52 protein-coding genes, 2 pseudogenes and 2 riboswitches (2 of these 56 running past the window's edge) are annotated in these 56238 nt (G+C 61.7%); of the genes and pseudogenes, 27 read left to right on the top strand and 27 right to left on the bottom strand.

Annotation, left to right across the window (positions count from 1 at the left end; genetic code table 11):
- Nucleotides 1-482, top strand: partial view of an ABC transporter substrate-binding protein gene (locus BFP99_RS16535; protein WP_065927978.1) — the final stretch only. The gene continues 535 nt to the left of window position 1, outside the view; 482 of the gene's 1017 nt are visible here — the last part of the coding sequence; its start codon lies off the left edge, out of view; the stop codon is at nt 480-482.
- 83 nt (nt 483-565) lie between these two features.
- Here the strand turns inward: BFP99_RS16535 and BFP99_RS16540 are convergent, their stop codons facing one another.
- Nucleotides 566-2692 carry a TonB-dependent receptor gene (locus BFP99_RS16540; RefSeq protein WP_065947727.1) on the bottom strand — a complete coding sequence of 709 codons (2127 nt, stop codon included), beginning with the start codon at nt 2690-2692 and terminating at the stop codon, nt 566-568.
- 95 nt (nt 2693-2787) lie between these two features.
- A complete protein-coding gene (locus BFP99_RS16545) occupies nt 2788-3177 on the bottom strand; it encodes a DUF2946 domain-containing protein (protein ID WP_065927939.1) in 390 nt (129 codons plus the stop codon).
- A gap of 92 nt (nt 3178-3269) precedes the next feature.
- Between BFP99_RS16545 and BFP99_RS16550 the strand changes: the two genes are divergently transcribed.
- The 3 genes from BFP99_RS16550 (at nt 3270) to BFP99_RS16560 (ending at nt 6929) form a co-directional block, all read left to right on the top strand.
- Nucleotides 3270-3707: a DUF3995 domain-containing protein gene (locus BFP99_RS16550; protein WP_065947728.1), complete on the top strand. Its 438-nt coding sequence runs from the start codon at nt 3270-3272 to the stop codon at nt 3705-3707.
- Nucleotides 3708-3823: 116 nt separating this feature from the next.
- On the top strand, nt 3824-6325 hold the full coding sequence (locus tag BFP99_RS16555) for a TonB-dependent siderophore receptor (protein WP_065947729.1): 2502 nt from the start codon (nt 3824-3826) through the stop codon (nt 6323-6325).
- A 274-nt stretch (nt 6326-6599) separates the two neighbouring features.
- Nucleotides 6600-6929 (top strand): hypothetical protein, encoded by a 330-nt coding sequence (locus BFP99_RS16560; RefSeq protein WP_026136677.1) that lies wholly within the window; start codon nt 6600-6602, stop codon nt 6927-6929.
- 13 nt (nt 6930-6942) lie between these two features.
- Here BFP99_RS16560 and BFP99_RS16565 read toward each other — a convergent pair whose 3' ends face one another.
- Nucleotides 6943-7842, bottom strand: coding sequence for a LysR family transcriptional regulator (locus BFP99_RS16565; RefSeq protein WP_065947730.1), 900 nt, complete (start codon nt 7840-7842; stop codon nt 6943-6945).
- Nucleotides 7843-7951: 109 nt separating this feature from the next.
- On the opposite strand from BFP99_RS16565, the gene BFP99_RS16570 reads away from it, so the two are divergent.
- The 3 genes from BFP99_RS16570 (at nt 7952) to BFP99_RS16580 (ending at nt 9800) form a co-directional block, all read left to right on the top strand.
- Nucleotides 7952-9010: an AbrB family transcriptional regulator gene (locus BFP99_RS16570; protein WP_065947731.1), complete on the top strand. Its 1059-nt coding sequence runs from the start codon at nt 7952-7954 to the stop codon at nt 9008-9010.
- 78 nt (nt 9011-9088) lie between these two features.
- Nucleotides 9089-9535 (top strand): GNAT family N-acetyltransferase, encoded by a 447-nt coding sequence (locus BFP99_RS16575; RefSeq protein WP_065947732.1) that lies wholly within the window; start codon nt 9089-9091, stop codon nt 9533-9535.
- A 4-nt stretch (nt 9536-9539) separates the two neighbouring features.
- Entirely contained in the window at nt 9540-9800 is a 261-nt protein-coding gene (locus tag BFP99_RS16580) for a hypothetical protein (protein WP_065927933.1), read from the top strand.
- A 265-nt stretch (nt 9801-10065) separates the two neighbouring features.
- Here the strand turns inward: BFP99_RS16580 and BFP99_RS16585 are convergent, their stop codons facing one another.
- Nucleotides 10066-11010 (bottom strand): GGDEF domain-containing protein, encoded by a 945-nt coding sequence (locus BFP99_RS16585; protein WP_065927932.1) that lies wholly within the window; start codon nt 11008-11010, stop codon nt 10066-10068.
- A gap of 116 nt (nt 11011-11126) precedes the next feature.
- A complete protein-coding gene (locus BFP99_RS33305) occupies nt 11127-11267 on the bottom strand; it encodes a hypothetical protein (protein WP_162844259.1) in 141 nt (46 codons plus the stop codon).
- A gap of 222 nt (nt 11268-11489) precedes the next feature.
- Here BFP99_RS33305 and BFP99_RS16590 point away from each other — a divergent pair, with 222 nt between their 5' ends.
- The 5 genes from BFP99_RS16590 to BFP99_RS33310 all read left to right on the top strand — a co-directional run bounded on the left by BFP99_RS16590 (nt 11490) and on the right by BFP99_RS33310 (nt 13583).
- Nucleotides 11490-11801, top strand: coding sequence for a YXWGXW repeat-containing protein (locus tag BFP99_RS16590; protein ID WP_065927931.1), 312 nt, complete (start codon nt 11490-11492; stop codon nt 11799-11801).
- A 31-nt stretch (nt 11802-11832) separates the two neighbouring features.
- Nucleotides 11833-12411 (top strand): RNA polymerase sigma factor, encoded by a 579-nt coding sequence (locus BFP99_RS16595; protein ID WP_065927930.1) that lies wholly within the window; start codon nt 11833-11835, stop codon nt 12409-12411.
- Nucleotides 12408-12833: a hypothetical protein gene (locus tag BFP99_RS16600; protein ID WP_065947733.1), complete on the top strand. Its 426-nt coding sequence runs from the start codon at nt 12408-12410 to the stop codon at nt 12831-12833. The genes BFP99_RS16595 and BFP99_RS16600 overlap by 4 nt, the downstream gene beginning before the upstream one ends.
- Nucleotides 12830-13315: a periplasmic heavy metal sensor gene (locus BFP99_RS16605; protein ID WP_065927928.1), complete on the top strand. Its 486-nt coding sequence runs from the start codon at nt 12830-12832 to the stop codon at nt 13313-13315. Before BFP99_RS16600 ends, BFP99_RS16605 begins: the two co-directional genes overlap by 4 nt.
- A gap of 94 nt (nt 13316-13409) precedes the next feature.
- Nucleotides 13410-13583, top strand: coding sequence for a hypothetical protein (locus BFP99_RS33310; protein ID WP_159440245.1), 174 nt, complete (start codon nt 13410-13412; stop codon nt 13581-13583).
- 187 nt (nt 13584-13770) lie between these two features.
- Here BFP99_RS33310 and BFP99_RS16610 read toward each other — a convergent pair whose 3' ends face one another.
- Entirely contained in the window at nt 13771-14133 is a 363-nt protein-coding gene (locus BFP99_RS16610; protein WP_065927927.1) for an NUDIX hydrolase, read from the bottom strand.
- Between the two features lie 127 nt (nt 14134-14260).
- Between BFP99_RS16610 and BFP99_RS16615 the strand changes: the two genes are divergently transcribed.
- The 3 genes from BFP99_RS16615 to BFP99_RS16625 all read left to right on the top strand — a co-directional run bounded on the left by BFP99_RS16615 (nt 14261) and on the right by BFP99_RS16625 (nt 16662).
- Entirely contained in the window at nt 14261-15241 is a 981-nt protein-coding gene (locus tag BFP99_RS16615; protein ID WP_065927926.1) for a Gfo/Idh/MocA family protein, read from the top strand.
- 19 nt (nt 15242-15260) lie between these two features.
- Nucleotides 15261-15890 carry a ribonuclease T2 family protein gene (locus tag BFP99_RS16620; RefSeq protein ID WP_065947734.1) on the top strand — a complete coding sequence of 210 codons (630 nt, stop codon included), beginning with the start codon at nt 15261-15263 and terminating at the stop codon, nt 15888-15890.
- A 184-nt stretch (nt 15891-16074) separates the two neighbouring features.
- Nucleotides 16075-16662 carry a LysE family translocator gene (locus BFP99_RS16625; protein ID WP_065947735.1) on the top strand — a complete coding sequence of 196 codons (588 nt, stop codon included), beginning with the start codon at nt 16075-16077 and terminating at the stop codon, nt 16660-16662.
- Here BFP99_RS16625 and BFP99_RS16630 read toward each other — a convergent pair.
- From BFP99_RS16630 to gloB, 9 genes are all read right to left on the bottom strand, one after another.
- Complete coding sequence (locus tag BFP99_RS16630) at nt 16604-17491, bottom strand: AraC family transcriptional regulator (RefSeq protein ID WP_065927923.1); 888 nt, start codon at nt 17489-17491, stop codon at nt 16604-16606. The two genes, BFP99_RS16625 and BFP99_RS16630, sit on opposite strands and share 59 nt — an antisense overlap.
- Nucleotides 17492-17564: 73 nt before the next feature.
- The gene (locus BFP99_RS16635; protein WP_065947736.1) at nt 17565-21011 is read right to left on the bottom strand and encodes a hypothetical protein; all 3447 of its coding nucleotides are present in this window, start codon (nt 21009-21011) and stop codon (nt 17565-17567) included.
- A gap of 178 nt (nt 21012-21189) precedes the next feature.
- Nucleotides 21190-22803: an ABC transporter ATP-binding protein gene (locus BFP99_RS16640; RefSeq protein WP_065947737.1), complete on the bottom strand. Its 1614-nt coding sequence runs from the start codon at nt 22801-22803 to the stop codon at nt 21190-21192.
- A gap of 1 nt (nt 22804) precedes the next feature.
- A complete protein-coding gene (locus BFP99_RS16645; protein WP_027606501.1) occupies nt 22805-23824 on the bottom strand; it encodes an ABC transporter permease in 1020 nt (339 codons plus the stop codon).
- Between the two features lies 1 nt (nt 23825).
- Nucleotides 23826-24902 carry a microcin C ABC transporter permease YejB gene (locus tag BFP99_RS16650; protein ID WP_027606500.1) on the bottom strand — a complete coding sequence of 359 codons (1077 nt, stop codon included), beginning with the start codon at nt 24900-24902 and terminating at the stop codon, nt 23826-23828.
- Entirely contained in the window at nt 24903-26747 is a 1845-nt protein-coding gene (locus BFP99_RS16655) for an extracellular solute-binding protein (protein WP_065947738.1), read from the bottom strand.
- On the bottom strand, nt 26744-28573 hold the full coding sequence (locus BFP99_RS16660; RefSeq protein ID WP_065947739.1) for an extracellular solute-binding protein: 1830 nt from the start codon (nt 28571-28573) through the stop codon (nt 26744-26746). Before BFP99_RS16660 ends, BFP99_RS16655 begins: the two co-directional genes overlap by 4 nt.
- Before the next feature lie 144 nt (nt 28574-28717).
- Nucleotides 28718-30133: a lytic transglycosylase domain-containing protein gene (locus BFP99_RS16665; protein ID WP_065927917.1), complete on the bottom strand. Its 1416-nt coding sequence runs from the start codon at nt 30131-30133 to the stop codon at nt 28718-28720.
- A 98-nt stretch (nt 30134-30231) separates the two neighbouring features.
- Nucleotides 30232-30999 carry a hydroxyacylglutathione hydrolase gene (gloB, locus tag BFP99_RS16670; RefSeq protein WP_065927916.1) on the bottom strand — a complete coding sequence of 256 codons (768 nt, stop codon included), beginning with the start codon at nt 30997-30999 and terminating at the stop codon, nt 30232-30234.
- Between the two features lie 65 nt (nt 31000-31064).
- Here gloB and BFP99_RS16675 point away from each other — a divergent pair, with 65 nt between their 5' ends.
- The 5 genes from BFP99_RS16675 (at nt 31065) to BFP99_RS16695 (ending at nt 36191) form a co-directional block, all read left to right on the top strand.
- Entirely contained in the window at nt 31065-31823 is a 759-nt protein-coding gene (locus BFP99_RS16675; protein WP_053134936.1) for a class I SAM-dependent methyltransferase, read from the top strand.
- Nucleotides 31824-31867: 44 nt separating this feature from the next.
- Nucleotides 31868-32320 (top strand): ribonuclease HI, encoded by a 453-nt coding sequence (gene rnhA, locus BFP99_RS16680; RefSeq protein ID WP_003173571.1) that lies wholly within the window; start codon nt 31868-31870, stop codon nt 32318-32320.
- Nucleotides 32321-32402: 82 nt separating this feature from the next.
- Entirely contained in the window at nt 32403-33143 is a 741-nt protein-coding gene (gene dnaQ, locus BFP99_RS16685; RefSeq protein ID WP_176718769.1) for a DNA polymerase III subunit epsilon, read from the top strand.
- 202 nt (nt 33144-33345) lie between these two features.
- Entirely contained in the window at nt 33346-35601 is a 2256-nt protein-coding gene (locus BFP99_RS16690; RefSeq protein WP_065927914.1) for an Orn/Lys/Arg family decarboxylase, read from the top strand.
- A 20-nt stretch (nt 35602-35621) separates the two neighbouring features.
- The gene (locus tag BFP99_RS16695; RefSeq protein WP_027606492.1) at nt 35622-36191 is read left to right on the top strand and encodes a GNAT family N-acetyltransferase; all 570 of its coding nucleotides are present in this window, start codon (nt 35622-35624) and stop codon (nt 36189-36191) included.
- On the opposite strand, the gene BFP99_RS16700 is transcribed toward BFP99_RS16695, so the two are convergent.
- Nucleotides 36188-37081 (bottom strand): LysR substrate-binding domain-containing protein, encoded by an 894-nt coding sequence (locus BFP99_RS16700; RefSeq protein WP_065927913.1) that lies wholly within the window; start codon nt 37079-37081, stop codon nt 36188-36190. The two genes, BFP99_RS16695 and BFP99_RS16700, sit on opposite strands and share 4 nt — an antisense overlap.
- Nucleotides 37082-37262: 181 nt before the next feature.
- Between BFP99_RS16700 and BFP99_RS16705 the strand changes: the two genes are divergently transcribed.
- On the top strand, nt 37263-37607 hold the full coding sequence (locus BFP99_RS16705) for a hypothetical protein (protein ID WP_065927912.1): 345 nt from the start codon (nt 37263-37265) through the stop codon (nt 37605-37607).
- A 63-nt stretch (nt 37608-37670) separates the two neighbouring features.
- Here the strand turns inward: BFP99_RS16705 and BFP99_RS16710 are convergent, their stop codons facing one another.
- Nucleotides 37671-37907, bottom strand: a complete 237-nt coding sequence (locus tag BFP99_RS16710; RefSeq protein ID WP_065927911.1) for a hypothetical protein — start codon at nt 37905-37907, stop codon at nt 37671-37673.
- A 226-nt stretch (nt 37908-38133) separates the two neighbouring features.
- Between BFP99_RS16710 and BFP99_RS16715 the strand changes: the two genes are divergently transcribed.
- A complete protein-coding gene (locus tag BFP99_RS16715; RefSeq protein WP_065947740.1) occupies nt 38134-38691 on the top strand; it encodes an NADPH-dependent FMN reductase in 558 nt (185 codons plus the stop codon).
- 249 nt (nt 38692-38940) lie between these two features.
- Here the strand turns inward: BFP99_RS16715 and poxB are convergent, their stop codons facing one another.
- Nucleotides 38941-40665, bottom strand: coding sequence for a ubiquinone-dependent pyruvate dehydrogenase (gene poxB, locus BFP99_RS16720; protein WP_065947741.1), 1725 nt, complete (start codon nt 40663-40665; stop codon nt 38941-38943).
- Nucleotides 40666-40742: 77 nt separating this feature from the next.
- Nucleotides 40743-41021 (bottom strand): annotated as a pseudogene (locus tag BFP99_RS32200) (2,4-dienoyl-CoA reductase); the annotation flags it as partial.
- On the opposite strand from BFP99_RS32200, the pseudogene BFP99_RS32205 reads away from it, so the two are divergent.
- Nucleotides 41014-41145 (top strand): annotated as a pseudogene (locus BFP99_RS32205) (MerR family transcriptional regulator); the annotation flags it as partial. The pseudogenes BFP99_RS32200 and BFP99_RS32205 sit on opposite strands and share 8 nt — an antisense overlap.
- 527 nt (nt 41146-41672) lie before the next feature.
- On the opposite strand, the gene BFP99_RS16725 reads toward BFP99_RS32205, so the two are convergent.
- Entirely contained in the window at nt 41673-42167 is a 495-nt protein-coding gene (locus BFP99_RS16725; protein ID WP_003235539.1) for a DUF934 domain-containing protein, read from the bottom strand.
- The gene (locus BFP99_RS16730) at nt 42151-43809 is read right to left on the bottom strand and encodes a nitrite/sulfite reductase (protein WP_065947742.1); all 1659 of its coding nucleotides are present in this window, start codon (nt 43807-43809) and stop codon (nt 42151-42153) included. The genes BFP99_RS16725 and BFP99_RS16730 overlap by 17 nt, the downstream gene beginning before the upstream one ends.
- Before the next feature lie 422 nt (nt 43810-44231).
- On the opposite strand from BFP99_RS16730, the gene BFP99_RS16735 reads away from it, so the two are divergent.
- The gene (locus BFP99_RS16735; RefSeq protein WP_065927909.1) at nt 44232-45299 is read left to right on the top strand and encodes an ABC transporter substrate-binding protein; all 1068 of its coding nucleotides are present in this window, start codon (nt 44232-44234) and stop codon (nt 45297-45299) included.
- Here the strand turns inward: BFP99_RS16735 and BFP99_RS16740 are convergent.
- Both BFP99_RS16740 and metH read right to left on the bottom strand, forming a co-directional pair.
- Nucleotides 45296-45514 (bottom strand): DUF2970 domain-containing protein, encoded by a 219-nt coding sequence (locus BFP99_RS16740; RefSeq protein ID WP_027606482.1) that lies wholly within the window; start codon nt 45512-45514, stop codon nt 45296-45298. The two genes, BFP99_RS16735 and BFP99_RS16740, sit on opposite strands and share 4 nt — an antisense overlap.
- 52 nt (nt 45515-45566) lie before the next feature.
- Complete coding sequence (gene metH, locus BFP99_RS16745; protein WP_065947743.1) at nt 45567-49277, bottom strand: methionine synthase; 3711 nt, start codon at nt 49275-49277, stop codon at nt 45567-45569.
- A gap of 166 nt (nt 49278-49443) precedes the next feature.
- On the opposite strand from metH, the gene BFP99_RS16750 reads away from it, so the two are divergent.
- Together BFP99_RS16750 and nfuA are read left to right on the top strand one after the other, a co-directional pair.
- Entirely contained in the window at nt 49444-51735 is a 2292-nt protein-coding gene (locus tag BFP99_RS16750; protein ID WP_065947744.1) for a fatty acid cis/trans isomerase, read from the top strand.
- Between the two features lie 93 nt (nt 51736-51828).
- Nucleotides 51829-52413 (top strand): Fe-S biogenesis protein NfuA, encoded by a 585-nt coding sequence (gene nfuA / locus BFP99_RS16755; protein WP_017136914.1) that lies wholly within the window; start codon nt 51829-51831, stop codon nt 52411-52413.
- Between the two features lie 181 nt (nt 52414-52594).
- Here nfuA and cobM read toward each other — a convergent pair whose 3' ends face one another.
- The 4 genes from cobM to BFP99_RS16775 all read right to left on the bottom strand — a co-directional run bounded on the left by cobM (nt 52595) and on the right by BFP99_RS16775 (nt 54705).
- Nucleotides 52595-53341 carry a precorrin-4 C(11)-methyltransferase gene (gene cobM / locus BFP99_RS16760; RefSeq protein ID WP_065947745.1) on the bottom strand — a complete coding sequence of 249 codons (747 nt, stop codon included), beginning with the start codon at nt 53339-53341 and terminating at the stop codon, nt 52595-52597.
- 70 nt (nt 53342-53411) lie between these two features.
- Nucleotides 53412-53804, bottom strand: a complete 393-nt coding sequence (locus BFP99_RS16765; RefSeq protein WP_065927905.1) for a cobalamin biosynthesis protein — start codon at nt 53802-53804, stop codon at nt 53412-53414.
- Nucleotides 53801-54505 carry a CbtA family protein gene (locus tag BFP99_RS16770; protein WP_065927904.1) on the bottom strand — a complete coding sequence of 235 codons (705 nt, stop codon included), beginning with the start codon at nt 54503-54505 and terminating at the stop codon, nt 53801-53803. The genes BFP99_RS16765 and BFP99_RS16770 overlap by 4 nt, the downstream gene beginning before the upstream one ends.
- Nucleotides 54506-54516: 11 nt before the next feature.
- A complete protein-coding gene (locus tag BFP99_RS16775; protein ID WP_027606475.1) occupies nt 54517-54705 on the bottom strand; it encodes a CbtB domain-containing protein in 189 nt (62 codons plus the stop codon).
- Nucleotides 54706-54801: 96 nt separating this feature from the next.
- Nucleotides 54802-55007: riboswitch (cobalamin riboswitch) on the bottom strand.
- A 42-nt stretch (nt 55008-55049) separates the two neighbouring features.
- Nucleotides 55050-55250, top strand: a riboswitch (cobalamin riboswitch).
- Between the two features lie 92 nt (nt 55251-55342).
- Between BFP99_RS16775 and cobW the strand changes: the two genes are divergently transcribed.
- On the top strand, nt 55343-56238 hold the 5' portion of the coding sequence (gene cobW, locus BFP99_RS16780; protein ID WP_065947746.1) for a cobalamin biosynthesis protein CobW. Its footprint extends 166 nt past the window's final position; the window shows 896 of its 1062 coding nt (coding positions 1-896); the start codon lies at nt 55343-55345; the stop codon falls past the right edge of the window.

Consider the following 56238-nt stretch of genomic DNA (forward strand, 5'->3'; position numbering starts at 1 on the left):
TCAAGGCCTATGGCCTGGATGACAGCTACGTGAACTTCCGCAGCGGTTCGGGAGCTGCACTGGATGCCGAAATTGCCTCGTCCATCCGTCGCGGCAAACCGGTGTTGTTCTACTACTGGTCACCGACGCCGTTGATGGGGCGCTACAAGCTGATCCAGCTGGAGGAGCCACCGTTCGATGCCGAGGCCTGGAAGACCCTGACGGATGCGGATAACCCCGATCCGAAGCCTACGCGGTCGCTGGCGTCCAAGCTGAGTATTGGCGTGTCCACGCCGTTCCAGAAGGAACATCCGCAGATTGCCGGGTTTTTCCAGAAGGTCGAGTTTCCGATCGAGCCGCTGAATAAAGCCCTGGCGACCATGAGCGAGAACCACACCGCGCCCCGGGAGGTGGCCCAGGCGTTCCTCAAGGAGCATCCTGAGGTGTGGAAGGCGTGGTTGACCGAGGATGTGGCGCAGAAGGTCGAAGCCAGCTTGAAGTAAACACGGCGCTTATTGCCGAGCGGAGATCAAAAATAATGTGGGAGGGGGCTACACCCCTCCCACATGTTGTTTGCACTGTCGCTTCAGAATTTGGTTTGCACCGCCAGCTCGAATGTCCGTGGCGCTCCCAGGTAATACGCTGGCGACACATGGGCAAACTCGGCATACACCTCATTGGTCAGGTTGCGCACCCGGCCGGTCACCGAGGTGTGTGAATCCACCTGGTAGCGCAGGAACGTCCCGAACAGCGTGTAGGCCGGCACCGTCTGGGTGTTGGCATTGTCCGCATACACCTCGGCGACATAGCGTGCATCCACACCGCCTTGCCAGTCCTCGGTAAAGTCATAGGTCAACCACAGGTTGCCGATGCGCCTGGGCACGTTGGTCGGTGTATTGCCCTTGCGCGAGACCACCGCGCCACTGGCGATCTTCTCGTTGAACTCATCGTATTCGGCATCCACCCAGGCGACGTTGCCTTCCGCCAGCAGCCTGGGTGTGATGCGCAATGAACTGGCCAACTCGATGCCCTTCGATGACTGCGCGCCGACCGGGATGCTCGTGGTCGGGTCCTGCGGGTCGGTTACGGCAAAGTCCTTGCGTTCGATCTTATAGACAGCAACGGTGGCCGAGCCACGGCCGTCCAGGTAGTCGAACTTGCTACCCACCTCCCATTGTTTGCCGGTCGACACATCGAACACCTGGGTGGTCGTACTCGGTTGCTCGGCGGCGGTGCTGTATTGCACGTAGACATTGGCCGATGGGATGAACTGGTAAGTCAGGCCGACGCGACCGGTCACCGGTTCCCAACGGCGCTTGAAGTGCCGTGGGTTGGTGGCCGTGACCCCGCGGTGGTTGGTCACATCCAGGTCGATGGCGTCGTAACGCAGGCCGCTCAGCAGCGAGAGTTTATCGGTAAGGCCCAGGCGGTTCTCCACGAACAACGCCTTGGTGGTGACCTCATTGGTCTTGTCCTTGCCAAAGTTCTCCCGGGTACGCGGGATGTCGTAGAAGTACCCGGGGGCGAAGCCGTTCGGGTCCACCGTGCTGTTACCCGGCACATTCAGCGGCGTGTTGGTGGTGCTGTTGACCTTGTACTCAAAACCACCGGACCAGGTGGTCGACAGGCCGAAGAGGCGGTCGTCATGGCGCAGCTCGAACTGGTTGCCGTGCTGTTCGCCCTGGTGACGCACCTGGTAGGCGGTCGAGCGGTTTACCGCACTGTTGTCGGCGTTGTATTGGTAAGTTTCGAGGTTGCGGTAATCACGCTGGCTATCGAGGTGGTAGAGCGTATTTTTCAGCGTCGTGCTGTCGTTGACCCGGTAGTCGATGATCGAGCGCGCCCAGATCGTGCGCTGCTCGTAACGGCCGTCGGCGACGTTGTAGTTATTGAAACGGTTGTGTTTGTCGATCTTCAGCTCGCCGGCCTTGGGGTTGAGCACCGGCGTGCCCCAGTAAGGGCTGTCTTCCTGTTCATCCTGGTATTCCAGGGCCAGGGTATGGGACAGGTCGGGAGTGAGGTCGCTGAGCAGGGAAAACGCCAGGCTCCAGGCCTCACGCTGGTCGCGGTCGATGTAGCTGTGGTTGGTGTTGCGGCTCACATCCAGGCGCGCGTAATGCTGCACCTCGGCGCCGGGCTCGGTCAGCGCGTGATTGACGCCGAATGCCATGCCGGTGGTGTCGTAGCTGCCATAGGTGAGCTGACCTTCGGCGGCCTGCTCCTCACGGGTGGCCAGCTTCGTCACATAGTTGAGCGAGCCGCCTACGGAGCCGGCGCCGTTGATCAGGGAGGAGGGGCCGCCCACCAGTTCCACGCGGTCATAGATCCAGGCATCCACGGGGCGGGCCAGGCCGGTGGCGACATTGATACCGTTGAACATCTGGGTGATCTGGCTGCTGGTAAACCCACGGTAAGAGACAAACCCGCCAAAACCCGGCGGCGCACTGGCGTTGACGCCGGGCAGGGTGTTGGCGGCATCGCGGAACGTCTTGGCACCATGGCGCTCGATGTCATTGCGGTTGGCAATGGCAACCGACGCTGGGGTTTCCCGCACGCTCAGTCCCAGACGCGACGCCACGCCGCTGGATTGATCCAGGGTGAGGCCGGGTTCGGCAGTTGATTCGCCATCAATGGTGGTCGGAGCCAGTTCGATGGCCCAGGCGCAGGCAGGCAGGCAGCCGAACAGGCCCGCCAACAGGGGTAGATGTTTCATGGTTGAATCCTGAAAAACTTGGCTTGAAAACAACGCACGACCGTCCGTCATTCCGTGTGGAACCGGTGGTCAGTGCAGATTGGAAAGCAAAGGGATCAGGCGAAGGCGGGGGGCGCGCGCGGGTTAGCCGTGGGCCAGGTGAAGCGGGCAGGGATATCAGCGGCCAGCACGACGGCCGGCGGCGGTGCATGGGGTTGTGGCACCACCGCCACATTCAGGTTGGAACTGAGCGCCGGGCCCATGCCGCCGGTGGAGCACAGCGGGCAACCAAACGCCTTGGACAGCGTCGGCAGGTTCTCATCGGTGGAGTTGGACGGCTTGGGCGCCTGGGTACGCGGGTCGACGGTACAGAACTGCCCGCCGATGCCATTGAGCTGCATCCCCACCATCTGCCCGTGACCGATACTGCAGGCGAATACATTGAACAGGACGCAGCAATAGAGCATCCAGGCAATGAGCGAGCGGTCGGCACGGGCGATTTTCATGGGGCGGCACTTTACCATCAGCCGCCGACGAAATGCCTGCAAAAAATCCCAGGGCGACTATCCTGTTTCGCACCTTTCAGGGAGAACCCGCCATGAGCTTTGTCATCGCACGATGGATCGTCGGCGTTTTTACCTGCATCAGCATGGTGCACTTGTACTGGGCTGCCGGCGGCAAACTCGGCAGCCTCGCCGCCATCCCCCAACTGCCCGGCGAATTCGCCAGCGGGCCTCGCCCTGCATTCAAGCCCTCGGCGCTGGGTACCTTTCTGGTGGCGATGGGCTTGGTCGGCATTGCACTGCTGGTGTGCCTGCGGGCCGGGCTGTACTTTTCGGCGGTCTCCCATGCGGCGCTGCAATGGGGAATCAGCGCGATCGCCCTGCTGATGTTTGCCAGGGCGATTGGGGATTCGGAGTTGGTGGGTTTTTTCAAGAAGGTCGGCGGGTCACGGTTTGCGCGGTGGGATACGTGGTTCTATTCGCCGTTGTGCCTGGCGTTGGGGGGGGGATTGTTGGTGGTGGCGTGGGGTTAATGAGGGAGACACAACACACCGATCTACGCCGCCCAAATAAAAACTGCTCTCATTCTTGCCCGATTTGCCGACCTGGCCGTCATGGTTAATAGAACCTCTATTACCCAGGATTTCCCATGTCGCGCCTTGCTCGCCCCTTGCACCCACTGGCCTTGTCAGTGGCGTTGGCTTTCGCCGCCGTGCCGTTGCTGAACGTCCAATCCGCCTTCGCCGAAGAAAGCCGCAGCGCTGTACGCGGCTTCCAGATTCCGGCCGGTGACTTGAGCCAGGCGCTCAATAGCCTGGCCGAGCAGGCGGGCCTGGTATTGGCGTTTGATGCGAGCCTGACACGCGGCAAACGCAGCAATGGCTTGAGCGGGCAGTATGCCACCGACGAGGCGCTGACCCAGTTGCTCGCCGGCAGCGGCCTGCAGGCGCTGAAGCTCTCGGCCGACCGCTACCGCCTGGAAGCCATCCCGGATAACGGCGGCACCATGCAGCTGCAGGCCACCACCATCAGCGGCGCCTACCAGGCCGAAAGCCCTACCGGGCCGGTGTCCGGTTATGTGGCTACGCGCAGTTTGTCGGGCACCAAGACCGATACCGCGCTGATCGAGACCCCGCAGTCGATCTCCATCGTCACCAAAGACCAGATGCGCGCACAGAACGCCGAGAGCCTCAACCAGATCCTGCGCTACAGCGCCGCGGTCATCCCGGAAACCCGCGGCGCCACGGCGTCGCGTCTCGACCAATTGACCATCCGTGGGTTTGCCCCGGCCACTTACCTGGACGGCCTGCGCATGCCGTCGAGCCGTGATGCCTTGCCGCAAAAGGATGCCTTCGACCTGGAGCGCGTCGAAGTGCTGCGCGGCCCGGCGTCGGTGCTGTACGGGCAGGGCACGCCGAGCGGGGTGATCAATATGGTCAGCAAGCGCCCGCTGGATACGCCGTTCCATGAAGTGGGCGTCGAATACGGCACCTTTAACAAAAAGCGCACCACCTTCGATTTGAGCGGGCCGATTGACGATCAAGGCGTGTATTCCTACCGCGTCGCGGGGCTGTTCGACGATGCCGATGGCCAGGTCGATCACACCGAAACCCGTCGTCAGTCGTTGTCCAGCGCGTTCACCTGGCGGCCGGACGAAGACACCTCGCTGACCTTGCTCGGGCATTTCCAGAAGGACCCCAAGGGCGCGTCCTACGGTTCGGTGCCGGCCTGGGGCTCGGTATTGCACAGCCCGACCGGGCGCAGCATCGACGTGGACTTCTACGACGGCGAAAAGAACTTCGAGAAAAGCGATCGCGAGTACTACTCCATCGGCTGGGCCTTCGAGCATCACGTCAACGATGTGTGGACGGTGCGCCAGAACGCGCGTTACCTGCGCAGCGAAGGACGCTATCGCAGCCTCTACAGCAACTACCTGCTGGCGGATTACCGCACCATCCGACGTTCCACCATTGCCAGTGACGTCGACATGGATGCCTACACCCTCGATAACCAGGTGCAGGCCAAATTCGACACGGGCCCACTGCAACACACCCTGCTGATGGGGCTCGACTACCAGAACACCAGCACCGACACCCTGTTGGGCTCAGGGACGTATACCGCCGGGCCGACCCTGGATATTTTCAACCCGGTCTATGGCGCGGCCGTGCCGGTACCGGCGTACACCACCGACGGTACGTCGCGCAGCGAACAGACCGGGGTCTACCTGCAAGAGCAGATGAAGTGGGACAAATGGGTGCTGTTGCTGGGCGGTCGTTATGACTGGGCCAGCACCGACAGCACCACCAAGACCCTGCGCACCGGGGCCAAGAGCCAGTCCTCCCTGGACAGCAAGGCCTTTACCGGGCGTATTGGCCTGGTCTATCTCTTCGATAACGGCCTGGCGCCGTATGCCAGCTATGCGGAGTCGTTCAACCCGCAGTCGGGCACCGGTTACGGCGGTTCGGTGTTCAAGCCGACCGAAGGCAAGCAGTATGAAATCGGCATCAAGTACCAGCCGCCGGGCAGCAACAGCTTTATCACCGCTGCGATCTTCGACCTGCGCCAGACCAACGTCCTCACCACCGACCCGGACCCCACCCACTTGTGCGGCAGCGGTCGCTGCCAGAGCCAGGACGGCGAAGTGCAATCCCGTGGTTTTGAGCTCGAAGGCAAGGCCAGCCTCAACGACAACCTGGACATCACGGCGGCCTATGCCTACCTGGATAACCGCATCAGCAAGTCCAACAACACCGTGCGCTATGCGCCCATCAGCGACATCGGCGTAGGCCCAGCCATCAATGCCGAAGGCACCACCACTTATGCGGTGCCGCGTCACACCGCGTCGGCGTGGGCGGACTACACCTTCCACGATGGCAACCTCAAGGGCTTCGGGGCCGGTGCCGGTGCGCGTTATGTCGGCTCATCTTGGGGCGACACGGCTAACACGCTGAAAGTACCGGGCTACACCTTGTTCGATGCGGCGGTGCACTACGACATCCAGAACATCGTCAACCTCAAGGACAACCTGCGGCTGGCGCTGAACGCTACCAACCTGGCGAACAAAGAGTACGTCGCGTCGTGCTACTCGTACTCATGGTGCTGGTATGGCTCGCAGCGTACGGTGCAGGCGAGTGCCACCTACCAGTGGTAAGTACCTGGGCCTGTGTAGTGAGCGAGCTTGCTCGCGCTGGGCTGCGAAGCAGCCCCAAAACCAGGCACCGCGTTCTACCTGATACCCATAGGTGTATTGGTGGGGGGCCGCTTCGCGCCCCAGCGCGAGCAAGCTCGCTCGCCACAACAAGCGGGCTCATCACAGGGCCATCAGTTGTCATTCGGTTTCACCGATAAGGCAATTTAGTGGCCCCTTTGTAACAAAATCCTCGCCAGAATCGCTTTTATTTTCAGGTGGTTAGGTGAGGAAGCAAATGCGCACTGTTGGAATCATGCTGATCGCCTGCTCCCTGGCCGGCGGCGCGGCTGCCGTGCAGGCAAGGGAGCTGCGCGAGGGTGACAAGTACATGTGCAGTTGGGGCGCCGGCACGGCTGCCAGGGCCCAGGAACTCAAGCTGTCGGGGGTGTCGTTGTACGCCGCGCGGCAGAAGATCCAGACCATCAAGTTCAATAAGTCCTGGATGCGCATGATGGCCATGGGCATCACCGAACAGACGTATGACAGTCGTTCACGGCTCAAGCCCGAAGCGATTCGCCAGAGTTTCTATCAGGATTGCGTGCGCTACAAAGTGGCACGCAAATGAGTGGCCAGCCCGCTTAGCGTATCAGCGGCGAGCTGGCATCCTCCTGGAAATACACCTTTGCCGTTTCAATAAACCGCCGATTGGCCTGGGACAAATACTCACTGGCGCGCCAGCACAGGTTGAAGTGCATGAATTGTGCAGGCTCGAAAGACACACCCGTGAGCCCGACCTCCTGCTCTTGAACTGACCGCAGCAGGGTGGAAACCCCCATGCCGCTGCGGGTGGCGGCAATCACCAGCGGAACGAAATTACTTTCCAGGGCAATATTGAAACGCACGCGGGCATCGCTGCAAAAGGCATCCAGCAGGTGGCGTTGCAGGAAGGTGTTGTCGAAGACCAGCATGGGCTCGTCCTGCAATTGCGCCGCCATGATCGAAGGTGCCCCTGCCAACGGATGCCTTTCGTGCATGCACAACACCATCTCATCACTGCCGAGCAGCACCGACTCCCAGTCCGGGTCAACCCGTCGCGACTCCAGCAGCGCCACATCAATCTGCCGTGTGGCCAGGCGTTCGCTGATGTCATCGGCACTGCCTTCCACCACATGCATGGCAATGCCGGGATAACGCGCGCGAAATTGCATCAACAGTTCGGGAATATGGCGGATGCCGTACATAGGCGGCACACCGATGCGGATCTCGCCGCTGTGCAGTTGAGTCAGGTCCTGCAGCTCGCGGCGGGCACCAGCCAAACCTTCCAGGCAGGCTTCGGCGCGCGCCAGGAACAATTGGCCTTCGGCAGTCACGCTGATTTGCCGCGTAGCACGGTTGAACAGGGCGACACCCAGTTCCTCTTCCAACCGACTGACTGCCATGCTCAATGCCGGTTGCGCCACATGCAGCGCCTGCGCGGCCTTGGTGAAGCTGCCTTGGCGGGCGATTTCGACGCAGTACTCCAGGGCTTTCAGGTTCATACGGGCTCGCATAACAAAAGTTGATGATTTGCTTAACAAATGGATATTTTCTGTGATGATGTCAAGTCTATAACCTGTCGGCATTCTTCTCCATGCCGGGTTCATCACAATGCGCAACCTTCGCCAGTATTGGCTCCTGACCCTCATCATCGGCGCCTTGGGCGGCAGCGTTGCCAGTTGGGCGGGGTGGCCGTTGCCCTGGGTGATTGGCTCGCTGGTCGCCGTGATGCTGAGCCGATGCGCCGGCGCGCGGGTGCCGGAAGTGCCCCACGGGCGCAGGATCGGGCAACTGATCGTGGCGGTGGCCATCGGCTGTCATTTCACCCTGCCGGTGATGCAGCAAGTGGCGACCCATCTTGGCCTGATCGTAACGGCAGTGATGCTGACGCTGGTGCTGGCCGTGTGTTCGGTACTGATCCTGCACCGCTGGGGCGTTTCATTCGGTACGGCGTTCTTCGCGTTGATGCCGGCCAATTCCACTGAGATGGTGCACCTGGGGCGCCAACGTCATGCGGACACATCGTTTATCGCGGCGGCCCATAGCATTCGGTTGCTGCTGATCCTGCTGGCGGTGCCCGCCGTCGCCACCTTTGGAATGCCGCACGTGGCTGTTCGTGTGCCGTTGCCGGTGATCTGGCCCTGGCTGGTGTTCATCCTGGCGATGAGCGGGCTGGCAGCCCTGGGCTTCCAGCGCTGCAAACTGCCCAACCCATGGACGTTCGGGCCGTTCCTGATCTGCGCGGTGGGAGTGGGCTGCAACAACCTGTCGATGAGCATGCCAGGCTGGCTCAGTGGCACCGGCCAGCTGTTGATCGGCTGCGCGCTCGGCGTTGCGGTTGACCGTGGTTTTTTCCTGCGGGCGCCGGGTTTTCTGTCGAAGGTGTTGCTGTTGTTGGCGGGTTCGGTAATTGCCACGGCCCTCGCCGCATGGGGACTTGGCGCCTGGCTGGGCATGCCGTGGCTGTCGCTGGCCTTGGGCATGATGCCCGGCAGCGCGCCGGAAATGAGCCTGACCGCCGAGGCCCTGGGCCTGGCGGTGACGCTGGTGACCGCGATGCAGGTGATCCGGATGTTGCTGATCCAGGCGGCGTGCCTGCCGCTATTGAGGCTGCTGGAGCGTACCCCGCAGGTGCGTACGCCGGCGAGTGCAGGCTCAGGGTTCTGGTAGGCCGTCGCTTACAAATCCACGACATTCACTGTGTTTCAATTTGCATACAATTGCGTCCTTCACTAAGGGGGGGCCGGTATGCAAACGCTAATTCGCGCGGCGACGCAGGCCGATGTCGATACGCTGTTCGAGATCCGCACGTCGGTGGTCCAAAACCATTTGAGTATTGAGCAGATGGCTGAACTGGGCATCACGCCGCAGCTGCTGGCCGATAGCATGCGTGAAGCGCCCTGCGTATGGATTGCCGAAGTGGATGGCCAGCCAGTCGCTTTCGCCATGGTCGACCTGGCTGAAGGTGAGGTATTTGCGATGTTCGTGTTGCCGAGTCACGAGAACCTCGGGTTGGGCCGTCAACTGATGGCGGTCGCCGAAGCGGCGCTGTTTGAACACCATGACAGGCTGTTCCTGATCACCGACGGCCGCGACGAAATCCGCGCCAACGGTTTCTACCGGCACTTGGGCTGGTCGGTGGTGGAGCGGGTGGAGGGGGACGACGTTCGCTACCAGAAGAGCAGGGCAGGGTAAGCCGATGAGCCCGGCAGCCCGCCCATCGTCCACCAGCTTGCGCTCCCTCGCGGTCGGCGTGCTGTGCGTTGCGGTAGTGCTGGGGGGCTATTTCGTGCAACTCAACGCCAAGGCGGATCGCCAGCGCGAAGAAGCGGCCGAGCGTTTGGCACTTTGCCGACAGGTTGAGCGGGTCGCCAGTGTGGCCACATCCGGTGGCCTCGAACTTCGCGATACCTGCAAGCAATTGAGCGAGGGCGGATCGAAGAGTGTCACGCCGCCGTAACTTATAACCCTTTTTTATAAGTGGGAATAACGGCGGTAGTTGCACCAAAAAGTGGCACTTATATACTTCGTTACCTTAAAAAACATGTGGTTATTGAAGGACTTACACCGCTTCGAATCCGACGAAAGGATATAAAATTTTCTTGTTACAGCTTTTTACACTGGTTACTATAGCCGGGCGTTCACCTCCCACGGTTTATGCATTTTTAAATCCCAAGTTTCCATCAGCTACTTGGGATTTTTTTTGCCTGCGATTTGACCCGGCATCAAACTTCCCCGTCTGCAAACTCTGCGCGCATTCGCCCGTTGCGTTTGGCCTGGTAGAGCAACTTGTCGACATCTTCGACAAAACCCAGCATCGGGCTGTCGGGTTTGACGATGCGCGTACCCACGCCGAGGCTCAGGGTCAACAGGTTGGATACCGCTGAAAAGCCATGTTCGATCTGTTGCTGGCAGATCAGGTGCAGGCAGCGCTGTGCCACCTGTTTGGCCGAGGCTGCATCGGTTTCCGGCAGCAACCACACAAACTCTTCACCGCCGATACGTGCAATGAAGTCCCGGGGCCGGTTGGCGGCGAGTGACAGGGTACGCGCGACCTCGCGCAGGCATTCGTCACCCTTGATATGGCCGTAGTGGTCGTTGTACTGCTTGAAGAAATCGATATCCAGGATGATCAACGACAGTGGCAACTGGCTGCGCAGGGCGCTGGCCCATTCGCGCTCCAGCACGGTGTCGAACATGCGCCGGTTGGCGATGCCGGTGAGGCCGTCCTGATAGGAATATTCCTCGAGTTGCTTTTGCAGGCGCACCAGATGTTCTTCAGTCTTCTTGCGTTCGCTGATATCGAACATAAAGCCGATCAGCGCCTCGACTTCACCGTCCTTGCGCACCACATGCACCACGTCGCGAATCCACACGTAGTCGCCGTTCACCGTCAGCGCCCGGTAATCCGCCTCATGGTCCACCCCTGCACGGGATTGCGACACGCAGAAATTCACCACGTATTCGCGGTCGTCCGGGTGCATGCGCGAGACCCAGTCATCGACGCTGACCCAGCTTTGCGGGGTCCAGCCCAGCAGCGCTTCGATCTGCGGGCCGATATAGCTGAAGGTCATGGTCTGCCAGTCGATACGCCAGGGGATGGCCTTGGTCGACTCCAGCAGCGTGCGGTATACGTCGCTGTCGGGCTGGCTCGGAGGGGCAATGCTCATGGTGGACGGCTCGAATGATGGCTAAGTGCCCAGAGCGTCGTGTGATCGACGGTGGGAGTCAAGCGCTTGCCGAGGCAGCAGACGAGAGGTCGTGTGACGGGCATGGCGGCGGCCAGCTAGCCGATGACAGCATGGCTGGGCGCGTCCACTGCGCCGTAGTAACGCCAGCAGCAATGACGGTGTTCCGGCACGATCACGCAGCCGCTGAGACTGACGATCAGCGCAGCGGCAACCAGCAGGGTAAGTCGACGGTACATGGTGTTTCCTCTTGGTTTGGCCGGGGTTAATCCTTCAACGCGGCGACCGGCGAAAATCCGTCGCAATCCTTTCAGACATTTCATCAAGCCCCGCCAACCCCTGAGCAATACTGGTCTCGCACCCTGCTGAAAAAATCTGCGCAGCCCGCGACGGATTTTTGTGCACGCGCCGTTCAACCCATCAGCAACCTGCACTTTCGCGGGTTGCATGGAGGAGTTGCCATGAGAGCCCTGGCCACATTGCGTTTAACCGTGCTTGTTCCGCTGGCCCTCGCCGCGTTTGTCAGCACCCCGACGTTTGCCCAGACCGAGATCATTATCCAGCAGGCACCGCCGCCGCAACGTGTGGAAATGATCCCGGCCGAGCGCCCCGGCTATGCCTGGGACCGTGGCCACTGGCGTTGGGAAGGGCGCGGTTATGGCTGGGTACCGGGCCACTGGCAGCCAGTGATGCGTCATGCGCGCTGGGAGCCTGGTCATTGGGAAGCCCATGGCCCCAACTGGTACTGGCGCGAAGGGCATTGGATCCGCTGAACCCTGACCCTTGGCCCTGAGAACTGCCCGATTGAAAGACACTGATCCGGACGTTGAGCTGCTGGCGCGTATCGGCAATAACGAACCTGCCGCCGTCAACGAAATGGTGACGCGCAAGCTCCCGCGTTTGCTGGCGCTCGCCAGTCGGATCCTGGGGGACGCCGACGAGGCCAAGGACGTGGCCCAGGAAAGCTTCCTGCGCATCTGGCGCCAGGCCGCCCACTGGCGCAGTGGCGAAGCGCGTTTCGACACCTGGCTGCACCGGGTCGCGCTGAACCTGTGCCACGACCGCTTGCGGCGGCGCAAGGAGCGCCCGCTGAGCGATGAGGCGGCGGTGGAGGTGGCAGACAGCTCGCCATCGCCTGAAGAGCAACTGGAGACCCAGGACCGCAGTACACGCATGGCCGCCGCGTTGGCGGCCTTGCCCGAACGCCAGCGCGAAGCCATCGTGTTGCAGTACTACCAGGAGCTGTCGAACATCGACGCCGCGGCCCTGATGAATATCAGCGTCGAGGCACTGGAGAGCCTGCTGTCGCGGGCCCGACGCCAGTTGCGCAGCCAACTTGCCGATACACCCGGGCTTGCCCGCCCAGGAAGGGGAAAATCATGACACCCGAACGCTTTGTGTACCTGGCCGACGTCTATGGGGCGGACCTGCGTCGCTGGCCCGCGGCAGAACGGGCAACGGCCCAGGCGCTGCTCGACAACGGCAACGTCCATGCCCGTGTAGCCTTGCAGCAGGCGCGTTGGCTTGACAGCCAGTTGGACAGCCATCACCTGGCGTTCCCCGACCCGGCGTTGGTCCGGCAGATACGCCAATCCGCCCCACGCTCATTCTGGTCACGCTATGCCAACTGGTTATCGCCCGCCGGCCTTGTCGGTGCGGGCATTGCCGGCATCGTCACCGGGATGCTGGTGGCGTCCATGAGCGTGCCGCTGCCGATGTTGTCCTCCGACGTGCTGCCCAGTGTCTTTGATCAGGGCGACGCGGAAGTCGTCTTCAGCGTCAATGCCGAGGAAACCGAACAATGACCACCAGATCCCTGAAGCCGTGGTTGTTTGCCTCGATCCTGCTCAACGTATTTTTGATCGGTGGGGTGGGCGGCGGTCTCTACCATTGGATGGCCAACGCCCGGCCCGCCGAAGCGGTGGTCAACCAGCATGGCCTGCGCCAGGCGATGGTCAAGTTGCCGCCGGAGCGGCGCAGGGAACTGCGCCAACTGCTGCGCCGCAATCGCGACGACAGCCAGCCGCTGATCATGGCAGGGCGTGAGGCGCGGCTGGGGGTGATCAAGCAATTGGAAGCGCCGAGCCTCGATCGTGAGGCGTTGGTAGCGGAACTGGCCAAGGCACGGGAGGCCGATATGGCGCTGCGGGCGTTGGTGGACGGTACCCTGGCGCAGTTCGCCAATACCTTGCCCCAGGATGAACGGCAGCAGCTGGTGGAGGCCTTGTACAGGCGCGGGCAGGCAAAGGCCCAAGCAAAGTTGGCAGGCAAAGAACCTCGGTCGTGAGCAGGATGATGGAACTGGAAATCTCAAAGTGCCACGAAGGTAGAGCTCAGAGAAACCCGACATTCCGTTGGGTAGAGCAACAAGGTAAAGAACGATGATCGAAAGCTCTAACGTACGTCCCGCGCAGGCTGCTGCTCAACCTAACTCTTTGGATGCAATCACCGATTTCGGCGGCGCACAGCCGGAGGACATGGCAGAGCAAACGCGGGTGAAACGCCCGGGAGAAGAATCGGCAGCAGGAAATGGCCCGTCCCAGATCAGTTTTTGAGTCTTGCCCCCAGCGGTGAGGGGAAGCGCCCTCGCCACTGATACCTCCGCCTGCCGCCCTTCACCAGGCCATGTGGGTGCCTTTGACACACACAGCGGCTGCCGCGGTCGACAGATCCTTTGTCGAACGGCAGAGAGCAAATGGCCTGGTCTAACGAAGGGGGCTGGATAACAGGTTGGGCGCTGTATTACAGACGCCGGAGAAAGGCTTTGACGATGTGCCGCGTGGCGTCGGTGGTATCCAGTTGGTCCACGGCGCCATAGGCGTGCCACTGGCAGTCGACGATCTCGTTCAGCGGCCGCGCATCCGCGATATTCACCACCGAGGCTTCAAATACATGGTGCACGGTGTCGTGGGCCTTCAGCTCCTGCAGGTACAGCAGCCCGTCCACGTTCAATCCGGTTTCTTCTTCCAGCTCCCGTTCGGCCGCACCGACCGGGCGCTCGTCCCGTTCCACCTTGCCGCCCGGCAAGGCCCATTTTGACCTGGCCTTGCGCACGAAGAGGATATGCCCCTCGTGTTCGCAAATGACCGTTGCGCGTATTTTCATCGTCTGTGCCCCCGCAGCGGGATGAATGTCATAAAAGTGTAATGCAATTGTCATGCTAAGTGGTTATGGCGTGTCGGCGTGGGGATGTGGATACTGCCTGATTGATGAAAACGGACGAGGAAAACAGATGAGCAGCGTACGTTGGGGCATGATCGGGTGTGGCAGTGTCACTGAATTGAAGAGTGGACCCGCTTTCTACAAAGCGCCAGGTTCGGCGCTGGTGGCCGTGATGGGGCGGCGCGAGGAGGCCGTGCGCGATTATGCATCGCGACATGGGATTGCCCGTTACTACACCGACGCCCAGGCACTGATCAACGACCCCGAAGTGGACGCCGTGTACATCGCCACGCCGCCCGACAGCCACCTGGAATACAGCCTGATGGTGGCGGCGGCCGGCAAGCATTGCTGTGTCGAGAAGCCGATGGCGCTGAACGCCGAACAGAGCGCGCTGATGCAGCGCACCTTCGAGCGCGCCGGGCTGCACCTGTTTGTTTCCTACTACCGGCGCTCGCTGCCACGCTTCCAGCAAGTGCGCGCGTGGCTGCAGGACGGGCGCATCGGCACGTTACGCCAGCTGACCTGGACCCTGTGCAAGCCGCCGGCCGCCGAGGACGCCAGCGCCGCCAACTGGCGCACCGACCCGGCCATTGCCGGTGGCGGCTACTTTGCCGACCTGGCCAGCCACGGTTTCGACCTGTTCCAGTACCTGGCCGGGGATATTGTCGAAGTGGCGGGCTTTACTGCACGACAGGCCGGAAGCTATGCCGCCGAGGACGCCGTGACGGCCTGCTGGACCTTCAGCTCGGGCGCGCTGGGCATGGGCTGCTGGAACTTCGTCGCCGACCGCCGTGAGGACCGGGTCGAATTGATCGGTAGCCGTGGGCGCATCCAGTTCTCGGTCTTCGAAGACCAGCCGCTGCACCTGGAGGGCGAGACCAGCGAGGTGCTGGAAGTGCCATGCCACACGCATATCCAATGGCACCACGTATTGGCCATGAACGCGCATATTCGCGGCGAAGCCGAGCATCCGTCGCTGGCCATCGAGGCGTTGAAGACCGATCGGATCCTGGACAAGGTCCTGCAACGTAATCCCAATCTGCCGGGATGATTTTCCAAGGAATAGCTGAATGAAATACTGGATGGTCCTGTGGCTGGCACTTGCCACAACGGCGATGGCGGCCCCGCGTAGCCAAGGGACGCCTGGGGAATTTGATTTTTATGTGTTGTCGCTGTCATGGTCGCCGACCTTCTGCCTGACGCACCCGGACAACGAGCAGTGTTCGGGCAAGGGCTACGGCTTTGTGCTGCACGGCTTGTGGCCGCAATACGCGCGGGGAGGGTGGCCGGCGACCTGCACGCCGCAATCGCGCTTGAGCCGCGAAGAGATGGACAAAGGCGCGGCGCTGTTCCCGACGCGCTCGCTGCTCACCCACGAATGGGCCAAGCACGGCACCTGCAGCGGGCTGGAACCCTTGGCATACCTGGAGAAAACCGATGCGGCGCTGGGCGTGGTTGCCATCCCTGCGCAACTGCAACCGTTCAACACACCGCCGTCGTTGCCTGCCCGCGAGATCGAGGCGCTGTTTCGCGAAAGTAACCCGCGCATGGGCACCCATGGGCTGGCGGTGATCTGCAAAGGCAAGGTGCTGTCGGAGGTGCGTGTGTGCCTGACCAAGGACCTGGCCTTCGCCGGTTGCCCACGCAGTGTGAAAACCCAATGCCGTGATGGCGAAATCCGCATTCCCACGCAGCGTTGAACGCCGGCATCCACACACCTGCCCAAGCCACTGCACTAGGTCGAGATCCTGGCTGAGGATGGGCGGGTGTGTGGCGTCGAAGACTGTGTGATCCACGCCCCAGGGTGATTTTGTTCAATACCGATTTGACCCGGCCTTATACCGTGGAACCCTGTTTACGCCTCATCATAAAAAGGGAACCGCAATGAGCTTGATCATTTCCATGGCCGCCTTCGCCCTGGCCACGTCCATCACGCCGGGACCGGTCAACGTGGTCGCCCTGAGTTCAGGCGCGCGCTTCGGTTTTGTCGCCAGCCAGAAGCATGTGTTCGGCGCTGCCGTTGGCTTTACCTTGCTGTTGGTGCTGATCGGCCTGGGTTTGCACGAGGTGCTGGTGCGCTGGCCCATCCTGACCCAGTTGATCCAGTGGGGTGGGGTGGCGTTCCTGCTGTACATGGCCTGGAAACTGGCGGTGGACGACGGCCAGCTCAACGCGGAGGGCAGCGCGACAGCGCCATCCATGCTCTACGGCGCGATCATGCAATGGCTCAACCCCAAGGCCTGGCTGGCCTGTGTGGCGGGCATGGGCCTGTTTGTGGCCGACGGGGATGGGCGGCAAGTCTGGCTGTTTGCCAGTCTCTACCTGGTGATCTGCTACCTGTCGGTGGCGTGCTGGGCCTATGCCGGGACCTTTCTACGCCGTTACCTGGACAATCCCCACGGCGTGCGCCTGTTCAACCGCTCGATGGCCGCGTTGCTGGTGGCCAGTGTGGGTTATTTGCTGATGGCTTGAGCACCTCGCGGTATTGCCCGGGGGTGGCGGCGAAATGCTGCTTGAAGGTGCGCTGGAAGTGCGCCTGGTCTGCAAAACCGGCGGCGAGCGCTACGTCGGCGATCAACTCGCCCTTGCGCAGCTGGGTGCGGGCAAACTGGATGCGCTGGTTGACCAGGAACGCGTGGGGCGTCAGCCCGTAGTACTGCTTGAAGGCGCGGATCAGGTACGACGGCGACAGTTCGGCCGCCAGGCAGATGTCTTCGAGTTTCAACGCCTCGGTGCAGTGCGCACGGATGTACTCGGCGGCCCGCTCCAGCTTGTGGTTGACCTCGCGCATCGGTGTGGGTGAAGGGTTCAGGCGCTGCTGGACTTCGCTGAAGTAACTCACCAGTGCGCTCTGCTTTTGCAGCAATTCGGCCTGCTCGTTCACCAGCATCCGGTACAACGCCAGCAAGCCGCCGTACAGCAGCGGGTCACGGGTATGCGGCGTATTGAACGGGCGATAACCCTGGTCGGTGCTGAAGCCCAATTGGTACTGCAGCTCGGTCAGCCAGGGCGTGTCGAGGTACAGCATATGATAGGACCAGGGCTGGTCGTGGATAGGGTTGCAGGCATGCACATCGCCGGGGTTCATCAACACCACGGTGCCGGCGCTGATCTGGAATGTATCGGCGCCGTAATGGTAATAGCTGCGCCCGGTGGTGATCGCGCCGATGGAGAAGTGCTCATGGGCGTGACGGGTGTAAGTGACCTTGCGCCCGTCGGCGATGGTGCGCGCTTCGATGAACGGCAGGCGCTCGTCGCGCCAGAAGCGCGGTGCGGCGGGGAAAGGGGCGGGCGGTGTCATGGGCGCGACTCCAGGGCAGTCAAGATCAGAAACGGATCGTTGCACAGACCCTGGCGTTTGGGTAGCCGATGGCTTAATAGGGTTTCAGATTGTGCAAACGCTCGTTTCGGCGGTTGTTGATCAGCAGGACCTTTTCCACATTGTTGAGGTTCTGCGTGGACTCACTCAGATCCCGGTGGTTACTGAGCAGGCACTGGTCAACGACCATCCTGGCAATCGCTTCGAGTCGTGCCGATTGCCAGGACTTCGGTATGGGGGCGGGGTCACCCTGGGTATCCGTTATGAGGGTGGCGTCCAGGGGATGGAGCAGGACCTGCGAACTGGCGCCCGCCACGGGTTCGGAACCGGTGAGATAAGCGCTCCAATCGATCTGCAACTGAACAGGGTCTGGGGCGACCGGGTCATTCAGCAAACCGGATGGCGGGCTGGCCAGCTGCGTGACCAGCATCTGCCTGGGAAGCAGTTGCAGCAGGTAGCGATCCCGCTGGTAGCGAACACGCAACAGGCATCCAAAATGTGCGGTGATCATCGTGTCCCGGGCAGCGGGGGACGGTTTGCGCAGCAGGTACAGTTCGATGTTTCCCTGCTCCAGGCTGACGCGCTTGGGCAGCGGCAGGCAGGCCAGCAGGTAGGCAATGCACACGATATAGCTCTCACGGATGGATTCGAGCGCGGCGTGGAAGTTTTCATCAGCGTTGTGGTCCTTGAGCGTTCTCAAGGATGGCGAAAACCTGTTGACACGTACCTGTGGCTGAATCGCCCTCCAGCGTTCAATGTGCTTTAACTCACCGGCCAGATACAGTTCGGCCAGGGAAAAGGAAATATCCTGGGTACTGACTTGCGGATAGCGAATACCGGGCGGAAGGAAGGGCGCCGGCATGAACACGGTTTTGTCCAGGTGAGCGTTATCCGGATAGACCTCACGCAGGTACCTCAATGCCGCCTCCTTCTGATCCGGATAGGGGGTGTGCAGCGATCCGAAGGCATCGTTGAGTGTGCGCTTCTGTTTCTCATAGGTGCGCACGGCGAGCTCGCCTTTAAAGGGCAGGTCCGTGTCCGTCGCATCCACCACGCCATTGGCACGCGCCCAGTCGAGGACGGGATCGACCGTAGGAGGCAGCGCCCAGAATTCCCGGTTGAGCGTCGTGGCAGGGTTATGGACCAGGGTCATGATGTTCTCAAGTGTCATGTACCGGCTGGCGCCAGGGGTTTTCAGCTCGATGAAATCGACGAACTGCTTGAACACGACCCAGTTCTGGTTACACAGGTAAGGCAAGGTTTCGGGGATGTTGCGCACGAGCAATTGTGGCGCGCTGCCACTGAGCAGCAAATGCGCAGCCAATGGGGCACCCTCCAGCAGCGTCTGGCGCAGGAGGGCTTCAAGATTGCTGCGCACCAGTGCACAGTTGTCACCCCAGTAGTAATCGGTATCGATGGCCAGCCCGCCGACCAGGTTGCGTTGTGTGCCGGCCTGTTCGTCCAGGCTCAGAATCAGCGCGCTGAGCAGCAGTGTTTGTCGACGCTGTTGTGGCGTTGTACCGTGCAGTGCCGCATCGGACCAGATGACGAGGGTGTCCAGGCGCTCGACCAATAGCTGGCTGCGCTGGCTCTGCACCATCTGGTTCAGCAGCATGTCCGCTTCGGCGCGGATCCTGGGGGCGCTCTTGCCCGCCCAACAAGGTTCGCCGAGCCACTTGAACAGGGGCGCTCCATGCGCCTGTGCAAACGCCTGTTGCGCTTCGTATACCTGTCGGCGTTGTGTGCTGGATAAGGTCAGCAATGACGGCTGCGGCTGGCCCAGGCCCTGCCAGTAGTTGCCCAGCCGTGGTGTCGCAGCCCTGACGGCCCTCAGGTAGTGCGCCGCCTGCCGGGCCTGCTCCGCTGTCTTCACTTCGGGCATGCGCAGGAACTTCATCAACTGCTTGAGGGTGGCCTTCATATCACTGCGCAGCTCGCCACCCAATTGTTTGGCCAGCTCCTGCAAGGGCGTGAGACAGCGCTTGAGCGCTCGACTGGAGACGATATCGTCCGTGAGGTTTCTGCGCCTGCCGTCCCTGTCGTCCGCGCCCACGTACCCCTCTTCGGTCAGCAGTACCAGCGCCTTTTCGTCGTCGATACCGCGTTTCACGCAAATGGCGACAAATGATCTGTGCTTGATCATCATCAGCAGTTTTTCGGCGCTCTCCTCCAGCAACTGGTAGAACATCGAGTCAGTGTCCAGCTCGACCGTATCGTCGAGCTCAACCTTTTCATCGGGTTGTTTGCCAGCGCTGACTCGCTCCAGCTCTGTCTGCAGCCGATTGAAGTTATTCAGGGCGCTCAGGCTGTTTTGTTTGCGCTTGAGCCATTGCGCATCCTGGGCAGCTTCACTGCAGTACGGCTGCCCAGGCACGGATGACTGGCGCAGGCGCGCGATCAGGGCGTGCACCTCGCTGGCCTGGAGGGGGACCTCGATGGCGTAGAAGTGCATGAGCTGCGCCAGGCTCAGGCTGTTATTGGAGGCCACCTGTTCTCCCAGCAACGACGCATATTGCGCCAGGCGAATCAGCCGACCCGCCACTGGCGCACCGCCCAGGTGTGTACGCAGGCTGATACTGGTCCCCTGGATCTGCGCGGGTGAGGCCCGCAGGGAGTGATCCTCGCCGGAATAAATAAAGTATTCATCGGGACCCAGCGCAGTTGGGAACGTCTGCGTGAACTCGATCGAATTGATCACGCTCTGCAGTAATTGCGCGGCTTCTTTCAAGGTGTGCGCTACGAAGGAGTCAGACCTCAGCGTGAGGCGCTGGCGGTAAGCGAGGTAGCTGTCATGGGGTTCATCCGTGGCTGCCGCGCTGGCCATGCATTGCTCGAGGTTATCGGCCAGTTGCAGCAAATCCAGGTGCTGTGCGTGCATTTCATGGCGTGTCGCCGACTGCGCGCGGCCATTGTCACCCATCGTTGGAAAGGCATGGTAGGCCTGCAGCTCATCGACAATCATCCGCGCCTGGATCTGGTTTTTGGGCAACGTGTAGCCGTAGAACGCCAGCGTCAACTCGAGTGGCAATTCAAACGTACTGTGGCCGTTTGGCAAGTCGATATAGGGCACGCCCAGCTGGTTGGGATCAAGGATCTCGGAGATGCCCAGGATCGGCACGGACACTTCCAGCCAGCCTGGGTCGTCATGAAGATGAAAGGCCCTGGGTGTCATTTGGTCCTCGTGAATGACATTGGCGTGCAGGGAGCTTCCCATGACCTTGATGCTTCGATACTCCAGGTGCCGCGCGTCGGCCCATGCCAGGAACACGCTCTGGTTGATAGCCTTGCCGAACAGCACCATCCATTGGCCAAGCCTGGAGTTGCGGTCGACCGCGATCAACGCGGGAGGCCCCAGCAGAGTCCAATTGTGCGGTAAGGCGGGCGACAGCAGCGCAACCAGGCTGTTGATCAGCTTCAGATCATCCTGGGTGGCAAACAAGACGGGGCTGGCAGGCAGTGGCTCGGTCGCCGCAGCGGCAATCAGCGGGGCAAATTCGTACATGAATGAAGTTCCGTTTCAAGGTTGCCCAAGAAAACGTTTCTTGGGCGGAACTTCATGGTCGAGGGTTTTTACCTGGGCTTGATAGCCTGCGCCATCCGGAGTTGCTGTAGGTCGAGTAGGCAGCCACGGTGATCCGATGGCGAGGCACGCCAACGCAGGAGGTGGGCGTGCTCATCGCTCAGAAGCGCTCCGGGCAGGGCACCAGAAAGGCCGCTTCCAGCAGTTGACGCGTATACCCATGCTGCGGATCAGCGAAAATCGCTCGCGCATCGCCTTGCTCCACCACCTGCCCCTGCTTGACCACCATCAGTTGGTGACTCAGCGCCTTCACCACCGCCAGGTCATGGCTGATAAACAGGTAGGTCAGGTTGTACTTGGCCTGCAGGCTGCGCAGCAATTCCACCACTTGCCGTTGCACGGTGCGATCCAGCGCCGAGGTCGGTTCGTCCAGCAGGATCAGGCGCGGCTTGAGCACCAGTGCGCGGGCGATGGCGATGCGTTGGCGTTGGCCGCCGGAGAACTCATGGGGGTAGCGATGACGGGATTCAGGGTCCAGGCCCACCTCCTTGAGCGCCGCGATAATCGCCGCTTCCTGCTCGGCAGCTGTGCCCATCCTGTGGATGCGCAGGCCTTCGCCGACGATCTCGCTGACGCACATGCGTGGGCTCAGGCTGCCGAACGGGTCCTGGAACACCACCTGCATTTCCCGGCGCAACGGGCGCACCTGTTGCTGGGTCAGCGTGTCCAGCTGCTGGCCTTCGAAACGAATCCCGCCCTTGCTGGCAATCAAGCGCAGGATCGCCAGGCCCAGGGTGGATTTGCCCGAGCCGCTTTCGCCGACGATGCCCAGGGTCTGGCCCTGGGGCAGGCTGAAGTTGATCCCGTCCACCGCCTTGACGTAATCGACGGTGTTGCGCAAGAAGCCCTTCTTGATCGGGAACCAGACTTTCAGGTCATCGACTTCCAGCAACGGCGGGCCGACTTCGTTGCTGGCCGGGCCACCGCTGGGTTCCGCCGCCAGCAATTCCTGGGTGTAAGGGTGTCGGGGCGACTGGAACAGCGTCTCGCACTCGGCCTGCTCGACGATGCAGCCTTGCTGCATCACGCAGACGCGGTGAGCAATACGCCGCACCAGGTTCAAGTCGTGGCTGATCAACAGCAAGGCCATGCCCAGGCGTGCCTGCAATTCCTTGAGCAACTCCAGGATCTTCAACTGCACGGTGACGTCGAGGGCCGTGGTCGGCTCATCCGCGATCAACAACTCCGGCTCATTGGCCAGGGCCATGGCGATCATCACCCGCTGGCGCTGGCCGCCGGACAATTCGTGGGGCAGGGCCTTGAGCCGTTTGTGCGGCTCGGGGATACCCACCAGTTCCAGCAGCTCCAGGGTGCGCCGGGTCGCGACCTTGCCGGTCAGGCCCTTGTGCAGGCCGAGCACTTCGTTGATCTGCTTCTCGATGCAGTGCAGCGGATTCAACGACGTCATCGGCTCCTGGAAGATCATCGCGATGCGGTTGCCGCGAATATGCCGCAGGGTCTTTTCCTTCAGGGTCAGCAGGTCCTGGCCGGAATAGGTGATGGTGCCGGACGGATGCCGGGCCAGCGGGTAGGGCAGCAGGCGCAGGATCGAGTGGGCGGTCACCGATTTGCCTGAGCCGCTTTCGCCGACCAGGGCCAGGGTTTCGCCGCGCTTGATATCGAAGCTGACGTTGTTCACCACACGGTGGTGATGCTCGCCCGTGACGAACTCGACGGAGAGGTCGCGGATTTCGATCAGATTGTCCTGATTCATCTCATTTCCTCGGGTCGAAGGCATCGCGAGCGGACTCGCCGATAAACACCAGCAAACTCAACATGATCGCCAGCACGGCAAACGCGCTCATGCCCAGCCACGGTGCCTGCAGGTTGGATTTGCCCTGGGCCACCAGTTCGCCCAGGGACGGCGAACCGGCCGGCAGGCCAAAGCCGAGGAAGTCCAGGGCGGTCAGGGTGCCGATGGCGCCAGTGAGGATAAATGGCATGAAGGTCATGGTCGAGACCATGGCATTGGGCAGGATATGGCGGAACATGATCGCGCCGTTCTGCATCCCCAGTGCCCGCGCCGCGCGCACGTATTCGAGGTTACGCCCGCGCAGGAACTCGGCGCGCACCACGTCCACCAGGCTCATCCAGGAAAACAGCAGCATGATCCCCAGCAGCCACCAGAAGTTCGGCTGCACGAAGCTGGCGAGGATGATCAGCAGGTACAGCACCGGCAAGCCCGACCAGATTTCCAGGAAACGCTGCCCGGCCAGGTCGACCCAGCCGCCATAGAAGCCCTGCAAGGCGCCGGCGATCACGCCGATGATCGAACTGAGCACCGTCAACGTCAGGGCAAACAGCACCGACACACGGAAGCCGTAGATCACCCGCGCGAGCACATCGCGGCCCTGGTCATCGGTACCCAGCAGGTTGACGCGCGAAGGCGGCGCGGGGGCCGGTACCTTCAGGTCGTAGTTGATGCTCTGGTAGCTGAACGGGATCGGCGCCCACAGGGTCCAGGCGTCCTTGGCCTTGAGCAGTTCCTGGATATACGGGCTCTTGTAGTTGGCTTCCAGGGGGAATTCGCCGCCGAAGGTGGTTTCCGGGTAGCGCTTGAGCGCCGGGAAATACCAGTCGCCGTCGTAGTGCACCGCCAGTGGCTTGTCGTTGGCGATCAGCTCCGCGCCCAGGCTCAGCCCGAACAGGATCAGGAACAGCCACAGCGACCACCAGCCACGCTTGTTGGCCTTGAACCGCTCGAACCGGCGGCGATTGAGGGGGGATAGATTCATCTCAATGCTCCCGGCTGGCGAAGTCGATACGCGGATCGACCAGGGTGTAGGTGAGGTCGCCGATCAGTTTCACCACCAGCCCCAGCAGGGTGAAGATAAACAGCGTGCCGAACACCACCGGGTAGTCGCGGTTGATTGCTGCTTCAAAGCTCATCAGGCCCAGGCCGTCGAGGGAGAAGATCACTTCCACCAGCAACGAGCCGGTGAAGAAAATCCCGATGAACGCCGACGGGAAGCCGGCGATCACCAGCAGCATCGCGTTACGGAACACATGGCCGTAGAGCACGCGGTGGTTGGTCAGGCCCTTGGCCTTGGCGGTGATCACGTATTGCTTGTTGATCTCATCGAGAAAGCTGTTCTTGGTCAGCAGGGTCATGGTCGCGAAGTTGCCGATCACCAGCGCGGTGATGGGCAGCGCCAAGTGCCAGAAGTAGTCGAGCACCTTGCCGCCCCAGCTCAACTCATCGAAGTTGTTGGACGTGAGCCCGCGCAAGGGGAACCAGTCGAAATAACTGCCGCCGGCAAACACCACGATCAGCAGGATCGCAAACAGGAACGCCGGGATCGCATAGCCGACGATGATTGCCGAGCTGGTCCACACATCGAAGTGGCTGCCGTGTCGCGTGGCCTTGGCGATCCCCAGGGGGATCGACACCAGGTACATGATCAGCGTGCTCCATAACCCCAGGGAGATGGATACCGGCATCTTTTCCTTGATCAGGTCGATGACCTTGGCGTCACGGAAGAAGCTGTCGCCGAAATCCAGCCGGGCGTAGTTCTTGACCATGATCCACAAGCGTTCCGGCGCCGACTTGTCGAAGCCGTACATTTTTTCGATTTCCTTGATCAGCGCCGGGTCCAGGCCCTGGGCGCCACGGTAGCTGCTGGAGCCGGCCACCGAGACTTCGGCACCGCCGCCGGCAATGCGGCTGGTGGCGCCTTCAAAGCCTTCGAGCTTGGCGATCATCTGTTCCACCGGGCCACCGGGGGCGGCCTGGATGATGATGAAGTTGATCAGCAGGATCCCGAACAGCGTCGGGATGATCAGCAACAGGCGGCGAACAATATAGGCCAGCATTTAATCGCCTCCGCTCGCCGCATCGGCGTTGGTGTCGGTAGTCGTTTCCAGGGTGACGGCAGGTTTTACGTTGGGTTTTGCCCACCAGGTGGCGGTGCCCACGTCATAGCGTGGCGGGGTTTTCGGATGGCCGAGGTGGTCCCAGTACGCCACGCGGAAGGTCTTGATGTGCCAGTTGGGGATCACGTAGTAGCCGAACTGCAGCACACGGTCCAGGGCCCTGGCATGGGCGATCAGGCTTTTGCGCGAGTCGGCGTCGATCAGTTCTTCTACCAGTTGGTCCACCGCCGGGTCCTTGAGGCCCATGTAGTTGCGGCTGCCGGGCTTGTCGGCGCTGGAAGACTTCCAGAACTCCCGCTGCTCGTTACCCGGCGAGGTGGATTGCGGGAAGCTGCCCACCACCATGTCGAAGTCCCGCGAGCGGATACGGTTGACGAACTGCGAGACATCCACCCGGCGGATCACCAGGTCGATGCCCAGGTCCGCCAGGTTGCGCTTGAAGGGCAGCAGGATGCGCTCGAACTCGGTCTGGGCCAGCAGGAACTCGATGGTCACCGGTTTGCCCGTGGTGTCGACCATCTTGTCGTCGACGATGCGCCAGCCGGCTTCCTGCAGCAATTGGTAGGCCTCGCGTTGCTGGGTACGGATCATGCCGCTGCCGTCGGTTTTGGCCGGCTCGAAGGCCTGGGTGAAGACTTCGGCGGGGATCTTGTCGCGCAGGGGTTCGAGGATCTTCAGCTCATCCGGGCCGGGCAGGCCGGTGGCGGCCATTTCGGAGTTTTCGAAGTAGCTGCGGGTGCGGGTGTAGGCGCCGTTGAACAGCTGTTTGTTGCTCCACTCGAAGTCCAGCAACAGGCTGATGGCCTTGCGCACGCGCACATCCTGGAACATCGGCTTGCGCGTATTGAACACAAAACCTTGCATGCCGGTAGGGTTGCCGTTGGGGATTTCTTCCTTGATCAAGCGGCCCTCGGTCACGGCCGGAATGTTGTAGGCGTTGGCCCAGTTCTTGGCGCTGAACTCCAGCCAGTAGTCGAACTGCCCGGCCTTCAACGCCTCCAGGGACACGGTGCTGTCGCGGTAGTAGTCGGTGATGCGGTTGTCGAAGTTGTAGAAACCCTTGGTGATCGGCAGGTCCTTGGCCCAGTAGTCCTTGACCCGCTCGTAGCGGATCATGCGCCCGGCCTTGACCTCGGCCACCTTGTACGGCCCGCTGCCCAGGGGCACCTCCAGGTTGCCCTTGGCAAAGTCCCGCGTGGCCCACCAATGCTTGGGCAGTACCGGCAGTTGCCCGAGGATCAGCGGCAATTCGCGGTTGTTGGTGCGCTTGAACTTGAACAGCACCCGCAGCGGGTCTTCGGCGACCACTTCATCGACATCGGCGTAGTAGGTGCGGTAGATCGGCGAGCCTTCCTTGATCAATTCCTGGAAGGTGAACACCACGTCTTCGGCACGGATCGGGTGGCCGTCGTGGAACCGCGCTTCGGGGCGCAGGTAGAAACGCACCCAGCTGTTGTCCGGGGCTTTTTCGATCTTGCCGGCGACCAGGCCGTATTCGGTGATGGGTTCGTCCAGGCTCTGCATGGCCAGGGTGTCGTAGATCAGGCTGACGTTGTCGGCCGGCACGCCCTTGCTGATAAACGGGTTGAGGCTGTCGAAGCCGCCCATGCTCGACTCGCGGAAGGTGCCGCCCTTGGGCGCGTCCGGGTTGACGTAGTCGAAGTGCTTGAAGTCGGCGGGGTATTTCGGCGGCTCGTTGTACAGCGTCAGTGCGTGTTGCGGGGCGGCGTGGGCCGTGGTGCACAGCAACAGGCTGCCGAGCAGTACGTTGCGTAAATACATCATTGGGCTTTCTCCGAAGCTTTCAGCCACCACGCGCTCAGGCCCAGGCTGTAGGGCGGCGTGGCGACAAAGGCGAACCGGTTACGGTACGCCAGGCGATGATAGTTGAGGTACCAGTTGGGAATGCTGTAGTGCTGCCACAGCAGCACCCGGTCCAGGGCGCGGCCGGCGGCCAGTTGTTCTTCGCGGGTCTGCGCCGCCAGCAGTTGTTCCAGCAGGTGATCGACAACGGGGTTGGCGATGCCCGCATAGTTCTTGCTGCCCTTGATCGCCGCCTGGCTGGAGTGGAAGTACTGCCACTGCTCAAGGCCGGGGCTCAAGGTCTGGTTGAGGGTGATCAGGATCATGTCGAAATCGAATTGATCCAGGCGTTGCTTGTACTGGGCGCGGTCGACGGTGCGCAGGCGTGCGTCGATGCCGATGCTGATCAGGTTCTCGACATAGGGCTGCAGGATGCGCTCCAGGTTCGGGTTGACCAGCAGGATCTCGAAGCGCAGCGGTTGCCCGTCCTTGTTGAGCAGGCGTTGGCCCGACAGCTTCCACCCGGCTTCGCCCAGCAGCGCCAGGGCGCGGCGCAGGGTTTCGCGGGGGATGCCGCGCCCATCGGTCTGGGGCAGGCTGAAGGCTTGGGTAAACAGGTTGGGCGGCAGCTGGTCGCGGTAGGGGGAGAGCATCAGCCATTCATGGCCGGTTGGAACCCCGGCAGCGGCGAATTCGCTGTTGGGGTAATAGCTGAGCGTGCGTTTGTAGGCGCTGCTGAACAGGGTGCGGTTGGTCCACTCGAAGTCGAACATCAGCCCCAGGGCCTCACGCACCTTGGTCTGGCTGAAGGTCGGGCGCCGGGTGTTCATGAACAGGCCCTGGCTTTGGGTCGGGATCTGGTGGGCGATCTGCGCCTTGATCACTTCGCCACGGTTCACCGCCGGGAAGTTGTAGCCATTGGCCCAGTTCTTGGCCTGGTGCTCGATATAAATGTCGAACTCGCCGGCCTTGAACGCTTCGAAGGCCACGTCGCTGTCGCGGTAGAACTCCACCTCGACCTTGTCGTAGTTATAGAAGCCCTGGTTGACCGGCAAGTCCTTGCCCCAGTAATCCTTGACCCGTTCGAACACCAACTGGCGTCCAGGGGTGACCTTGCTGATGCGGTACGGCCCGCTGCCCAGGGGCGGTTCGAAGGTGGTCGCCTTGAAGTCGCGGTTTTTCCAATAGTGCTGGGGCAATACCGGCAACTCGCCCAGGCGCAGGATCAACAACGGGTTGCCGGCGCGCTTGAACACAAAGCGGATGCGGTGACGGTTGAGGATGTCCACCCGTGCCACTTCCTGCAGGTTGGTGCGGTATTGGGGGTGGCCTTCGGTCAGCAGGGTGCGATAGGAAAACGCCACATCATAGGCCGTGATCGGCTTGCCATCGTGGAAGCGCGCCTGCGGACGCAGGTTGAACACGACCCAGCTGCGGTCCTCGCTGTATTCCACCGACTGGGCAATCAGCCCGTAGCTGGAGGTGGGCTCGTCGCCGGACGGCGCGTACTGGCCGGTGCCGACCATCAACGGCTCATTCAGCTCATTGACGCCGTATTGCAGGAAGTTGGGGGTGGAAACCGGGCTTGAACCCTTGAACGTGTAGGGATTGAGGGTATCGAAGGTGCCAAATGCCATGACCCGCAAGGTCCCGCCTTTCGGCGCTGCAGGGTTTACCCAATCGAAGTGGGTGAATTTGGCCGGGTACTTGAGCGTGCCGAACTGCGTGTAACCGTGGCTCTCGGTTATTGCCGCGTTCGCACCAAAGCTCAAGGCCAGACTTATTAGTAGAAGGAGGGGACGCTTCAAGTCAGGGATCCGATCCAGGCGGCTTGGGCTTTATGATCGGTACAGTAACAGCTTGTTCCGGATGGAAAAAGCCAGTCGGGATGATGTAGAACCAATGTGGGAGCAAGCTCCCTCCCACATTGGTTCTCCGGGGTTCTTGAAACCTTAGCGCGGCCCGGAAACCACCAGCATCTGCCCAGGCTTCAGCGCCTGGCCAGTACGCGGGTTCCAACGCTTGAGATGTTGCATCTCGACGTTGAAGCGCTTGGCGACGATGTACAGCGAGTCGCCTTTCTTGACCTTGTACTGCACCGGCTTCTTGCTGTCGGCCTTGGCCACCAGCTTGCGGGTGTCCTGCATCACCAGGGTCTGGCCGACCTTGAGGGCCTGGCCGTTGAGTTTGTTCCAGCGCTGCAGGTCATGCACATCGACCTTGTTCGCCTTGGCGATCAGCGTGAGGTTGTCGCCACTGCGCACCTTGTAGCTGCGGGTGCGGCCGGCCACCCGAGCAGTCTCGACTTCGTCGAACACCTGCTTTTTCGGGCGCATCGCCAGCAATTCTTCCGGCTTCATCGTCGAAAGGGTGCTGGTGAGCAATTGTGCCTTGGAGCTCGGCACCAGCAGGTGCTGCGGGCCATCCAGGGTGGTGCGTTGCTTGAGCGCCGGGTTGAGCTGGAACAGTTCGTCTTCGTCGATCTCGGCCAGCGCGGCAACCCGCGACAGGTCCATGCTTTGCTTGACCTCGACCACTTCGAAGTACGGCGTGTTGGCAATCGGGTTCAGGTTGACGCCATAGGCCTCGGGGGCCAGCACCACCTGGGACAGCGCCAGGAACTTGGGCACATAGTCCTTGGTTTCCTGGGGCAGGGGCAGGTTCCAGTAGTCGGTGGGCAGGCCGAGCTTCTCGTTGCGCTCGATGGCCCGGCTCACCGTGCCTTCGCCGGCGTTATAGGCGGCCAGGGCCAGCAGCCAGTCGCCGTTGAACATGTCGTGCAGACGGGTCAGGTAGTCCAGGGCGGCGGTGGTGGAGGCGGTGATGTCGCGGCGGCCGTCGTAGGCGCGGGTCTGGCGCAGGTTGAAGTAGCGCCCGGTGGAGGGGATGAACTGCCATAGGCCGACGGCATCGCTGCGCGAATACGCCATCGGGTTGTAGGCACTTTCGATCACCGGCAGCAGCGCCAGCTCCAGGGGCATGTTGCGTTCTTCAAGGCGTTCGACGATGTAATGAATGTAGAGGCTGCCGCGTTCACCGGCGTTCTCCAGGAAGGACGGGTTGCTGGCGAACCACAGGCGCTGTTGCTCGATACGCGGGTTGACGCCCACGTTGTCCTGCAATTGAAAGCCGCGGCGCATGCGTTCCCACACGTCCTGGGGTACTTCTGGAGCAGGCTTCTCTGAAAGCCAGATGACGGGTTTCTGCTTGATCTTGGCGGTAAGATTGGGCTTGGGTTGCACGGTGGATTGTGCGGCGAAATTTGTCGATTGGCAGCCCGCCAGCGTGGCGGACACAGCCACCGCCACAGCTTGAGCCAGGCGGGTCAATGCGTCTGAATGGTTGGATTTACGAATAGATGACGACATTGGCTGGAAGTAAGTTCCGGGCAAAAATGTCGGGCGATTCTAGAAAGCACTTTGGTTCCGGTCAACCATTCAGAAATTACGTATCAGATTGCGTCCCTTTAGAACTTATCTTTCCACGCCCTCAAGCTAGCAAATACCTCGGCCCCAGAGCGGTTGTCGCGGCCATTCCGTTCGTCCGCTTTTTGTTTAACGGATGTTTCAGAGGTGCGCAGGAAGGGGTTGGTACGCTTTTCCAGGGCCAGGTTGGACGGCAGCGTCATCTCGCCCCGGGCCCGCAGCTGACGGACGTTTTCCACCCGTTCGGAGATGTCGGCATTCTGCGGTTCCACCGCCTGGGCAAACTTGAGGTTACTTTGTGTGTATTCGTGGGTGCAGTACACCAGGGTGTCGGCGGGCAGGGCGGCCAGGCGCTCGAGGGAGGTGTGCATCTGTTCCGGCGTGCCTTCGAACAGGCGGCCACAACCGGCGGCGAACAGGGTGTCGCCACAGAACAGCACGCCCTGGTGGTAGAAGGCGATATGGCCCAGGGTGTGGCCGGGCACGGCATAGACGTCGAAGTCCCAGCCCAGCACGCTGATGCGGTCGTTATCCCGCAGGGCGATGTCCCGCGCCGGGATCGTCTCGTTGGCCGGACCATACACCTTGGCGTCGCTCACACCCTTGAGTTGCTCGACACCGCCGACATGATCGTGGTGATGGTGGGTAATCAGGATGTCGCTGAGGGTCCACGTCGGGTTTTGCTCGAGCCAGGCCAGTACCGGCGCGGCATCGCCGGGATCGACCACGGCACACCGTTGGGTCTGCGGGTCCTGCAGCAACCAGATGTAGTTATCGGTGAAGGCGGGCAGGGCACTGATCTGTATCATTCTTCGATTCGCCAAGCTGAACACATTGGTGCATCTTAGAACGTCTAGGCGAGTTGGAGAATGCAATGACTGATAAAGCGTTCGCCCAGGCCGATCCTGAGTGGCTGGCCCTGATCGGCGCAGCCCGTGAATGGCTGTCCGGGCCCATCGGGCAATTTCTGCTGGATGAAGAACGGCGCATGCTCGAAGACGAGTTGGGTCGTTTCTTTGGCGGCTACCTGGTGCATTACGGTCCGTCGGCCCAGACCCCGCCCGCCGCGCCCCAGGTGCAACGCAACGTGCGCCTGGGCGCGCCGTTGCCGGGGGTGGAGATTGTCTGCGAAGAACAGGCCTGGCCATTGAGCGAGCACGCCGCCGATGTGGTGGTGTTGCAGCATGGCCTGGATTTCTGCCTGTCGCCCCACGGTCTGCTGCGTGAAGCGGCGAGCAGCGTGCGCCCTGGTGGCCATTTGCTGATTATCGGCATCAACCCTTGGAGCAGCTGGGGCCTGCGCCATGTGTTCGCCCATGATGGCCTGCGTCAGGCGCGCTGCATCTCGCCATCACGGGTCGGGGACTGGCTGAACCTGCTGGGCTTCGCGCTGGAGAAACGCCGCTTCGGGTGCTATCGTCCGCCGCTTGCCTCGGCCAAGTGGCAAGGCCGCCTGGCCGGTTGGGAACGCCGCGCGGGCGCCTGGCAACTGTCGGGTGGCGGCTTCTATTTATTGGTGGCGCGCAAGATCGTGGTCGGGTTGCGGCCGGTGCGCCAGGTGCTGCGCCAGCCCATGGGCAAACTGGTGCCGATGCCGATGGCCAAGGTCAACCGCAAGCAAAGCGAACCGTAGAACTTTTTTGATTTCAGACCTGCCCGTCTTGATGGATGTAACCGATGACCGATAGCGTAGAACTCTTCACCGATGGCGCCTGCAAGGGCAACCCCGGCCCCGGCGGCTGGGGCGCCTTGCTGGTGTGCAAGGGCGTAGAGAAGGAGTTGTGGGGCGGCGAAGCCAACACCACCAACAACCGCATGGAACTGATGGGCGCCATTCGCGGCCTGGAAGAACTCAAGCGCCGCTGCAACGTGCTGCTGGTCACCGACTCGCAATACGTGATGAAAGGCATCAACGAGTGGATGGTCAATTGGAAGAAGCGCGGCTGGAAGACCGCGGCCAAGGAGCCGGTCAAGAATGCCGACCTGTGGCAATTGCTCGATGAGCAATGCAACCGCCATGACATCACCTGGAAATGGGTGCGCGGGCACATCGGCCATCCGGGTAACGAGCGCGCCGACCAGCTTGCCAATAGAGGTGTGGACGAAGTGCGGGGCTACAAGCAGAGCTGACGCTGGTTGACGTGTTAACATCGCGCTCCTTGACTCACACCACACTGCACACCACACCGTTGAGAGCTGAACCCTGATGGCCATCCGATCTGTTGTACTCGATACCGAAACCACCGGCATGCCGGTGACCGACGGCCACCGGATCATTGAAATCGGCTGTGTCGAACTCATGGGTCGGCGCCTCACCGGTCGTCACTTCCACGTCTACCTGCAACCGGACCGCGACAGTGACGAAGGCGCCATCGGCGTCCACGGCATCACCGACGAGTTCCTCAAGGGCAAGCCGCGTTTCGCCGAAGTGGCCGATGAGTTCTTCGAATTCATCAACGGCGCCCAGTTGATCATCCATAACGCGGCGTTCGACGTCGGCTTCATCAATAACGAGTTTGCCCTGATGGGGCAGACGGATCGTGCGGATATTTCCAAGCACTGCTCGATCCTCGACACCTTGATGATGGCCCGTGAGCGTCACCCGGGCCAGCGCAACAGCCTCGATGCCTTGTGCAAACGTTATGGCGTCGACAACTCCGGCCGTGAACTCCACGGCGCCTTGCTCGACTCCGAGATTCTCGCCGACGTTTACCTGACCATGACCGGCGGGCAGACCAGCCTGTCCCTGGCCGGCAATGCCTCCGACGGCACTGGCTCGGCGGAAGGCTCGGGCAACCGCCCTTCGGAAATCCGCCGCCTGCCGGCCGATCGCAAGCCCACCACCATCATTCGCGCCAGCGAGCAGGATCTGGCCGAGCATGCGGCGCGGTTGGAGGCTATTGCGAAGTCGGCGGGGGCGCCGGCGTTGTGGACCCAGCTAACACAACAATAGCCCTGCGTAGGTATGATCAAAATGTGGGAGGGGGCCTGCCCCCGATAGCGGTGTATCAGCCAATCAAATATGAGCTGGCATACCGTCATCGGGAGCAAGCCCCCTCCCAGGGTTGACCTCCATTGCTTTCAGAATCTTCATTCGCGTCATCGTCCCCGAGCTTCTACCCTTGAGTGCATAGCCCTCAGGACTACACGCCCTCATGTACAAAGACCTGAAGTTCCCCGTGCTTATCGTGCACCGCGACATCAAGGCCGACACCGTTGCCGGCGACCGGGTTCGGGGCATCGCCCGGGAGTTGGAACAAGAGGGCTTCAGTATCTTTTCCGCCGTGGACTACGCCGAAGGCCGGCTGGTGGCGTCGACCCATCACGGCCTGGCGTGCATGCTGATCGCCGCCGAAGGCGCCGGTGAGAATACCCACCTGCTGCAAAACATGGTCGAGCTGATCCGCCTGGCCCGCCTGCGGGCGCCGAACCTGCCGATTTTTGCCCTGGGCGAGCAGGTCACCCTGGAAAACGCCCCGGCCGATGCCATGAGCGAACTCAACCAGCTGCGCGGCATTCTCTACCTGTTCGAAGACACCGTACCGTTTCTCGCCCGCCAGGTGGCCCGTGCTGCCCGCACATATTTGGATGGCCTGCTGCCGCCATTCTTCAAGGCGCTGGTGCAACACACCGCCGACTCCAACTATTCCTGGCACACCCCCGGCCATGGCGGTGGCGTGGCCTATCGCAAAAGTCCGGTGGGGCAGGCGTTTCATCAGTTCTTCGGGGAAAACACCCTGCGCTCGGACTTGTCGGTCTCGGTGCCCGAACTGGGCTCGCTGCTGGATCACACCGGGCCCCTGGCCGAAGCCGAAGCCCGCGCCGCGCGCAACTTCGGCGCCGACCATACCTTTTTCGTGATCAACGGCACGTCCACCGCCAACAAGATCGTCTGGCACTCCATGGTCGGGCGCGATGACCTGGTGCTGGTGGACCGCAACTGCCACAAGTCGGTGTTGCATTCGATCATCATGACCGGTGCCATCCCGCTGTACCTGTGCCCGGAGCGCAACGAATTGGGCATCATCGGTCCGATTCCCCTGAGCGAGTTCAGCCCGGAATCGATCCGCGCCAAGATCGACGCCAGCCCCTTGACCCGCGGCCGGCCCCCCAAGGTGAAGCTGGCCGTGGTCACCAACTCCACCTACGACGGCCTGTGCTACAACGCCGAGCTGATCAAGCAGCAATTGGGCAACAGTGTCGAGGTGCTGCACTTCGATGAAGCCTGGTACGCCTATGCGGCGTTCCACGAGTTCTTTGCCGGGCGCTACGGCATGGGCACCTCGCGTACCCCGGACAGCCCGCTGGTGTTCACCACCCACTCCACCCACAAGCTGCTGGCGGCGTTCAGCCAGGCCTCGATGATCCATGTGCAGGACGGCGGCGCGCGTCAACTGGACCGCGACCGTTTCAATGAAGCCTTCATGATGCACATCTCCACTTCGCCGCAGTACAGCATCATTGCTTCGCTGGACGTCGCCTCGGCGATGATGGAAGGCCCGGCCGGGCGCTCGCTGCTGCAGGAAATGTTCGACGAGGCCCTGAGTTTTCGCCGCGCCCTGGCCAACCTGCGCCAGCATATCGCCGCCGAAGATTGGTGGTTCTCCATCTGGCAGCCGCCGTCGGTGGCGGGCATCGACCGCGTCGCCACGGAGGATTGGCTGTTGCAGCCGCAGGATGACTGGCACGGCTTTGGTGACGTGGCCGAAGACTACGTGCTGCTGGACCCGATCAAAGTGACCCTGGTGATGCCCGGCCTCACGGCCGGCGGTGCCTTGAGCGAGCATGGGATTCCCGCCGCGGTGGTCAGCAAATTCCTCTGGGAGCGTGGGCTGGTGGTGGAAAAGACCGGGCTGTATTCGTTCCTCGTGTTGTTTTCCATGGGCATCACCAAGGGCAAATGGAGTACCTTGCTCACCGAGTTGCTGGAGTTCAAGCGCAGTTACGACGCGAATGTCAGCCTCGTCAGTTGTTTGCCATCGGTGTTTGCCCAGGGCCCGGCGCGCTATCAGGGCCTGGGTTTGCGCGACCTGTGCGATCAATTGCACGGCTGTTACCGCAGCAACGCCACCGCCAGGCACCTCAAGCGCATGTACACGGTGTTGCCGGAAATCGCGATGAAACCCGCCGACGCCTATGACCAATTGGTAAGGGGCGAAGTGGAGGCCGTGTCCATTGATGCCTTGCCAGGACGCATTGCAGCCGTGATGCTGGTGCCTTATCCGCCGGGCATTCCGTTGATCATGCCGGGCGAGCGCTTTACCGAGTCGACCCGCTCGATCATCGACTACCTGGCGTTTGCCCGGACGTTCGATAGCAGTTTCCCCGGTTTTGTTGCCGATGTTCACGGGTTACAACACGAAGATGACGGCAGTGGTCGTTGTTACACCGTCGATTGCATCAAGGGTTAAGGATGTTTATGCAAGCTGTAATGAACCCGAAGTATCCAGGGCTCAGTGTGCGGGTCGCCGACGAGGGCTTCGACGCCTACGTGTGGGGCAATGATTTCAGCTTTGAGGTCAGTGCCTATGGCGTGCCGGAGATGGGCAGGCGGGTCGATCAATGGCCCGTGGAGCGCATCGTGCCGTACCGCAAGTGCTATGGCATCGACCCGGAAGAATTCGCCAGTTTTCGCGATGCGCCGGACAGTGCGATCTTCATGGCCTACCTGGATGATCGTGCGGTCGGGCATATCGTGGTCAGCACCAATTGGAACGGCTTTGCCCACGTTGACGAGCTGGCGGTGGCCTTGCCTGCCCGTCGGCACGGGGTGGCCAAGGCGCTGCTGGATGTGGCGCAGTTCTGGAGCCGCAAGAAAAACCTGCCGGGCATGATGCTGGAAACCCAGAACAACAACTTGGGTGCCTGCCGTCTGTATGAGCGTTGCGGCTACGTGATGGGCGGGATCGATCACCTGCGCTATCGCGGCATCGACCCGCAAACCCGTGAAGTGGCGATTTTCTGGTATCGATTGTTCAAGACCGACGCCGAGCGGCGTTAACTTTCCAGCAGGCCCTGGGCCTTTTGCGTGACGATCTCCAGCAACGCATTCAGCGCAGGCGAGGTCACGCCATCCTTGAGTGTCAGCGCATATAGGCTGACCAGGATCGGCGGCGATACCGGGCATGTATCCAAACCCGCCTCACGCGCGCCAAACGCGGTGAATGGGTCGACTATCGCCAGGCCTTCGCCGGCTTCCACCATGCTGCGCATCATCTGGTAGGTCTGCACCCGTGTCTGCACCACCGGCAGCGGGCGCAGGGCTTGCAGCTTGGCGTCCAGCAGGCGGCTGAGCGGGTCGTGTCCTTCGAGCCCGATCATCGCTTGCCCGGCCAGGTCCTGCAGCGCAATGTACTTCTGCTTGGGCTTGAGCCAGCCGTGGGGCGCCAGCAATTGCAATTTGCCTTGGGCCAGCACCGTGCTGTGGATTTGCGGATGTTCCGGGTCATGCAGGCTCAGGCCCACCTCGGCCTCGTGCAGCAGCAGGCTGCGCACGATTTCCCGGGTTGGCTGGCTCGACAGGTTGCACGGCGTGTCCTGGAAGCGTCGGCGCAGCAGCGCGATGCTCTGGGGCAGCAGTTGATTGGCCAGGGGCGGCGTGCACAAGGCGCGCAGGGTGGGGGCGTGATGGTGTTTCAAGCGGCTGGCCAGGCGTTGCACCGGTTCCAGGGCTTCGTACACATGGGCTATTTCTGCCTGCAACTCCAGGGTTTCCCGTGTCGCCTGCAAACGCCCGCGCACACTGGCAAACAGCATGAAGCCCAATTGCCGCTCGGCCTCCTTGAGTGCCGCGTCTACATCGCCCACGGGAAGTTGCAACCATTCGGCGGCGGTGCCGAGGTGTCCGGTCTGCAGGATGGCCTGAATCACTTCGATATGACGTAAACGCATGGCCGGAGTCTATGTGCAGCGCTGTGGGGATTCAATGGTGCATGCCGTCGTGCGCAAAAAAGACGGTGTGGGTCGCGTATGTCGCTGGCGTTCAGCCAGGACCTCACTAGAATGGCGAGTCTGATCATCAACGACCAATGCCGATTACCGGCACATACAACAAAAACAGGTCTGGTCTCCTATGCCTCTGCCCTCGACAGTTCTCGGGGTAACGGTCAAGCAACTGCTGGTCCTGGTGACCGTAGGGTGCGTGGCTGCTTATCTCTTCAGCAATCACGATGAATCAGCTCCGGAAAACCTCACGCTTGAGGCATTTATCCGTGCCCAGGAGCCAGTCGCCGCGCAGGTCGGCACGGTGCTGGGCATGACGCAGGTCAAGCAGGTGGTGGCGTATCCGGGGTACAACTCGCCGGGCTACAGGCGGGTGATGTACGCGGTGGAAGGCGAGCGGGGCCGGTTGATGGTGACGCTCAAGCAAGTGGACGGTGAGTCGGGGCTTGAAGTGACGGAAATTCGCAGCCCGTGACCGCCCGGCCCAGTCGATGCCGTCAATGGCCGGGACTGAGCAGGTACGCCTGGGCGATCAAGCTTATGAGGCGAGGACGGTCTGCGATTCGCGGACGATAATGGTCCCCGACTGAATCAGCTTGAACTCATCGCCTTCGAGTTTTTCTACCCGGTCGCCAATGGCCAGCTTGTAGGTGGTGGTGGGTGCCGAGCCAGCCAGGTCGCCTTGCGCCGGGTTGGATTCCTGGAACTCATGCACCGAATACACGCGTCCTTCTGCGTCTCTGGCATGAAACTGTCCGACTAGTACTGCTGCCATCTGTTTAGAACCTCTGGAGATAAACACTCAATTCGCGGTGCTGTAGACCGTCATAAAGAGGGGGAGTTTACCTATTGAAAAAAAATACTATTCGCTGACATTTTCAGACGGTTCCTACGCATCAAATCGCGGGCCAAACGTCTGGAGGATTATCAAAACCTTCTGGTGAACGCACTGCGAAGCCTTTATAACTACAAGCTCCCTTAGTCAGACGTCGAGAAACCCAATGAGCAAGGTCTACACGATTGCCGTCCTGGTTGGCAGCCTGAGAAAAGACTCGATCAACCGCAAGGTCGCCCTGGCACTGGCCGAAATGGCCCCCGCCAACCTGAAGTTGAACATTGTGGAAATTGGCGATTTGCCGCTCTACAACGAGGACATCGACGGGGCATCGCCGCCCGCAGCCTACAGTACTTTCCGTCGGCAGGTACGTTCATCCGACGCGGTGTTGTTTGTGACACCGGAGTACAACCGCTCCGTACCCGCGCCGTTGAAGAATGCGATTGACGTCGGCTCCCGTCCTTATGGCCAAAGCGCCTGGAGCGGCAAGCCGGGGGCGATCATCAGCGTATCCCCGGGCGCCGTTGGCGGTTTTGGCGCCAACCACCATCTGCGCCAGTCCCTGGTGTTCCTCGATGTGCCATGCATGCAGCAGCCGGAAGCCTACCTGGGCGGAGCGGGCAGCGTGTTCGATGACGCCGGCAAGGTGTCGGAAAAGACCAGGCCGTTCCTGCAGGCATTTATTGACGCCTACGGCAAATGGGTAGAAAAACAGACAGCTTGAATCTGCGCCATTGTCCACTGTGGGAGGGGCAAGCCCTGACGCCAGTCAGTTAAGGATGAACACTGTAACTGTGGTGAGCGGGCTTGCCCCGCGCTGGGCTGCGCAGCAGCCCCAATAAGAGCGCTGCAGTGTGCCAGGCAGGTCCGGGGCTGTGTTTTGGGGCTGCTGCGCAGCCCAGCGCGGGGCAAGCCCGCTCACTACAGGTTTAACTGACTGGATTTAGGGCGTGCCCCCTCCCTCAGTGTTGGATCAGCGCAACCAGTTAGTCCGCGCCAACTCGATCACTTCATCTCCACGCCCACTCATCACCGCCTTGAGCATGTACAGGCTGAAGCCCTTGGCCTGTTCCAGCTTGATGCTCGGCGGCATCACCAGTTCCTGGGTGGCCGTCACCACATCCACCAGCACCGGGCCATCATGGGCCAGGGCGCGGCGCAGGGCCGGTTCCAGGTCTTCGGATTGCTCCACGCGAATGCCGAGGATGCCCATGGCGTTGGACATGGCGGCGAAGTCCGGGTTTTTCAGCTCGGTGCCGGCATCCAGATAACCTGCGGCCTTCATTTCCATGGCGACAAAGCCCAGGGACGAGTTATCGAACACGATCACTTTTACGGGCAATTTCAGCTGCGCCAGTGAAATGAAATCCCCCATCAGCATGGCAAACCCGCCGTCGCCGGACATCGAGATCACCTGGCGCCCAGGAAAGGCTGCCTGCGCACCGATCGCCTGGGGCATGGCATTGGCCATGGAGCCGTGGTTGAACGAGCCGATCAGGCGACGCTTGCCGTTCATCTTCAGGTAGCGCGCCGCCCACACCGTCGGCGAGCCCACGTCGGCTGTGAAGATTGCATCGTCGTCCGCCAGTTCGCTGAGCAAACGCGCCACGTACTGCGGGTGGATCGGCCGGTTGGCCTTTGACGGTTGCGCCAGGTCGTCCAGGCCTTGGCGGGCTTTTTCGTAGTGCTTCAGCGAGGTCTCGAGGAAGCTGCGGTCGGTCTTGCGGGTCAGGCGCGGCAGCAGCGCGTCGAGGGTCTCGCTCACATCGGCAGCGATGCCCAGGTCCAGCGTGGCGCGACGGCCCAGAGCCTGCGGGTTGCGGTCGACCTGGATGATTTTGGCATCGGCGGGGTAGAACTGGCGGTACGGAAAGTCAGTGCCGAGCATGATCAGCGTGTCGCAGTCGAGCATGGCGTGGTAGCCGGAGCTGAAGCCGATCAGCCCGGTCATGCCCACATCGAATGGGTTGTCCCATTCCACATGCTCCTTGCCGCGCAGGGCGTGCACCACCGGTGCCCCCAGCGTGTCGGCCAGGGCCACCACTTGATCGTGGGCACCGGCGCAGCCACTGCCGCACAGCAGGGTGACTTTCTCGCTGCTTTCAAGGATCTCGGTCAGGCGCTGCAGGTCCTGTTCCGCCGGCAGGGTGCGCGGTGCGTGCAGGGCCGGCCAGGGCTTGAGCTTGTCTTCGACTTCCAGCAACGATACGTCCCCCGGAATCACCACCACCGCCACGCCGCGGTTGAGGACCGCCGAACGCATGGCACGGTGCAGCACGTGCGGCATCTGTTCGGGGTTGGTGACCAGCTCGATAAAGTGGCTGCACTCCTTGAACAGTTCCTGGGGATGGGTCTCCTGGAAGTAGTTCAGGCCGATCTCGGAGGAGGGGATTTGTGCGGCAATCGCCAGCACCGGCACATGGTTGCGATGGCAATCGAACAGGCCATTGATCAAGTGCAGGTTGCCCGGCCCGCAGCTGCCGGCGCACACCGTCAGTTCACCCGTGGCCGCCGCTTCGGCACCGGCGGCGAAGGCGGCGACTTCTTCGTGGCGCACGTGCATCCACTCGATGCTGTCCATGGTGCGCAGGGCGTCGGTGAGGCCGTTGAGGCTGTCGCCGGTCAGGCCCCAGATGCGCTTGATCCCCGCCTGTTCAAGGGTGGTCGCCAATTGCTGGGCCAGGTTGATTTTCGCCATGAAGAACTCCAATCGTCAGTGAGGTTAAAAGCGGCTGATCAATAGGGGACAGTTCGATCACGGCGAATGCTCCGCCTTTAATGTGAAGATTGCGTCATGGTTGCGCGGTATTGCCGGGTGCGCCGGGCGATAAACCACTGGTCGCGCACCAGCGCCAGCCACGGTGCTACCTTGGCATCGGGCAAGCGGCCGCGGCTCAGGCGGCGCATCTGGTCACGCACCACGGCCAGGGTCGCGAGAGCGGCCAAGGGTTTGCGCTGCCAACTGATCGGTTTGAGTTGCGGGTTGAGGTCGCGCCCCTCGTGCCAGTGTTTGATCAGTTGCGGTTCCAGGGTGAGGGCGGTGGCAATGCAGGCGCAGTTGGCTCATAGCAAGGCGCAGTTGCTGGGCGTGATCGAGGCGGTCCGGGCGCAGCCGGAAGGCGTGCCGTGCTCCATGGGGCAGAAGCAGGTGCTGGCATCGATTAAGATCGGTGCCTGAAAAAGCTTCGATGAGCATAGGTATCTACACAACGTAGCAGCCAACGCTAACCACGATGCGAAGCGAGCCGCCCTTGATCTTGCTTTAGATCTTGATCTTGATCTCAGGCGCCCCGTTAAACCACGCTGGCCGGAATTCGATAGTGATTTGGGGGGTAAACCGGCAGGGATGCCGGTTTAGCCGCCCCGCGCCATGGATGGCGCGTGGCGGCGGCCCCCCAAATCGCTGTCGGATTACGGGCACACCGAGCCTGGGCGAGGTGCCGAGTGGTGGGGCGAAGCGTTTTTGGTGGACTTTTGGCGCTCTTCCAAAAGTGACCCGCTGTAAGAGCGGAACCCTAAGTAGCCGTTGCCGCAGCAACGGATATGTACTCATTCCAACCCAAGCACATGGTCGGCCCAGAGGCCGCCATCGGGGGCAAGTCGAATCGTCGCACCGCCCCTCCCACATTTAGCGCGGGGCATCAGTTAGAGAGTCGTCAGCTCCCGAGCCGTCACGGGAGCAACCCCCCACCCCACATTTGATACTCAGCGACGACGGAACAGCGGCAGCGGTTCATCCGTTGCTGCCTGGTACGTCACCGAGAAGTCCTTGAGGCTTTCCAGCGCCTCGTACGGGTCTTTGTCGGCGCGCAAGGCGAAGGCATCGAACCCGCAACGGCGCAGGTAGAACAGCTGGTCGCGCAGCACGTCGCCAATGGCCCGCAGCTCGCCTTTGTAACCGTAGCGGTCACGCAGCAAGCGTGCGTTGGAATAGTTGCGACCGTCGGTGAAGGCCGGGAAGTTCAGGGCAATGACCTGGAAGTGTTCCACGTCAGCGCCGATCTCTTCGGCTTCTTCATCGGCGTCCAGCCACACACCCAGGCCGCCGTCGCGAGCCTTGAGGGCGTGGCCATGTTCGCGCCACAGCGCCAGCGGCACGATCAGGTCGTCGCAGTTGGAAATGCCGTCGAAGCTCGCGTCCTTGGGCAAAAGGTGCCAGGTTTCGTCGAGGACTTCGTTGTTCTTAATGATTCGCTGCATAGACGCGCTCCTTGAACAGGTCAATGCCGATGCGCTGGTAGGTGTCGATGAAACGCTCATCTTCGGTGCGCTGTTCGATGTACACGTCGATCAGCTTGCCGATCACCTCGGGCATGGCTTCCTGGGCGAAGGACGGGCCGAGGATCTTGCCCAGGCTCGCATCGCGGCTGGCGCTGCCACCCAGGGACACTTGGTAGAATTCTTCGCCTTTCTTGTCCACGCCCAGGATGCCGATATGGCCGACGTGGTGGTGACCACAGGCGTTCATGCAACCGGAGATGTTCAGGTCCAGCTCGCCGATGTCGAACAGGTAGTCCAGGTCGTCGAAACGGCGCTGGATCGATTCGGCAATCGGGATCGACTTGGCGTTGGCCAGGGAGCAGAAATCGCCGCCCGGGCAGCAGATGATGTCGGTCAACAGGCCGATGTTCGGCGTGGCGAAACCGCCTTCGCGCAGTTCGCCCCACAGGGTGAACAGTTGGCTCTGCTCAACGTCCGCGAGGATGATGTTCTGCTCGTGGGAGGTGCGCAGTTGGCCAAAGCTGTAGCGCTCGGCCAGGTCGGCGACGGCGTCCAGCTGCTTGTCGGTGATGTCGCCCGGTGCCACACCGGTCGGTTTCAGCGACAGGGTCACCGCCACATAGCCCGGCTTTTTGTGCGCCAGGGTGTTGCGGGTGCGCCAGCGGGCAAAGCCCGGGTGCTGCAGGTCGAGCGCTGCGAGCTCGGCATCCTGATTGCCCAGGGCCTTGTACTCGGGATCGACGAAGTGCTTGGCCACACGGTGCACTTCGGCTTCGGTCAGGGTGGTCTGGCCGCCGCGCAGGTGCTCCATCTCGGCATCGACTTTCTGGGCGAACACCTCAGGGGTCAATGCCTTGACGAGGATCTTGATCCGCGCCTTGTATTTGTTGTCGCGACGGCCGTAGCGGTTGTAGACCCGCAGGATGGCGTCGAGGTAGCTCAACAGGTCCTGCCACGGCAGGAACTCGTTGATGAACGCACCGACCACCGGGGTACGGCCCAGGCCGCCACCCACCAGGACACGGAAACCCAGCTCGCCAGCCGCGTTGTACACCGGCTCCAGGCCGATATCGTGTACTTCGATGGCGGCACGGTCCGAGGTCGAGCCATTGATGGCGATCTTGAACTTGCGTGGCAGGTAGGCGAATTCGGGGTGGAAGGTGGTCCACTGGCGGACGATTTCACACCACGGGCGTGGGTCGATCAGCTCGTCGGCGGCAACCCCGGCGAATTGGTCGGTGGTCACGTTGCGCAGGCAGTTACCACTGGTCTGAATGGCGTGCATCTGCACGGTGGCCAGTTCAGCCAGGATGTCCGGCACATCTTCCAGGGCCGGCCAGTTGAACTGCACGTTCTGGCGGGTACTGATGTGGGCATAGCCTTTGTCGAAGTCGCGGGCAATCCTGGCCATCATGCGGGTCTGGCGCGAAGTCAGTTGGCCATAAGGCACGGCCACCCGCAGCATCGGCGCAAAGCGCTGGACATAAAGGCCATTTTGCAGGCGCAGAGGGCGGAACTCTTCTTCGCTCAGTTCACCTGCTAGGTAGCGTCGGGTCTGATCACGGAACTGCTTGACGCGGTCCTCGATGATGCGCTGATCGTATTCGTCGTATACGTACATATAGGTCCTGTTCTCGGCAAATCTGCGCGCACGGCCGCGCACTCCCAACGGAGCCGGCGCACGATACCAGTTTGCGTTTATGCGCAAAAGTGATGTTTGAGTATATGCACATAACCAAAATGACTAATGAGAAAGGTTATCGCGATACCCACATTTGTCATGCGGGCAATCGTGAACTTTACTGTGATCGTGTTTGAGTGCAATCACCTATAAAACCGACAAGAGGCGATGCAATGAGCAATCCGACCAAAGCCCGTAAACCTGACAGTACCGTTGATGCCTGGGCCATTCTGTTCCTGATCATTCTGGTGGTGGGAACGGCCGTTTTCTGGGTCAGCCACCAATAAAGGACGTTGATTGAGCCTCGATTGGTTCAGGCATTGCCACTATCATGGCGGCCTATTTTCGAGGCTCAAGCATCCATGTTGAAGGTGTTGATTACGTGTGTCTGGTTGCTGGGATCGACGTATGGGGTGATGGCTCATGCAACGTCGGTGGTGTTTCTCAACCCGGGCATGTCGACGGAAACCTTCTGGGTCAGCTACGCGCAATTCATGCAGGCCGCCGCCAAGGACCTCGGCCTGGACTTGCGCGTGCGTTATGGCGAGCGTGATGCCGGCAACACGCTGGCTCAGGCGCGAGAGGTGCTGCAAGGCAGCCAGCGGCCCGATTACCTGGTGCTGGTGAATGAGCAGTACGTTGCACCGCAGATCCTGCGCATGGCCGAGGGCAGTGGCGTCAAGCTGCTGCTGGTGAACAGCGCGCTGACATCCGATCAGGCGCAATTGCTGGGAACCCGCCGTGGCATCCGTTTGATCGGCAGCCTGGTGGCTGACGATGAACAGGCTGGCTACCTGATGCTCCGTGATCTGTTGCGCCAGCACGGTCCGGTTGCGCCGGGCGAGCCCCTCGACCTGTTGGCGTTTTCCGGGACCAAGTCCACCCCGGGGGCGCAATTGCGTGAGCGCGGCATGCGTCGGGCGCTGGCCGAGCATCCCGAGGTGCGCCTGCGTCAGTTGGTCTACGGCGAATGGAACCGCGAACGCGCCTTCGAACAAGCGACGCAACTGTTCAAGCGCTACCCGCAGACGGCGCTGGTGTGGTCGGCCAACGATCAGATGGCGCTGGGCGCCATGCAGGCGCTGCAGGGCAGTGGGCGGTTACCGGGCAGGGACGTGCTGTTCAGCGCGGTCAACAGCTCGCCGGAGATCCTGCAGGCACGCCTGGATGGACGCTTGTCGTCCCTGGTCGCCGGGCATTTCACCGTGGGCGGCTGGGCCATGGTGTTGGTCCATGACGATGCCAAGGGCCTGGACATTGGCGCCTATGGCGGACGCGACCGGCAGTTGGCGCTATTCCAATTGATCGATGCCGGCCAGGCGCGGCGCTTGTTGGGGCCGACACCGTCGGTGAATTTCCGCGCGTTGTCCGCCCAGGACAAGCCCGTGTCCTATCGTTACCCGTTCAGCCTGCACCTGCTGCTGCGCTAGACGCCGGCGAGGTGCAGCACCAGTTTGACGATGCCGAACAGCGTCAAGGCGAATACTGCTGTGAACAGAATGCCCAGGATCACGAAGTGGCTGGGCTTGCCGTGGGTGAAGTCGCGGGCGCGATTCTTGCCGCTCTGCACGCCAAACGCAGCGGCCATGACGCTGTGGAGCATCTGCCAGAAGGTCGGCGGCTTGTTGTTGACTGGATCGTCCATACGTCCCTCGACACAAGGTGTGTGAGGGACAGCATAGACAATCCAGGCCGGCTTAGTTGTCGTAGCCCAGGTTCGGCGCCAGCCAGCGCTCGGTCACGGCCAGGTCCTGGCCCTTGCGCGCGGTGTAGCTGGTCACCTGGTCCTTGTCGACCTTACCGACGGCAAAGTACTGCGCCTGCGGGTGGGCGAAGTACCAGCCGCTGACCGCCGCCGCCGGGAACATCGCATAGTGCTCGGTGAGGAACACGCCGCTGCGCCCAGCCTGCATTTCGCGGGCCTCGGGGTCGAGCAGTTGGAACAACTGGGCTTTCTCGGTGTGGTCCGGGCACGCCGGGTAACCGGGGGCAGGGCGGATGCCGCTGTACTGCTCCTTGATCAGCGCCTCGTTGTCCAGTTGCTCGTCCTTGGCGTAGCCCCAGTGTTCCTTGCGCACCTGCTGGTGCAGCCACTCGGCACAGGCCTCAGCCAGGCGGTCGGCCAGGGCCTTGACCATGATCGAGTTGTAGTCGTCACCCGCGTCCTGGTAGGCCTTGGCCACTTCCTCGGCGCCGATGCCGGCGGTGGTGATGAAACCACCGATGTAGTCGGTCACGCCGCTGTCCTTGGGCGCGACGAAGTCGGCCAGGGAGAAGTTCGGCTTGCCGTCGGTCTTGATGATCTGCTGGCGCAGGTGGTGCAGCCTGGCAATCGGCTGGCCGTCTTCGCCGTAGACTTCCAGGTCATCGTCCTGCACCTGGTTGGTCGGCCAGAAACCGAACACCGCACGGGCGCTGATGAGTTTTTCGTCGATCAGTTTCCTGAGCATTTCCTGGGCGTCGGCGTACAGCGCGGTGGCGGCTTCACCCACCACTTCATCGGTCAGGATGCGCGGGAACTTGCCGGCCAGGTCCCAGGAGATAAAGAACGGGGTCCAGTCGATGTACTCGGCCAGGACGTTGAGGTCGATATTGTCCAGCACCCTGGAACCGGTGAAGGTTGGCTTGACCGGCGCGTAGGTGCTCCAGTCGAACTGCGGCTTCTTGGCGATGGCCGCCGGGTAGCTCAGGCGTTCGGTGCGCGCACTGCGGTTGGAGGTGCGCTCACGCACGTCGATGTATTCCAGGCGGGTCTTCTCGACGAAGCCGGCCTTCAATTCCTTGGACAGCAGCTGCGTGGCCACGCCCACCGCACGGGAGGCGTCGGTGACGTAGATCACCGCGTCGTTGCTGTACTTGGGCTCGATCTTCACCGCCGTGTGCGCCTTGGAGGTGGTCGCACCGCCGATCATCAGCGGCAGGTGGAAATCCTGGCGCTGCATCTCGCGGGCCACATGCACCATCTCGTCCAGGGACGGCGTGATCAGGCCGGACAGCCCGATAATGTCGCACTTCTGCTCCTTGGCCACCTGCAGGATCTTCTCGGCCGGCACCATTACGCCGAGGTCGACGATGTCATAGCCGTTGCAGCCGAGTACCACGCCGACGATGTTCTTGCCGATGTCGTGCACGTCGCCCTTCACCGTGGCCATCAGGATCTTGCCCTTGGCTTCCGGCTTGTCGCCTTTTTCCAGCTCGATGAACGGGATCAAGTGGGCCACGGCCTGCTTCATCACGCGGGCGGATTTCACCACCTGGGGCAGGAACATCTTGCCGGCGCCGAACAGGTCGCCAACGATGTTCATGCCGGACATCAGCGGGCCTTCGATCACTTCGATCGGGCGCGCGAACGACTGCCGCGATTCTTCGGTGTCTTCGACGATATGGGTGGTGATGCCCTTGACCAGCGCGTGTTCCAGGCGCTTGTTGACCGGCCAGCCGCGCCATTCTTCGGTCTCGGCTTCTTTTACGCTGCCGTCGCCCTTGTACTTGTCGGCAATGGCGAGGAGGGCGTCGGTGCCTTCCGGGGTGCGGTTGAGGACTACATCTTCCACGGCATCGCGCAGCTCGGCCGGGATCTGGTCATAGATCTCCAACTGGCCGGCGTTGACGATACCCATGGTCAGGCCGTTGCGGATCGCATACAGCAGGAACACCGAGTGGATCGCCTCACGCACCGGGTTGTTGCCACGGAACGAGAACGACACGTTGGACACGCCACCGGAGGTCAGCGCATACGGCAGCTCGTCGCGAATATAGGCGCAGGCGTTGATGAAATCGACGGCGTAGTTGTTGTGCTCTTCGATGCCGGTGGCGACCGCGAAGATGTTCGGGTCGAAGATGATGTCTTCCGGCGGGAAGCCGACTTCATTGACCAGGATGTCGTAGGAGCGCTTGCAGATTTCCTTCTTGCGCGCTTCGGTGTCGGCCTGGCCGGCTTCGTCGAACGCCATCACCACCACGGCGGCGCCGTAGCGCTTGCACAGCTTGGCGTGGTGAATGAACTGCTCGACCCCTTCCTTCATGCTGATGGAGTTGACGATGCCCTTGCCCTGGATGCACTTGAGGCCGGCTTCGATCACTTCCCACTTGGAGGAGTCGATCATGATCGGTACGCGGGAGATGTCCGGCTCGCCGGCAATCAGATTGAGGAAGGTCACCATGGCCTTCTTCGAATCGAGCATGCCCTCGTCCATGTTGATGTCGATCACCTGGGCGCCGGCTTCCACCTGTTGCAGGGCGACTTCCAGGGCTTCGGTGTAGTTGTCCTCGCGGATCAGGCGGGCGAAACGCGCAGAACCGGTGATGTTGGTGCGCTCGCCGACGTTGACGAACAACGAACTGCGATCAATCGTGAACGGCTCCAGGCCCGACAGACGGCAGGCCTTGGGGATGTCTGGGATGGTGCGCGGCGCGTAGCCGGCCACGGCCTTGGCGATGGCTTCGATATGGCCCGGGGTGGTGCCGCAGCAGCCGCCGACGATATTGAGGAAGCCGCTCTGGGCGAACTCTTCGATGACCTTGGCGGTTTCCGACGGCAATTCGTCGTACTCGCCGAATTCATTGGGCAGGCCGGCGTTGGGGTGCGCGGACACATGGGTATTGGCTTTGTTGGACAGCTCTTCCAGGTACGGGCGCAGCTCGCTGGCGCCGAGGGCGCAGTTCAGGCCCACGGAAATCGGCTTGGCGTGGGCGACCGAGTTCCAGAAGGCTTCAGTGGTCTGGCCCGAGAGGGTACGGCCGGAGGCGTCGGTGATGGTGCCGGAGATCATGATCGGCAATTCGATACCGAGCGCTTCGAACACACCCTGCACGGCGAAGATCGCGGCCTTGGCGTTGAGGGTGTCGAAGATGGTCTCGATCAGGATCAGGTCGGCACCGCCCTCGATCAGGCCTTGGGTGGCCTCGGTGTAGTTCTCCACCAGTTCATCGAAGGTGACGTTGCGGTAGCCGGGGTTGTTCACATCGGGCGACAGCGAGCAGGTGCGGCTGGTCGGGCCGAGGACGCCGGCGACGAAACGCGGCTTGGCCGGGTTCTCGGCGGTCTTGGCATCGGCGATCCTGCGCGCCAGGCGTGCGCCTTCGACGTTCAGTTCATAGGCCAGTTCTTCCATGCCGTAGTCGGCCATGGAGATACGGGTGGCGTTGAAGGTGTTGGTTTCGAGGATGTCGGCTCCGGCATCCAGGTAGGCCTTCTCGATCCCGCCGATCACGTCCGGGCGGGTGAGCACCAGCAGGTCGTTGTTGCCCTTGACGTCGCTCGGCCAGTCGGCGAAGCGTTTGCCGCGGTAGTCGTGTTCTTCCAGTTTATAGCTCTGGATCATCGTGCCCATGCCGCCGTCGAGGATCAGGATGCGTTCCTTGAGGGCGTGGTGAAGGGCTTGCAGACGAGCGCTACGATCGGACATGGGACTACTCTGGTCAGGCATTACGGAGGGCGTGGATCATAACAAACCTGTGCGGATTTGCGGCATGTCCGGGTTTTGCATGAATATCGCTCATGTTGAGAGGGGGCATGGCCCGGTAGAATCACCGCGACTTATAAATCGCACGTATTGAATCGGGACCGGATACATGTCACTTCGTCTTATCGTCAGCGCCGTCCTGGCATTGATAGCCAGTACCGCTCTGGCGGAAGGTCCCCCTCAGGCGATCTCCTATACGCGCGATATTCAACCGATCTTCACCGAGAAGTGCGTGGCTTGCCATGCGTGCTACGACTCGGCCTGCCAACTGAACCTGGGCAGTGCCGAGGGCGCGGCGCGCGGTGCGACCAAAGTGCCGGTGTACGACGGCGAGCGCAGCCAGGCCACACCCACCACGCGCTTGTTCTATGACGCCTTCGGCAAGCAGGCGTGGCAGCAGAAGGGTTTTTATTCGGTTCTCGACGCCCAGGGCAGCCAGGCGGCGCTGATGGCGCGCATGCTGGAGCTGGGGCATACCGCAGCGCTGAAGCCCAATGCCAGGCTGCCCGAAGAGATCGTATTGGGCCTGAACCGCGAAAACATGTGCGCCACACCCGGCGAGTTCAACGCCTATGCCGGTGCCCATCCCAAGGAGGGCATGCCGTTGGCGGTCACCGGCCTGAGTGACCAGCAGTACCAGACCCTGCAACGCTGGCTGGCCTCTGGTGCACCGATTGACCAGCAAGGCGTGGCCCCCAGCGCCCGGGAAGCCGCACAGGTGCTGCGATGGGAGAACCTGCTCAACGCCCCCGGCGCGCGGGAAAGCCTGGTGGCCCGCTGGTTGTTCGAGCATCTGTTCATTGCGCATCTGTATTTCGAAGACGGTGAGCCTGGGCATTTCTTCCAGTGGGTGCGCTCGCGTACCCCCAGCGGCCAGCCGATTGACCTGATCAATACCCGCCGCCCCAATGACGATCCCGGCACCCGTGTGTACTACCGCCTGTGGCCCGTGGAAGGGGTGATCGTCCACAAGACCCACATCACCTACCCCCTCAGCGCGGAGAAAATGGCGCGGATCAAAGCCCTGTTCTACAGCGGCGACTGGCAGGTCAGCGCCTTGCCCGGCTACGGCCCCGGCCGGCGGGCCAACCCTTTCGAGACTTTCGAGGCGATTCCGGCCCAGGCGCGTTACCAGTTCATGCTGGATAACGCCGAATACTTTGTGCGCACGTTTATTCGCGGGCCGGTGTGCCGCGGGCAAATTGCCACGGACGTGATCCGCGACAATTTCTGGGCGTTGTTCCAGGCGCCCGACCACGACCTGTACGTCACCGATGCGCGCTATCGCGGCCAGGTCACGCCGTTGCTGGCGATGCCAGGGCAGAATGACGATGTGGGCAGTGTGCTCAGCCTGTGGCTCGAATACCGCGATAAGCGCAACCAGTACGAAGCCCTGCGGCGAGACAGCTATTCCGAGTTGCCGGCACCCAGTTGGTCGACCCTGTGGGCCGGCAATGACAATGCCCTGTTAAGCATCTTCCGCCACTTCGACAGCGCCTCGGTCAATAAGGGCCTGATTGGTGAAGTCCCGCAGACACTGTGGTTGTTCGACTATCCGTTGCTCGAGCGCACCTATTACCAACTGGTGGTCAATTTCGATGTGTTCGGCAACGTATCGCACCAGGCCCAGACCCGGCTGTACTTCGACCTGATCCGCAACGGTGCCGAGCAGAACTTCCTGCGCCTGATGCCGGCCGATAGCCGCGATGCGTTTATGGATGATTGGTACCAGAACAGCGGCAAGATCAAGCTGTGGCTGGATTACGAAGCCATCGACGACGACACGCCTACTGCCTTGCACCTGGATAAAAAGGACCCCAAGCGCGACTTCGCCAACCAGTTGCTTGCCCGCTACGGTGACCTGAATGCCAGCCCGGATCCGATCAACCGTTGCGGGGGCGCGTTTTGTTCGCGCGACGGTATCGACCCGGCGCTGCAGGACGCCGAACAGGCGCTCAGCCGCCTGACTTCACGCCCTGCGGCGGGGCTCAAGGTGATTGACCAGTTACCCGAAGCGACGATGCTGCGCGTCGAAACCGCCAGCGGCAAGCGCGTGGTCTACAGCCTGCTGCGCAATCGTGCTCACAGTAACGTGGCATTTCTGCTGGGCGAGGCTTATCGCTATCAGCCGGGCCTGGACACACTGACCCTTTACCCTGGAGTGCTCAGCAGTTACCCGAACTTCATGTTCAACATCCCTGCCCAGGAAGTGCCCGAATTCGTCGCCGAAATGGAGCGGGCCAAGGACGCCAATCGCTTTGAGAAAATTGTCGACCGCTGGGGCGTGCGCCGCAGCCACCCGTTGTTCTGGCAGTATTTCCACGATTTGTCCCAGTACATCCGCGAGACGACGCCGGTGGAAGAGGGGGTGCTGGATATGAACCGTTATGAAAACCTCTGACAGAGGTCAGCGTCTTTTCCGACAAAATTACTCGGACTTTGTACCTGCGTAATATTTTGGCGTAAACTGCCGGCAAGCCTGTGAGGAGTTTCCATGACTGCCATAACCATTACCGACGCCGCCCACGATTACCTGGCTGACCTGCTGTCCAAGCAGAACACCCCGGGTATCGGCATCCGCGTCTTTATCACCCAGCCTGGCACCCAGTACGCCGAGACGTGCATCGCCTACTGCAAGCCCGGTGAAGAGAAACCTGAAGACACCGCCCTGGGGCTGAAAAGCTTCACCGCGTATATCGACAACTTCAGCGAAGCCTTCCTGGACGATGCCGTGGTCGACTACGCCACCGACCGCATGGGCGGCCAATTGACCATCAAGGCGCCCAACGCCAAGGTGCCGAACGTCAACGCCGACAGCCCGGTCAACGAGCGCATCAACTACTATCTGCAAACCGAGATCAACCCTGGGCTCGCGAGCCACGGTGGTCAGGTCAGCCTGATCGACGTCGTCGAAGACGGCATTGCCGTATTGAAGTTCGGCGGCGGCTGCCAGGGCTGCGGCCAGGCAGACGTGACCCTGCGCGAGGGCATCGAGCGGACCTTGCTCGAGCGTATTCCGGAGCTCAAGGGCGTCCGTGACGTGACAGACCACACGCAGAAAGAAAACGCCTACTACTAAGGTGTTCACTGCGAACAAAAAACGGCGCCCGTGAGCGTCGTTTTTTATTATTAAAATTCAAACAGTTATGCCATCTATCTAACAAGTAGGATTAAGTGTGGGAGGGGGCAAGCCCCCTCCAAAATTTTTTGTATTTAGTCATTTAAATCAATGGATTGCTTTGATTTTTTGAAGTAAATCATCAAGGTCGATAAAGGTGCGCATGCCCTGCCCGATACAACGACGACTCACTGAAACTATCACTCGCCAGTACCCGACCTACCACAATCAACGCCGTACGCCGAAAGCCCTTGGCGGCGACTTTGTGGGCAATATCGCTGAGCGTGCCGACGGCCCAATCCTGATCCGGCCATGTCGCCCGGTGTACCACGGCAATCGGGCAGTCTGCTCCGTAGTGCGGCAGCAGTTCGGCGACGATCTTGTCCAAATGGTTGACCCCCAGATGAATCGCCATGGTGGTGCCATGCCGGGCCAGGCTGTCGAAGTCCTCTCCGGCCGGCATGCGGGTTTTATCGGCGTAGCGGGTCAGGATCACGCTTTGGGCGATGTCCGGCAAGGTCAGTTCGGTCTCCAGCAACGCTGCGCAGGCGGCCACTGCGGTGACGCCGGGAATGATCTGGAAGGGGATGCCCAACTCGCGCAGGTAACGGATCTGCTCGCCAATCGCGCCATACAGGCTCGGGTCGCCGGAGTGCACGCGGGCCACATCCTGGTCGTTGGCGTGGGCGGTCTTGATCAGTTCGATGATCTGTTCCAGGTGCAGTTCGGCGCTGTTGACCACCTGTTGCGCCTGATGACCCTCCAGCACCGCCGCCGGCACCAGCGAGCCGGCATAGATGATCACCGGGCAACTGCGGATCAGGCGTTGGCCTTTGACGGTGATCAATTCCGGATCGCCGGGGCCGGCGCCGATGAAGTAGACGGTCATGGAGGATTCCTGTGGAAAAACGGGCGAGCATGAAGATTGCTCATGATCGGGATGGGCGATTATCGGGATTTTAGCCGGCGCCGGCCAATGCAAAGGTGGCCTGGGCGTTTTTCTGGCGGGTGATCAGCAAACGGGCAGGGCCGCCGCAGAGCTGTTCGGCCAGGGCCAGGGCGGCACTTTCGGCGATGCCGTAACAGCCGGTATGGGCGAAGGCGACCGTGGACCGGTGACTCAGCCTAGCTTCATAAGCCGCCAGTTGCCCGGCGCTGAAACGCTGCAACGGCAGGTTGAGCAACCGGGCCAGGGCGAGTAATCCGGGCTCATCCTGCCTGCGGTCAATACTGGCCAGCGCGCTGACACGCTGACGCTCGATCCCGCCTGCGGCGAGGGCGCTGTCGAACAGCGCCAGCAGGGTGTCGACATCACAACCCCGCTGGCAACCCAGGCCGACCACCAGGGTCATGCCGAGTATTGATCGTCGCGGTTGCGGCGGAACAACCAGGCACTGATCAGGCCAAGGGCCAGCCAGAACGCCACGTTGGTCAACTGCGAAGCGATCTTGAACTGCGCTTCGAGGGCTTCCGGCGCCAGCATCGAATGGGTTTCCGGCTGCGGTGCACCGATCACATGCGGCACCACCAGGATCGCCACGCCCAGGACTTTCAGCAGCCAGTTGCGACCAAACACGATCAGCGCAATCCCGGCCGCCGTGGAGGCAGCGGTGCCGATCCACCAGATCTGCCGTTGTGCCAGGTCAGCGGCGGCAGTGCCCGGCAGCTCCGGTGGCAGGCCCAGGGTGGGCGCCAGCACAAAGGTCGCGTAACCGGCCAGGCCCCACAGCAAGCCTTGGGTCGTGCGGGTCGGTGCGCGCAGGGTGTAGAGGCCGGCCAGCATCAGGGCGAAGCCGACGGCCACCACCAGGTTGCCGCCGGTGGTCGACAGCACGCGCTGCCAGCCGTCTTCCGGCTCCCAGGCTTCGGCGTCGTGGGTGTGTGCGGCGGCGCCAGCGGCGTGCTCATGGGCCACTTCAGTCGCGGCCGGGGCCTTTTCAAAGGTTTCCGCCTGCAGAATCAGCGGCGCGACCCAGAAGCTTTGCAGCAGGGTCAGCAGCAGGGCGGCCAGCAGGCCGGTGAACCCTGCGGTTTGCGCAATACGCTTGATCATGTCGGCAGGCCTCAGTGGCACGGGAACGCGGCGCTGTGGCGGGTATCGTGGGCAGCGTTGTGCACCGCCTCGATGTGCGAGAAACCGGCGAAGTACACCAGGCACGCGCCGAGGATCGACGCACCGATGGCGGCGGTCAGGCGTTGGCTGAGGGTGGCGGAGCTGCTGGCGGTGTGCGAGGTGCTGCTGATGATCGACATGGCGCGTCCCTTTCAGGTGTCAAGGTGACACGAGCGCATGCAAACTCCGCGAGCCAGGCACGCAGGGTTTTAACAGCGCCCGCCCACCGCGGGTTTGTTATTCGATGTTATTCGGGCCGGTCTCCGGGCTTGCGAGGGACACTGGGTCTATAAAGCGTCGCCTTCCCATGCCGTACAGGCACAGTGGATCTGACGCTTCACTCGCTTACCGTTGCGGGGGCAGCACCGGACTCGTCATGACGCCATGACTCACCGGTTTCCCGTTTCACCCTGTGAAGGGCACCCGAAACAAGATGTGTAGGAGAGCATGGGCCGGGGACGGTAGTCAAATGCGGCGAGCCCCTGTAGCCTTGCACCCTCGAGGTTCTTCGGCCCAGGCCGAAGCTAAGAAGGGAACGCGGTCCAAGCCGCGGCTGCCCCCGCAACTGTGAAGGGTTTATCTGACTGCCACGCCACTGCCACTGCGGCGGGAAGGCGCAGTCGGCGCCGGTCGCAAGACCCGCAAGCCCCAAGCCAGGAGACCTGCCTCGCCACCGATTTTCCAATTCAACCGGGCGGGGTGATCCGGTGACGAAATCCGCTTCTGCGCGCCGCCGCAGTGCCTATCGTCCCGTATGCCCGCCCCAAAGGGCATCCGATGAAAACACTGGCCAAACTCCCCGTCACCATCGTTACCGGCTTCCTTGGCTCGGGCAAGACCACCTTGCTGCGCCATATGCTCGACAACGCCCAGGGCCGTCGCATTGCGGTAATCGTCAACGAGTTCGGCGAGTTGGGCATCGACGGTGAGATCCTCAAGCAGTGCTCCATCGGCTGCACCGAAGAAGAGGCCAACGGCCGTGTGTACGAGCTGGCCAACGGCTGCCTGTGCTGCACCGTGCAGGAGGAGTTCTTCCCGGTGATGCGCGAACTGGTCGCCCGTCGTGGCGACCTCGACCATATCCTTATCGAAACCTCGGGCCTGGCCCTGCCAAAACCCTTGGTGCAGGCCTTCCAGTGGCCGGAAATCCGCAGCGCCTGCACGGTTGATGCGGTCATCACCGTGGTCGACAGCCCGGCCGTGGCCGCCGGCACGTTCGCCGCGTTCCCGGATCAGGTCGATGCCCAACGCAAGCTCGACCCGAACCTGGACCACGAATCGCCGCTGCACGAGCTGTTTGCCGACCAACTGGCCAGCGCCGACCTGGTGATCCTCAACAAATCCGACCTGATCAGCGCCGAAGACCTGGCCCGCGTGCGCCTGGAAGTCGCCGAAGAGCTGCCGCCGGCGGTGAAGATCATCGAAGCCAGCAGCGGTCGCCTGCCGTTGGACGTATTGATCGGCCTGGGCGCGGGTTCCGAAGAACATATCGACGCTCGCCATAGCCACCACGATCATCACCACGAAGGTGAAGACGAGCATGATCACGACGCCTTCGATTCCATCTCCATCGACCTGCCCCAAGCCGACGAAGCGCTGCTGCTCGACGCCCTGAACCAGTTGGTGGTTCAGCACGGTATCCTGCGGGTCAAAGGCTTCGCCGCCATCCCGAA

This window comes from Pseudomonas sp. 1 R 17 (genome assembly GCF_900067035.1).
In the GTDB taxonomy this organism is placed as follows: domain Bacteria; phylum Pseudomonadota; class Gammaproteobacteria; order Pseudomonadales; family Pseudomonadaceae; genus Aquipseudomonas; species Aquipseudomonas marginalis.

Bases quoted from the DNA above. Each gene is read 5' to 3' on its own strand.
- BFP99_RS16540 (WP_065947727.1), bottom strand. From the start codon at position 2,692: ATGAAACATCTACCCCTGTTGGCGGGCCTGTTCGGCTGCCTGCCTGCC.
- BFP99_RS16545 (WP_065927939.1), bottom strand. From the start codon at position 3,177: ATGAAAATCGCCCGTGCCGACCGCTCGCTCATTGCCTGGATGCTCTAT.
- BFP99_RS16550 (WP_065947728.1), top strand. From the start codon at position 3,270: ATGAGCTTTGTCATCGCACGATGGATCGTCGGCGTTTTTACCTGCATC.
- BFP99_RS16555 (WP_065947729.1), top strand. From the start codon at position 3,824: ATGTCGCGCCTTGCTCGCCCCTTGCACCCACTGGCCTTGTCAGTGGCG.
- BFP99_RS16560 (WP_026136677.1), top strand. From the start codon at position 6,600: ATGCGCACTGTTGGAATCATGCTGATCGCCTGCTCCCTGGCCGGCGGC.
- BFP99_RS16565 (WP_065947730.1), bottom strand. From the start codon at position 7,842: ATGAACCTGAAAGCCCTGGAGTACTGCGTCGAAATCGCCCGCCAAGGC.
- BFP99_RS16570 (WP_065947731.1), top strand. From the start codon at position 7,952: ATGCGCAACCTTCGCCAGTATTGGCTCCTGACCCTCATCATCGGCGCC.
- BFP99_RS16575 (WP_065947732.1), top strand. From the start codon at position 9,089: ATGCAAACGCTAATTCGCGCGGCGACGCAGGCCGATGTCGATACGCTG.
- BFP99_RS16580 (WP_065927933.1), top strand. From the start codon at position 9,540: ATGAGCCCGGCAGCCCGCCCATCGTCCACCAGCTTGCGCTCCCTCGCG.
- BFP99_RS16585 (WP_065927932.1), bottom strand. From the start codon at position 11,010: ATGAGCATTGCCCCTCCGAGCCAGCCCGACAGCGACGTATACCGCACG.
- BFP99_RS33305 (WP_162844259.1), bottom strand. From the start codon at position 11,267: ATGTACCGTCGACTTACCCTGCTGGTTGCCGCTGCGCTGATCGTCAGT.
- BFP99_RS16590 (WP_065927931.1), top strand. From the start codon at position 11,490: ATGAGAGCCCTGGCCACATTGCGTTTAACCGTGCTTGTTCCGCTGGCC.
- BFP99_RS16600 (WP_065947733.1), top strand. From the start codon at position 12,408: ATGACACCCGAACGCTTTGTGTACCTGGCCGACGTCTATGGGGCGGAC.
- BFP99_RS16605 (WP_065927928.1), top strand. From the start codon at position 12,830: ATGACCACCAGATCCCTGAAGCCGTGGTTGTTTGCCTCGATCCTGCTC.
- BFP99_RS33310 (WP_159440245.1), top strand. From the start codon at position 13,410: ATGATCGAAAGCTCTAACGTACGTCCCGCGCAGGCTGCTGCTCAACCT.
- BFP99_RS16610 (WP_065927927.1), bottom strand. From the start codon at position 14,133: ATGAAAATACGCGCAACGGTCATTTGCGAACACGAGGGGCATATCCTC.
- BFP99_RS16615 (WP_065927926.1), top strand. From the start codon at position 14,261: ATGAGCAGCGTACGTTGGGGCATGATCGGGTGTGGCAGTGTCACTGAA.
- BFP99_RS16620 (WP_065947734.1), top strand. From the start codon at position 15,261: ATGAAATACTGGATGGTCCTGTGGCTGGCACTTGCCACAACGGCGATG.
- BFP99_RS16625 (WP_065947735.1), top strand. From the start codon at position 16,075: ATGAGCTTGATCATTTCCATGGCCGCCTTCGCCCTGGCCACGTCCATC.
- BFP99_RS16630 (WP_065927923.1), bottom strand. From the start codon at position 17,491: ATGACACCGCCCGCCCCTTTCCCCGCCGCACCGCGCTTCTGGCGCGAC.
- BFP99_RS16635 (WP_065947736.1), bottom strand. From the start codon at position 21,011: ATGTACGAATTTGCCCCGCTGATTGCCGCTGCGGCGACCGAGCCACTG.
- BFP99_RS16640 (WP_065947737.1), bottom strand. From the start codon at position 22,803: ATGAATCAGGACAATCTGATCGAAATCCGCGACCTCTCCGTCGAGTTC.
- BFP99_RS16645 (WP_027606501.1), bottom strand. From the start codon at position 23,824: ATGAATCTATCCCCCCTCAATCGCCGCCGGTTCGAGCGGTTCAAGGCC.
- BFP99_RS16650 (WP_027606500.1), bottom strand. From the start codon at position 24,902: ATGCTGGCCTATATTGTTCGCCGCCTGTTGCTGATCATCCCGACGCTG.
- BFP99_RS16655 (WP_065947738.1), bottom strand. From the start codon at position 26,747: ATGATGTATTTACGCAACGTACTGCTCGGCAGCCTGTTGCTGTGCACC.
- BFP99_RS16665 (WP_065927917.1), bottom strand. From the start codon at position 30,133: ATGTCGTCATCTATTCGTAAATCCAACCATTCAGACGCATTGACCCGC.
- gloB (WP_065927916.1), bottom strand. From the start codon at position 30,999: ATGATACAGATCAGTGCCCTGCCCGCCTTCACCGATAACTACATCTGG.
- BFP99_RS16675 (WP_053134936.1), top strand. From the start codon at position 31,065: ATGACTGATAAAGCGTTCGCCCAGGCCGATCCTGAGTGGCTGGCCCTG.
- rnhA (WP_003173571.1), top strand. From the start codon at position 31,868: ATGACCGATAGCGTAGAACTCTTCACCGATGGCGCCTGCAAGGGCAAC.
- BFP99_RS16690 (WP_065927914.1), top strand. From the start codon at position 33,346: ATGTACAAAGACCTGAAGTTCCCCGTGCTTATCGTGCACCGCGACATC.
- BFP99_RS16695 (WP_027606492.1), top strand. From the start codon at position 35,622: ATGAACCCGAAGTATCCAGGGCTCAGTGTGCGGGTCGCCGACGAGGGC.
- BFP99_RS16700 (WP_065927913.1), bottom strand. From the start codon at position 37,081: ATGCGTTTACGTCATATCGAAGTGATTCAGGCCATCCTGCAGACCGGA.
- BFP99_RS16705 (WP_065927912.1), top strand. From the start codon at position 37,263: ATGCCTCTGCCCTCGACAGTTCTCGGGGTAACGGTCAAGCAACTGCTG.
- BFP99_RS16710 (WP_065927911.1), bottom strand. From the start codon at position 37,907: ATGGCAGCAGTACTAGTCGGACAGTTTCATGCCAGAGACGCAGAAGGA.
- BFP99_RS16715 (WP_065947740.1), top strand. From the start codon at position 38,134: ATGAGCAAGGTCTACACGATTGCCGTCCTGGTTGGCAGCCTGAGAAAA.
- poxB (WP_065947741.1), bottom strand. From the start codon at position 40,665: ATGGCGAAAATCAACCTGGCCCAGCAATTGGCGACCACCCTTGAACAG.
- BFP99_RS16725 (WP_003235539.1), bottom strand. From the start codon at position 42,167: ATGCAGCGAATCATTAAGAACAACGAAGTCCTCGACGAAACCTGGCAC.
- BFP99_RS16730 (WP_065947742.1), bottom strand. From the start codon at position 43,809: ATGTACGTATACGACGAATACGATCAGCGCATCATCGAGGACCGCGTC.
- BFP99_RS16735 (WP_065927909.1), top strand. From the start codon at position 44,232: ATGTTGAAGGTGTTGATTACGTGTGTCTGGTTGCTGGGATCGACGTAT.
- BFP99_RS16740 (WP_027606482.1), bottom strand. From the start codon at position 45,514: ATGGACGATCCAGTCAACAACAAGCCGCCGACCTTCTGGCAGATGCTC.
- metH (WP_065947743.1), bottom strand. From the start codon at position 49,277: ATGTCCGATCGTAGCGCTCGTCTGCAAGCCCTTCACCACGCCCTCAAG.
- BFP99_RS16750 (WP_065947744.1), top strand. From the start codon at position 49,444: ATGTCACTTCGTCTTATCGTCAGCGCCGTCCTGGCATTGATAGCCAGT.
- nfuA (WP_017136914.1), top strand. From the start codon at position 51,829: ATGACTGCCATAACCATTACCGACGCCGCCCACGATTACCTGGCTGAC.
- cobM (WP_065947745.1), bottom strand. From the start codon at position 53,341: ATGACCGTCTACTTCATCGGCGCCGGCCCCGGCGATCCGGAATTGATC.
- BFP99_RS16765 (WP_065927905.1), bottom strand. From the start codon at position 53,804: ATGACCCTGGTGGTCGGCCTGGGTTGCCAGCGGGGTTGTGATGTCGAC.
- BFP99_RS16770 (WP_065927904.1), bottom strand. From the start codon at position 54,505: ATGATCAAGCGTATTGCGCAAACCGCAGGGTTCACCGGCCTGCTGGCC.
- BFP99_RS16775 (WP_027606475.1), bottom strand. From the start codon at position 54,705: ATGTCGATCATCAGCAGCACCTCGCACACCGCCAGCAGCTCCGCCACC.